The following is a 42591-nucleotide window of genomic DNA, read 5'->3' as shown; positions in this document are numbered from 1 at the left end:
GTGGGAAAACGCGGCCGAGAGGTTGGAGCTGGTGGTGCTCTTGCCGATACCGCCCTTGCCGTAAATGGCAAAGACCTTGGCATTGCCGATCTTGAGCGAGGGGTCGAGCTGGACCTGAAGGCTGCCCTCCCCGTCTTCACGGCTGGATCGGCCGGAGGCACGCCTCAGGTCGGTCAGGGGAACGCTGGTTTCCATCATTCGATAGCTCCTTCAAAAACACCTTCGAGCCGGTCTTCAAGTTCTTCGCTGGCCTGGCGCAGCGCTGCAAGAACGTCGGGATCGGGTTGCCAATATTGGCGATCGGACGCTTCCAGCAGGCGGTTGGCCACCCGCATGGAAGCCGTGGGATTGAGCTTCGCGAGACGGTTGCGCATGTCGGGGTCGAGCATGAAGGTCTGGCTCAGTTGTTCGTACACCCAGGGCTGCACCTGGCCGGTGGTGGCCGACCAACCCATGGTGTTGGTCACGTGCACCTCGATCTGGCGCACGCCCTCGTAGCCGCTTTCCAGCATGCCTTCGTACCACTTGGGGTTGAGCATGCGGGTGCGTGTCTCCAGGGCCACCTGTTCCTTCAAGCTGCGCACCGCGCCGTCGCCCTTGGTCTGGTCGCCGATGTACACGGGTGGCGTGATGCCGCCGCGCGCGCGCTTCACTGCTTGCGTGATGCCGCCCAGCGTGTCGAAGTAGTTGTCCACCGTGGTCACGCCCAGTTCCACCGAATCCAGGTTCTGGTAGGTCAGCTCCACATCGGCCAGCGCGCTTTGCAGCAGCGCGGTGTGTTGCACCGCCAGGCCTGTGCGGCCGTAGGCAAACCCTTTGCGGCGGCTGTAGGTCTCGGCGATTTCGTCGCCCCCGCTCCAGCGGCTGCTCTCGACCAGGTTGTTGACGTTGGAGCCGTAGGCGCCTTCGGCATTGCCATACACGCGCAGCGAAGCGGTCTCCAGCGTGCAGCCGTGTTCGGTCTGGTAGGCCAGCGCGTGCTTGCGGATCCAGTTTTGATCGACCGATTCGTCGGCAGACGCGGCCATGAAGGCGGCTTCGGCCAGCATGCGGATCTGCAGCGGCATGAGGTCGCGGAAGATGCCCGAGAGCGTGATCACCACGTCGATGCGCGGGCGGCCCAGCGTCGCCAGGGGAACGAGCGTGGCGCCTGCGATGCGGCCGTAGCTGTCGAAGCGCGGCAGCGCGCCCATGAGCGCCATGGCCTGCGCAATCGGTGCGCCCTCGTTCTTGAGGTTGTCGCTGCCCCAGAGCACCATGGCCACGGATTCGGGCAACTGGTTGGACTCCTGCATGTGGCGGTCGAGCAGGCGCTGCGCCTGTTCGGCGCCATCCTTCACGGCAAAGGCGCTGGGGATGCGGAACGGGTCGAAGCCGTGCAGGTTGCGCCCGGTGGGCAGCACCTCGGGCGTGCGCAAGATATCGCCGCCGGGCGCGGGGCGGATGTAGCGGCCGTCGAGCGCACACAGGATGGCGTCGACCTCGGTGTCCTTGGCGAGCATGCGGCCGGCATCGGCCAGGCCGCGCATGGCCGCCAGGGTGGTGTCATCGCTGTGCATCTGGCCGGCCTTCATGGCCTGCTCCACGCTCAGGCCGTCAACCAGGGCGCGCACCGAAGCACGCGGTGGGCGCTGGCCTTCCCAGGCTTCGCTCATGGCCAGCAGCATGTCCACACACTCGGCTTCGCTGGGTGCGCGGCCGGTCACGTGCAGGCCGCAGGGAATGAGCGTGTATTCGAGTTCCAGCACCTGCTGCGCCAGCACAAAAACCTGGCTGTCGGCATCACCGCCAGGCTCGGCGTTCCACACCGGCTCAATGTCCACCAGATCGAGTGCCGCTGCCTGGGCCTGCAGCATGGCCACACACTCCACGCGTTCGCGCGAGGTGGGCTCCAGGCCGCGCCAGCGCTCAATGGCTTCCTTCAGATCGATCAGGCCCTTGTACAGACCGGCTTGCGCCACGGGCGGTGTGAGGTAGCTGATGAGCGTGGCGCCCGAGCGGCGCTTGGCGATCGCGCCTTCGCTGGGGTTGTTGGACGCGTAGAGGTAGATGTTGGGCAGGTCGCCGATGAGGCGGTCGGGCCAGCAGCTGCCCGACATGCCGCTCTGTTTGCCGGGCATGAATTCGAGCGCACCGTGGGTGCCGAAGTGCAGCACGGCGTGGGCGTTGAAGTCTTCGCGCAGGTAGCGGTAGAAGGCCGAGAACGCGTGCGTGGGCGAGAGGCCTTTTTCGAACAGCAGGCGCATCGGGTCGCCCTCGTAGCCGAACGAGGGTTGCACGGCCACCAGCACGTTGCCGAACTGTTTGCCCAGCACCAGGATGTCGCTGCCGTTGCTCAGCTGTTTGCCCGGCGCAGGGCCCCACTGGGCTTCGATCTCGCTGAGCCAGCGCTCGCGTTTCACGTGGTCGTCCGCGCTGATGAGCGTGTGCACGTTGGCATCGGCCCCGTGCAGCGCGGCGTTGCCCTGCAGCACACCGTCGCGCAGCGCGTCCACGCTCTCGGGCAGGTCCACCGTGTAGCCCTGCGCCTTCATGGCGTTGAGCGTGTGGAACATCGACTCGAACACCGACAAGTAAGCAGCGCTGCCGACGTTGCCGGCGTTGGGCGGGAAATTGAAGATCACCACCGCCACGCGGCGCTGCGCGCGCTCGCTGCGGCGCAGGCTCACCAGGCGCAGCACGCGCGCGGCCAGCATGATCGCGCGCTCGGGGCACGACTGCATGTCCTGGGCGCTGTCGGTCTCTGTGAAGGTGCAGGCGTGGTGGCAACCGGTGCAGGCCACGCCCACCGGTCCGGCGCGGCCACCGAACACGGTGGGGCGGGTGGCGCCATCCAGCTCGGGGATGGCGACCATGATGGTGCTCTCCACCGGCAGCAGGCCACGGTCGGAGCCGCCCCATTGCGCGAGGTTCTGAAACTCCACCGGGTGCGCGGCCACGTAGGGCACATCGAGCCGGGCCAGGATCTCTTCGGCCGCCTTGGCGTCGTTGTAGGCCGGGCCGCCCACCAGCGAGAAGCCGGTGAGCGAGACCACGGCATCAACGATGCAGCGGCCGTCCTGCATGAAGAAGGCGTCGATGGCGGGGCGCGCGTCGAGCCCGGCGGCGAACACCGGCACCACGCGCAGGCCACGCGCTTCCATGGCGGCAATGGCGCCGTCGTAGTGCGCCGAGTTGCCCGAGAGCAGATAGGAGCGCAGCAGCAGCACACCGACCGTGCCCACGGTGGGGCGCAGCGCCGGCAGCGGCAAGGCAGCCACGTTGTCGGCCAGCCGACCGGCCATGCGCGGGTGGTACACGCCGACCTCGGGGTATTCGATCGGCGGCTGCGCCTTGATCTGCGCGCGCAGGTTCTTGCGCTCGCCGTCGGCGCCGCGGTTCACCACGTGGCGCACCAAGTTCAGGATGTTTTCATCCGAGCCGCCCAGCCAGTACTGCAGCGTCATGAAGTACGCGCGCACGTCCTGCGCGGTGCCGGGCACGAAGCGCAGCAGTTGCGGAATGCGGCGCAGCATCTTCATTTGCGCGGCGCCGCCGGTGGCGGCTTTTTCCTTGCTGCCGCGCAGCTTCTTGAGCATGGCCATGGGGCCGCTGGCGGGCTTGGCCATGTCGAAGTTGCCCAGGCGCGTGAGCTTGACCACCTCGGCGGCCGACGCCATGCAGATCATGGCGTCGCACTGGTCGCGGCGCGCCTGCAGCGCGGGCAGGATGGGCAGGAAGTGGTCTTCCATGAACAGCATGCCGGCCACCACGATGTCGGCGCGGTGGATGTCCTCGATGCAGCGCTCGATGGCGGCGTCGTTGCCCGCGTATTCGGACGCGGCGTGCAGGGTCAGCGCAAGGCCCGGGATCTCGTTTTTCAGGGTGCGCTGCGCGCGCTCGATCGCACCGGCCAGGTGCGTGTCCATGGTCACCACCACCAGCCGCACCGGCAGCGGGCTGCTGGCCGTCGGGGTCTTAGCGCCCATAGTGAGCTTTGGCGTCATACAGCGTCTCCACGGTGATCAGGGACACCCCTCGGTCGATCGCGAAACGCTCGGTGTTGCGCCGGGCTTTTCCGCGAACGAAGAAGGGAATCTTTCGCAGTTCTTTTTCAGCGTCGAGACCCCAGGTGGCCTCTTGCGGCGTCAGGGTTTCGTTGGCCGCCGCCTGCTCCACCGGGGCCACCACGGCCTTGGGCGTCACCGCACCGCCCAGGTGCGATGGCGCAGCGTCTTCGTGGAACTCGGCGTCGCCGCGGAACATGCCGATCAGGTGTTCTTCCAGACCCATCATCAGCGGGTGCACCCAGGTGTCGAACAACACGTTGGCGCCTTCAAAACCCATCTGCGGCGAGTAGCGCGCGGGGAAATCCTGCACGTGCACGGGGGCCGAGATCACCGCGCAGGGCACGCCCAGGCGCTTGGCGATGTGGCGCTCCATCTGCGAGCCCAGCACCAGCTCGGGTTGCAGCTCGGCGATGCGGGCTTCGACTTCCAGGTAGTCGTCGCTGATGAGTGCTTCCACGCCGTAGAGCGCAGCGGCTTCGCGCACCTCGCGGGCGAATTCGCGGCTGTAGGTGCCCAGGCCGACCACGGTGAAGCCCATCTCCTGCGCGGCGATGCGCGCGGCGGCCACCACGTGGGTGGCGTCGCCGAACACGAACACACGCTTGCTCGTGAGGTAGGTGGAGTCGACCGATTTCGCGTACCAGGGTGCGCGTGCCTCGGCGTTGGTCAACACACCCGATGGATCGACGCCGGCCAGCTCGGCGACTTCAGCGATGAAGTCGCGCGTGGCGCCCGAGCCGATGGGCACGGTGCGGGTGGACGGCTGGCCGAAGGTGCGCTTGAGCCAGCCGGCCGCCACGTTGGCGATCTCGGGGTAGAGCACCACGTTGAAGTCGGCGTCGCCCAGGCGGGCCATGTCGGCGGGCGATGCGCCCAGGGGTGCGGTCACATTGATGTCCACACCCATCTCGCGCAGCAGGCCGGAGATCTCGCGCAAATCATCGCGGTGGCGAAAGCCCAGCGCGGCGGGGCCGAGGATGTTGCAGCGGGCGCGCTGGCCGGCTTCGCGCGGGGCACGCTTCACACTGGTGTCGGCCAGGTTGCGCACCATTTGATAGAAGGTTTCGGAGGCGCCCCAGTTTTCCTTGCGCTGGTACGACGGCAGTTCCAGCGCCACCACCGGCACGGGCAAGTCGAGTGCCTTGCACAGGCCACCCGGGTCGTCCTGGATCAGCTCGGCGGTGCACGAGGAGCCGACCATCATGGCCTGTGGCTTGAAGCGTGCGTAGGCTTCGCGCGCCGCGTTCTTGAACAGCTCGGCGGTGTCGCCACCCAGGTCGCGCGCCTGGAAGGTGGTGTAGGTCACGGGCGGGCGCTTGGCGTTGCGCTCGATCATGGTGAACAGCAAGTCGGCGTAGGTGTCGCCCTGCGGGGCGTGCAGCACGTAGTGCACATCCTTCATCGCGGTGGCGATGCGCATCGCGCCCACGTGGGGCGGTCCTTCGTAGGTCCAGAGCGTGAGTTGCATGGTCGGTGTGCCGTTGAAGGGTCAGGCGGCCAGGCGCAGGCGGCGCACCAGCGGGCGGCTGAACAGCTCGGCCAGATCGGCCGCCTGCTCGAAGCCCTGGATGGGGGTGAACACCAGTTCGATCGCCCACTTGGTGGTCAGGCCCTCGGCCTCCAGCGGGTTGGCCAGACCCAGGCCGCAGACCACGATGTCGGGCTGGGCGGCGCGGCAGCGGTCGAGCTGGTTTTCCACGTGCTGGCCTTCGCTCAAAAAGGTGTTCTCGGGCAGCAGGGCCAGTTCTTCGGCCATGTGCTGGCGGTGCAGGTACGGGGTGCCCACTTCGGCAAGCAGCATGCCGAGTTCGCGCGAGAGGAAACGCGCCAGCGGAATCTCCAGCTGCGAATCCGGGAAGAAGAAGATGCTTTTGCCGGCGAGTTGTGTGCGCTGGCGGGCCACCGCCGTGGTGGCGCGGTCGCGGGCCGGGGCTGTTGCCGCCTCAAACGTCGCTGCGTCCACGCCGAAGGCGGAAGCCGCCGCCTGCAACCAGGCGGTGGTGCCTTCCACACCCAGTGGAAACGGCGCCGGCAGGCGCGTGGCGCCACGCGCTTCCAAGGCCACCGCGGTGTCGGCCAGGAAGGGCTGGGCCAGCAAAAACACCGTGTTCGGGCCCACCGCAGGCATCTCGTTGGCCTGGCGCGGCGGGAAAAACTGCACCGGGCCGATGCCCAGTTGTTTGAACAGGCGGGCGAACTGGTCTTCGACCACGTCGGCCAAGGCGCCCACCACCATCAGCGAAGCCGGTGCGTTGGCGGGCGCTTGTGGCAACACGGGCACCAGAGACGCCAGGCAGGCGTCTTCGCCCTGGGTGAAGGTGGTCTCGATGCCGCTGCCCGAGTAGTTGAGCACGCGAACGTCGGGCGAAAAGCGGCCCGAGAGACGCGAGGCGGCGCGCGACAAATCCAGCTTGATGACCTCGGACGGGCAGGAGCCCACCAGAAACAGCAGCTTGATCTCGGGGCGGCGCTCGATCAGGCGGGTGACCACCCGGTCCAGCTCTTCGTTGCAATCGGCCAAGCCGGCCAGATCGCGCTCGTCGATGATGGCGGTGGCAAAACGCGGCTCGGCAAAGATCATCACGCCAGCGGCGCTCTGGATCAGGTGGGCGCAGGTGCGTGAACCGACCACGAGGAAAAACGCGTCCTGGATCTTGCGGTGCAGCCAGATGATGCCGGTGAGACCGCAAAACACCTCGCGCTGGCCGCGCTCCTTGAGCACGGGGGCATCCGCGCAGCCCTTGGACATCGACTGGATGGGAATGACCGGACTCATGCCGTCGCCCCGGAACTGTGCACAACGGGCGCGTTGCCGGAGCTCTGCAGCCGCGCCATGCGCAGCTTGTAGATGAACTGCCCGGCGTTGACCACGTAGGTGGCATAAGCCGCCAGCGCCAGCCAGGCCAGGCCCCGGGCGTCGAGCGCGCCGGTGAACAAGGCCACCAGGTAGCCCGTGTGCAGCGCCAGCACCAGCATGCTGAACACGTCTTCCCAGTAGAAGGCGGGAGCGAACAGGTAGCGGCCGAAGACCACTTTTTCCCAGATGCAGCCGGTGATCATGATGGTGTAGAGCGTCAGCGTCTTGACCACCACCGACACCGTGGCCGCGGTCTGGCCCTCGCCGGTGGCCAGAAACCGCAGCACCAGCCCAAGGCTGACCAGAAACACCAGGAATTGCACCGGCGCCAGAATCCCCTGCACCAGCGTCCACACCGTGGCGTCTCGCCGCACCCGTTCTTCGGGGGTGTACAGGGAGCGGCCGGGAGGCCGCTGGCGTTCGGGGTGCATCTGTGGTGTCTCCATGGATCTCGCTGGGACCCAATTTAGATGCTCGCGCCGATTGTGTCAACTTAACTTGACGTATTTTTTAATTGACACTTGGCAGCGGCACCGGTAAAGTTTTTCTGACAGTCTTTTGAAATGTTTTGACGCGCCAGATTGACAGCAGTACAACGCGTTTCACGGGTCTGATCCCGGCCAGTTGGCCGATCACTCAGCCCCGGACGAACAGCCTTCAGCAATTTCTGATCTCGTAAGACAAGCTCCGGCAAGCACCGTGGCCCCTGCGTATCGGCACCGCGCATTTGCGCCAGGAGACAGGCACATGGGCTCTTATTCACGCTACTCGTCCGCCAAGGAGACCGATCTCTTTGGCGCTCCACCTCTGGAAGGCTGGCCAGAAGCGGTGTGCAGCACAGCGGGTGTGCCCGGTATCGACGACCTGCTCAGGGTGGACTCGGCCGAGGCCTCCAACGACGACGGCCTGCGCTCGGTGCTGCTGGCCAAGGCGGTCGAATACGAAATCATCCCCCGGCTGATGCTGGCGCACCGGGTGTCGCGCGACGGCGTGGCCCAGCCGCAGTCGGACGGAGAACACGTATCACCCGAAGACGTGGTGCCGTTTGCCGACCTCGTGCTGCACGGCGACGACACCATGCTGCGCAACTTTGTGGCCGTGCTGCGCGAGCGCGGCGTGCCCATCGAATCGGTCTTTCTGGAGTTGCTGGCCCCGGTGGCGCGCCATCTGGGTGAGCTGTGGGAACGCGATCTCTGCACCTTCACCGAGGTCACGGTGGGCCTGGGTCGCCTGCAGCAATTGCTGCGGGAGCACAGCGCAGCGTTCGCCCACGCGCCGCGGGCTGGTGCCCGCAGCGATGCAAAGCGGGTGCTGCTGATGCCCTGCCCTGGCGAGCAGCACACCTTTGGTCTGTCGCTGGTGGGTGAGTTCTTTCACCGCGCTGGCTGGGAGGTGGTCACCAGTTTCATGGCGGCGGACGGCGCGCCGGGCATGGTGCAGAAAGACTGGTTTGATGTGGTCGGTTTCTCGCTGGGCTGCGAGACCGGTGTCGATCGTCTGGCCGACACCATCGCGCAGGTTCGCGGCAAAAGCCTCAATGCGGGCGTCTCTATAATCGCCGGCGGTGCAATCTTTGGCTTGCACCCGGAATTCGGCAACAGGCTCAACGCCGACGCCATCATCACCGATGGTCCCGCTGCACCGGCACTGGCTGACAAGCTGCTCGCCGACAGCAAGGCTCGAATTCAGGTTTGAGGCGCCGTTCACCGACATAGTGATTTTGCTAGAACCACGAAAGCCCAACATGCCGCAGGCGTCACAAGCCTATGTCCACAAGCCGTTTGACAAGGCGGGCCAGTTTCTCGACGGTCTGGATGCAGATGCCGCTGCGGAGCTCGTCATGGCCTCGGCCGATGTGGTGCTCATCCTCGACACGGACGGTGTGATCCAGGACCTGGCGCTCATCGGCAAGGACATGATGGGCCTGGGCTGCCAGGACTGGATCGGCAAACCCTGGATCCAGACGGTGACGGTGGAGAGCAAGCCCAAGATCGAAGACCTGCTCGGCCAGCCCGGCGAGTCGGGCCTGGACAACATCCGCTGGCGTCACGTCAACCACCCCATGACCGACCGGGCAGACTTGCCCTTGTCCTACTCGGTGGTGCAGGTTCATCGCAAGGTCAAGGGCAAGACCGATCAGGTTTCGCACCGTGTGGCCTTCGGCCGCGACCTGCGGGGCCAGGTGGCGCTGCAGCAGCGCCTGGTCACGGCCCAGCAATCCATGGAGCGCGATTACTGGCGCCTGCGTCAGGTGGAAACGCGTTACCGCCTGCTGTTCCAGATGGCTTCCGAGCCGGTGCTGATCCTGGAGGGTTCCATCGACAAGCTCGAAGAAGCCAACCCGGCCGCCCATGAGCTGTTTGGTGAACCCTCCCGCCTGCCGGGCTGGACCTTGCTCAGCAGCCTCGATGTGCCCAGCCAGGCCGCCGTGCGCGACATGCTCGACCGCCTGCGCGCCAGCGGCCGCGCCGATCCCTGCACCATCCGCCTGGTCGACTCCACGCAAGACATGGTGGTGGCCGCCTCCCAGTTCCGCCAGGAAAACACCCTGCATTTCCTGCTGCGTTTCACCCGCCCGATGGATTCGGTGGCGCCCAGCCTCTCGGCCAGCAAGCGCCAGTTGCTGCAGGTGATGGAGAGCGCGCCCGATGCGCTGGTGGTCACCGATCTCGACGGCCGCATCCTGAGCGCCAACCGCGCCTTTCTCGACCTCGGCCAGTTGGCCAGCGAAGACCAGGCCCGCGGCGAAGTGCTTGAAAAATGGCTGGGTCGCACCGGCGTCGATTTCCGCGTGCTGCTCACCAATTTGCGCCAGCATGGCAGCGTGCGCCTGTTTGCCACACAGATGCGCGGCGAATACGGCTCCACCTCCGAAGTGGAAATTTCGGCCGTGGCGGTGAACGCCGGCTCGCAACGCTGCCTGGGCTTCACCATCCGCGACGTGGGCCGCCGCCTGGGCATTGAAACCCGCGCCAGCAAAGAGCTGCCCCGTTCGGCCAGCCAGATGACCGAGCTGGTGGGCCGCCTGCCGCTCAAGGACATCGTGCGCGAGACCACCGACCTGATCGAGCAGCTCTGCATCGAAGCGGCGCTGGAACTCACCGGCGACAACCGCGCCTCGGCGGCCGAAATGCTCGGCCTGTCACGCCAGAGCCTCTACATCAAGCTGCGCCGCTTCGGCATTCTTGAAGGCCTGAGCGAAGACACGCATTGACCGAAGCACCCCCCGCGCCGCTTTGCGGCTCCCCCCTCTCTCGCCTGCGGCGGGAGGGGGGCGGCACCTGGGACCGGCGGAGCCGGATCCGTGGTGCCCCTGGATGAAAACCAGCCCCTTGCTCCGGCTGGTTTTTTTTCGTCTGGACGGCTGTATTGCCGGCTCATGCTCACCCGGGATTTCCCTTGGTTTACACCTGTAGTGTCATTTTTCTTTGACACTTTTTGATGTCAGGGGTACAACCTTTTCCATGCAACTCCCTGCCCTGTCGGCTGTCACCGAGCTCTTCAAACCCATCACCTGGTTTCCGCCCATGTGGGCGTTTGCTTGTGGGGTGGTGGCCTCGGGGGTCTCCATGGACGGGCGCTGGTTGCTCGCGGTGGTGGGTGTGGCGCTGGCCGGGCCGCTGGTGTGTGCCACCAGTCAGGCGGTGAACGACTGGTACGACCGGCATGTGGACGCCATCAACGAACCGCAGCGACCGATTCCGTCGGGCCGCATCCCCGGCCAGTGGGGTCTGTACCTCGCCGTTCTCTGGACCGCGGTGTCGCTGGCGGTGGCCACCGTGCTCGGCCCCTGGGGTTTTGGCGCGGCTGCACTCGGGCTGCTCTTGGCCTGGGCCTACAGCGCCCCCCCCATGCGGCTGAAAGAAAACGGCTGGTGGGGCAACGCGGCCTGCGGCATCAGCTACGAAGGCATTGCCTGGATCACCGGCGCGGCCGTGATGGCCGGCGGCGCCATGCCCGGTGGTGAATCACTCGTGCTGGCCGCGCTCTACAGCGCCGGCACCCACGGCATCATGACGCTCAACGATTTCAAGGCGGTGGCCGGCGACCGCCAGATGGGCGTGCGCTCGCTGCCGGTGCAGCTGGGTGTGCAGGGCGCCGCGCGTGTGGCCTGCTGGTTCATGGCGGTGCCGCAGGTGGTGGTGATCGCGCTGCTGCTGGCCTGGGGCCAGCCTTGGCACGCGGCGGGTGTGGCGGGTCTGCTGGCAGCGCAGGCGGTGATGATGCGCCGCTTCCTGGCCGACCCGACACCGCGCGCGCTCTGGTACAGCGGCTTTGGTGTGCCGCTGTTCGTCTCTGGAATGATGGTCAGCGCCTTTGCGCTGCGGTCCATGGCAGGAGCGGGCGCATGACACCGTTTGGCTGGGGCAGCATCGCGCGCCTCGGCCTGGTGCAGATGGCGCTGGGCGCCATCGTGGTGCTCACCACCTCCACGCTCAACCGCGTGATGGTGGTCGAGCTGGCCCTGCCCGCGCTGCTGCCGGGCATGCTGGTCGCCCTGCACTACCTGGTTCAGATCGCGCGGCCTCGCATGGGCCACGGCTCCGATGTGGGCGGGCGCCGCACGCCGTGGATCGTGGGCGGCATGGCGGTGCTGGGCGTGGGCGGTGTGGTCGCGGCGCTGGGCACGGTGTGGATGACCACGGATCGCGCCGCCGGCATTGCGCTGGCCGTCTTCGGCTTCGCGCTCGTGGGGCTGGGCGTGAGCGCCAGCGGCACGTCGCTGCTGGTGATGCTGGCCAAACGCGTGCCGGCCACACGCCGCGCGGGCGCGGCCACGCTGGTCTGGATGATGATGATCGCCGGCTTTGCGCTCACCGCGGGCGTGGCTGGCCACTTGCTGGAGCCCTACTCGCCCGAGCGCCTGCTGGCCGTGACGGCCGGTGTGTCGTTGTCCGCTTTTGTGCTCGCGCTGGTGGCCTTGCGTGGGCTCGAAGGTGAACAAGCCAGCTACGAACGCCCCATCGGCGATGCGCCGAGTTTCAAGGACGCGCTGGCCCAGGTCTGGAGCGAACCGGTGGCGCGGCGCTTCACCATCTTCGTGTTCGTCTCCATGCTGGCCTACAGCGCGCAAGACCTGATCCTGGAGCCCTTCGCCGGCACGGTGTTCGGCTACACGCCGGGGGCGTCCACCCAGCTCTCGGGCGTGCAACACGGCGGTGTGTTGGCCGGCATGTTGCTGGTGGCGTTCTCGGGCGCGCTCGCTGCGCGCTTCCCGATGCACCCGGTGCTGGGCCGCATCGGTTCGCTGCGCGGCTGGACGATTGGGGGCTGCATCGCGTCGGCGCTGGCCTTGTTCGGCCTCACGCTCGCCGGTCTGCACGGCGAGGGCTCGCCGCTGAAAGCCACCGTGTTCGCGCTGGGCCTGGCCAACGGCGCGTTTTCCATCGGCGCCATCGGTTCGATGATGCGACTCGCAGGCGAAGGCCGGCAGGCGCGCGAAGGGGTGCGCATGGGCCTGTGGGGCGCAGCGCAGGCGGTGGCCTTCGGGCTCGGTGGCCTGGTGGGCACCGGCGCGAGCGATCTGGCGCGCTGGTTGATTGCCTCGCCGGGCTCGGCCTACGCGGCTGTGTTTGCGCTCGAAGGTTTGCTGTTCCTGCTGTCGGCCGCACTCGCCTGGCGCATCTCGGCACCGACGGCCAACGCCCCATCCCGCCTCTCCCCGTTTTCCAACGCCGGTGACGCCTTCGCCGTCGGCCCCAACCCCAGGCAACTGTCATGAACACAGACGAAACCTTCGACGTGGTGGTGATCGGTGGCGGCCCCGCCGGTGCCACGGCAGCGCACGAACTGGCCCGCCAGGGCCGTTCGGTGCTGCTGCTCGACCGGGCCGGTCGCATCAAGCCGTGTGGCGGCGCCATACCGCCGCGCCTGATCAAGGACTTCGACATCCCCGACGAGTTGCTGGTGGCCAAGGCGCAGTGCGCGCGCATGATCGCGCCGTCCAACAAACACGTCGACATCCCGATCGACAACGGCTTTGTGGGCATGGTCAACCGCGAGTCGTTCGACGAGTGGCTGCGGGCCCGGGCCGCCACAGCGGGCGCGGTGCGGCGCACCGGCGTGTTTGAAAAGCTCAGCCGCGATGCCGACGGCACCAGCGTTGTTCACTACTCGGCACGTGAACGCCACCAGCGTGGCGAGGGCACACCGGCGCAGGTGCGCGCCCGTGTGATCGTGGGTGCGGACGGCGCCAAGTCGCAGGTGGCGCGCCAGGGCGCCGTGCCCGGTGTGGAGGACACGCAGTACGTGTTCGCGTACCACGAGATCGTGCGCGCACCCGCACAAGAAGCGCAGCCCGCCGGCTTTGATGGCACGCGCTGCGACGTGTATTACCAGGGCCGTTTTTCACCCGACTTCTACGGCTGGGTGTTCCCGCACGGCGACACCATGAGCATCGGCACCGGCAGCGCCGACAAGGGCTTTTCGTTGCGTGGCTCGGTGCAGAGAATGCGTGAAGCCAGTGGCCTGGACGGCTGCGAGACGCTGCGCCGCGAAGGCGCGCCCCTGCCCATGAAGCCGCTGAAACGCTGGGACAACGGCCGCGACGTGGTTCTTGCTGGCGACGCTGCCGGTGTGGTGGCCCCCGCCTCGGGCGAAGGCATTTACTACGCCATGCTCGGCGGCGAACTGGCCGCGCAGGCGGCGCACGAAATGCTCGCCACGGGTGACGTGCGCGCGCTCAAGCTGGCGCGCAAACGTTTCATGAAACTGCACGGCACTGTGTTCACGGTGCTCGGCGTCATGCAGTGGTTCTGGTATGTCAACGAGAAGCGCCGCGAGCGCTTCGTGAAGATCTGCGAAGACCGCGACGTGCAACAGCTCACCTTCGAGTCCTACATGAACAAGCAGCTCACCCGCAAAAAGCCCATGGCACACGTGCGCATCTTCCTCAAGGACATGAGCCACCTGCTGGGCTTCGCGCGGGTGTGAGCGACCTCTCGCTGATCCGCTGGCTGCTCGATGCGGTGATCGTGTTCACCGTGCTGGAGGGACTGGGTTTGTGGCTGCACCACCGGCTCACGGGCCAAGGGCTGGCCCCGAATGACTACGCCCTGAACATGCTCTCGGGCCTGTGCCTGATGCTGGCCGTGCGCGCTGCGGTCAGCTCTCTGGCGTGGCCCTGGATCGCCGTGTGCCTGAGCGCTTCAGGCCTGGCACACGGCTGGGATCTGCAGAGGCGCTGGCAGCGCCAGCGCTCCACCACCCCGGGTGTCAGCCGGCCTTCTTGACGTAAGCGCTGCACCAGCCTTTGCCCGCCACCAGCTTGCCGGGGAAGATCGCGCACGGCCCCGCCGGATCGGCCGGCTTGCCCGCATAGACCTGGCAATTGCTGCACATCTGGGCCGCGGCGTGTTTGGGAAACTTCTTGGCATCGACCTTGGTGGAGTCGGCCACATAACCCAGCGCTGCGGCCTGGGCATCTTTCTCGTTGACCAGGGCGGCCTGCGCCTGTGCCTTGGCGGCCATGAGTGCGGTGCCGCTGGCGGCAGCGACCTGAAGCATGAAAACGCGACGATTGGAACCGTTCATTTGTCACCTCGTGGGGATTGCAGGATTGCGCTCAAATGCTACGCCGGGCGGCATTAAGCCGGGCTGACACGCCCGAGCGCTTGACTGTGGCAATGGCCCATTGCCATGCCGGGGTTTTCGGCGCCTTGCTCTGCGGTGGGCCCGGGACAGCCCGGTCAAGCGGTGGTACGTACACTTGTCGAAAAAACGCGCCCATGACCCCACAAGACTACGTCCAGCAAAAAGCCGCGGCCTCGGGCAGCAGCTTCTACTACGCCTTCCTGTTCCTGCCCACCGAGCGGCGCGCTGCCATCACCGCCTTCTATGCGTTTTGCCGCGAAGTGGACGACGTGGTCGACGAGGTGAGCGACCCGGCCGTGGCCCAGACCAAGCTGGCCTGGTGGCGGCGCGAGGTGGCGCAATCGTTTGCCGGCTCGCCCACGCACCCGGTGATGCGCGCCCTCATGCCGCTCAGCGCCACCTACGCCATCGAAGCCCGGCACCTCACCGCCGTGATCGACGGCTGCCAGATGGACCTGGAGCAAAACCGTTACCTCGACTTCGCCAACCTGCAGCGCTACTGCCACCTGGTGGCCGGTGTGGTGGGCGAGGTGGCCGCCAACATCTTCGGCCAGACGCAGCTGCAGACCACCGCCTACGCGCACCGTCTGGGCCTGGCGTTCCAGCTCACCAACATCGTGCGCGACGTGGGCGAAGACGCTGCGCGCGGGCGCATCTACCTGCCGGTCAACGAACTGCAGAGCTTCAACGTGAAGGCCCACGAACTGCTGCAGCGCGGCGCCGCACCCGGCACCGACGAAGCCGACTTCCAACGCCGCTTCACCGCCCTCATGCAGTTCCAGTGCACGCGCGCACTGCAGACCTACGACGACGCCCTGGCCCTGCTGCCCACCGCCGACCGCCGCACCCAGAAGCCCGGCCTGATGATGGCCAGCATCTACCGCACGCTGCTGCAGGAGATTGCGGCCGACCCGCTGCTGGTGCTGACCCAGCGCGTGAGCCTCACGCCGCTGCGCAAGTTCTGGCTGGCCTGGAAAGTCCAGGCTTTAGGCCGGCTCTGAACATGAAAGTAGCCGTCGTCGGCGCAGGCTGGGCCGGCATGGCCGCGGCGGTGGAAGCCGCCGGCCTGGGCATGGACGTCACGGTGTTCGAAGCCACGCGCACCCTCGGTGGCCGCGCCCGCGCACTGCCTGCGGACAAGCCCGACGGCTCACCCCTCACGCTGGACAACGGCCAGCACATCCTCATTGGCGCCTACAGCGACACCCTGGCCCTGATGCAACGCGTGGGGCTGGACCTGCCGCAGGTGCTGATGGCGCTGCCGCTGTCGTTGCCCTTCCCCGACGGCACCGGCCTGCAGACGCCGGCCTGGGCGGCACGCTGGCCAGCGCCGCTGGATGCGCTGGCGGCCATTGCCACCGCGCGCGGCTGGACCTGGGGCGAGCGTCTGGCGCTGATGCGCGCCTCGCTCGCCTGGCGGCGGGCGGGCTTTCGCTGCGAGCCCACGCTCACAGTAGACAACCTGTGCGAGGCCTTGCCAGGCCGGGTGATGCAGGAGCTGATCGAGCCGCTGTGCGTCTCCGCACTCAACCTGCCGTCAGCACAGGCCAGCGCTGCGGTGTTTTTGAACGTCATGCGCGACGCTCTGTTCGGTCATGGCGCAGCGGGCTTCAGCGCCTCAAACCTGCTGTTGCCACGCACCGATCTCAGCCGCTTGTTCCCAGAAGCCGCTGCGCAATGGCTGCAGCAACACCATGGCCAGTCAAGCCGCATTCAAATGGGCACCCGCATCACAGGCCTGCAGTCCCTTGCGAGCGGATGGCAACTGTCGGGTGACGGGATCAGCGAGGCGTTTGACCGCGTGGTCTGGGCCACGCCCGCCAGCGTGGCCGCACAGACCCTGCTGGCCAACGCCGATGACAACGAGGTGCTGGCGAGTTGGGCACTGGCGGCCCACGCCCTGCATTTCACCGCCATCACCACGGTCTATGCCTTTGCCCCTGGCGCGCGGCTGTCGGCGCCCATGCTGGCCCTGCGCGCCGAGCCCGATGCACACGCCGCGCCCGCGCAGTTCGTATTCGACCGTGGGCAGCTCAACCCGGCGGACACCGGCGTGTTGGCCTTTGTGGTGAGCGCGAGCAGCGGCGAGCGCGACGAACTGCAGGCGCGCGTGTTGCAGCAAGGTGCGCGACAGTTGGGCCTGGCGTTGCAGCCACTGATCACGGTGGTGGAGAAGCGCGCCACCTTTGCCTGCACGCCCGGCCTGGAGCGCCCCGGCCCGCTGGTGGCGCCCGGGCTGTTTGCTGCGGGCGACTATGTGCACGGGCCCTACCCAGCCACGCTCGAAGCGGCCGTGCGCAGCGGCGTGGCGGCAGCGCGGCTGGCCAACGACTGACCCGGCCAACAGGCACCGCAGGGGAACCTCTGCAAACCCGGGCGTTCCCACAGGTTGACTTTTTTCAACCTCCCACCAAGGAACCCCACGGATGAACCTGACCAGCCCCACCCGAAACCTGTTGATCGCAACCGGCCTGTGCTTCGCGGCACTCCTCAACACCTCGGCCCACGCGCAGAGCATGGTGAGCGTCAAGGGCAGCACGCTGAACATGCGCGAAGGCCCGGGCACGCACACCGCGGTGTTGTGGGAATTGAAGCGGGGCTATCCGCTGCAGATCACCGAGCGCAAGGGCAGCTGGGTCCGCGTGCGCGACTTTGAAGGCGACACCGGCTGGGTCGCCCGCTCGCTCACCGGCAACACGCCGCACCACATCGTCAAGTCCAAGGTGGCCAACCTTCGCGCAGGGCCGGGCACGCAGCACCGCATCGTGGGCAGGCTTGAATACGGTGAACTGCTGCGCACCCGCGAGAAGCGAGCCGGCTGGGTGCGCGTGGAGCGCAGCGAAGGTGTGAGCGGCTGGATCGCGAAGCGCTTGCTCTGGGGCTTCTGAGACAGGCCCTCAGTCGAACTCGCGCACCTGAACATAGGCTGGCCGCGCCATGCAGCGCAGGATCCAGTCGTGCGTGAGCGGATGGTCGGCCATCAGCGTTTGCGAGGGGCGCGCCCAGTTGAGCACGCTGGCCGCACACAGGTCGGCCACGGTGAACCGCGCGGCCGCCAGAAAGGCCTGGCCCGCGTCCTTCTGCCTGTGCAGGTGCCGCTCGATCACGCGCAGCGGCACCGAAAGGCGGCGCTCGGCGGCCTCGGCCAGCTCGGGCTTGCGCCGCTCCTCAGGCATCACCATGCGGTGCATCAGCACGGTCAGCGCGTCGGCCTCGGCTTCCGTCACGGCCCAGAAGCTCCAGCGCAAGGCCTCGGCGTCTTCGCGCGGCGTGGCCGGCGTGATGCTCACGCCGTCGGCCACACCGTGGTGGCGCGCGATGTACAGCGCACAAGCCATGCTCTCCCACACCACCACATCGCCCTCGGGCCGCGCATCGACGATCGCCGGCACATGCCCATTGGGGTTGATGGCCAGAAACGCCGGTGTGCGCGTGCCGCCACCCTGGTAGTCCAGCTTCTCATGGTGGAAGTCGAGGCCGAGTTCGGTGGCGGCCCACAGAGGGCGCACGGCGCGCGAGGCGGGAATGCCGTAGATCGTGAGGCTCATGGCGAACGGGTTGGAGAGAAAAGATCAGCCGATCTGACGGCACAGGTCCATCAGATCGGCCACCGTGACGTGAGGCTGCAGGGGCGCGTGCTCCCAGGCCATGTCGGTGCGGTTGACCCAGGCCACCTGCATCCCGGCACCCAGCGCACCCACCACGTCCAGATGCGGGTCGTCGCCGATGTGCAGCACCTCGGCAGGGCCTACACCGGCGGCCTCGGCTGCGGCGTGGAAGATGCGCGGATCGGGTTTGCCCACGCCGAACTCGCGCGCGTTGAAGGCCGCGAGAAAGTGGTGACCCAGGCCCACGCGGTGCACATCGGCGTTGCCGTTGGACACGGCCACCACGGGGAAGCGCGCGCTCAACCATTCCAGCGCGGGCATCGCGTCTTCAAACAACTGCACACGCTGGCGCTCGTCGAAGAACACCTCGAACGCCGGCTCGGCCAGCGCAGGGTCGTCGCCCGAGCGGTGCAGCACGTACCGGATCGACTCGCGCCGCAGGGCGCTCAGGTCGTAGGCGAGATCGGGCCGCAGGGTCTGCAGGTGGTTGCGCGCCTCGCGCAGCGCGCCGGGCGTGCCGTACAGCTTGGCGGCAGCGGGCGCGTGCTGCGCGAGCCAGCTGGCCAGCATGGCCTCGGCGCGCTCGATGGTGGGCCAGATCGGCCAGAGCGTGTCGTCCAGGTCGATGCTGATGGCGCGGATGCGGGTGGGGTCCAGCGTGAAGGGTGCGGCCGGCAGGTCGGTACTCATGGGGGTTTTCATGCTTGCGAGAGAATAGCGCATGCCCTTCAAGACCGAACCGCCCTTCAAACACGGCCAAGCCGCTCGCACCGCCGTGCTGCTGTGCAACCTGGGCACCCCCGACGAACCCACCGCCCCCGCCCTGCGCCGCTACCTCGCCGAGTTTCTGGGCGACCAGCGCGTGGTGGAGATCCCGCGCTTCGTCTGGATGTTGATCCTGCACGGCATCATCCTGCGCGTGCGGCCCAAGAAATCGGCCGCCAAATACGCCGGTATCTGGATGCCCGAAGGCTCGCCGCTGAAGGTATGGACCGAGCGCCAGGCCACGCTGCTGCGCGGGTACCTGGGCGAGCGCGGCCACCAGGTCACGGTGCGCTACGCCATGCGCTACGGCAACCCGTCGATTGCCTCGGTGATGGACGAGCTCAAGGCCGAGGGCGTCACGCGTGTGCTGGTGCTGCCGGCCTACCCGCAGTTCAGCGCCACCACCACGGCCAGTGTGGTCGACGGCGTGATGAACTGGGCCGCCCAGGTGCGCAACCTGCCCGAGCTGCGCTTCATCAACCGCTACCACGACCACGCCGGCTACATCAACGCCCTGGCCAAGACCATCCGCGCGCACTGGATGGCGCACGGCCAGAGCGAACAACTGGTGATGAGTTTTCACGGCGTGCCCGAGCGCACGCTGCAGTTGGGCGACCCCTACCACTGCGAATGCCACAAGACCGCGCGCTTGCTGGCCGAACAGCTCGGCCTGCCCAAGGACCGCTACAAGGTCACCTTCCAGTCGCGCTTTGGCAAGGCCAAGTGGCTGGAGCCCTACACCGAGCCCACGCTGATCGAACTCGCGCAACAAGGCTTGAAGAGCGTTGACGTGGTCTGCCCCGGCTTCACCAGCGACTGCCTGGAGACGCTCGAAGAGATCAACATGGAAGCGCGCGAGGCCTTTCTGCACGCGGGTGGCCAGAGCTTCCAGTACATCTCCTGTCTCAACGACCACCCCGAGTGGATCCGCGCGCTCAGCGACGTGGCCGAGCAGCACCTGCAAGGCTGGGCCACCAAGACCGCCGACAACCCGATGGACCTGCAAGCCAGCCGTGAGCGGGCGCTGGCGATCGGCGCGAAGGACTGAGCCCTGACAGCCGCCTGGCCAGCCTTCACCCAGGGCCTGGCACTGAGCCTGGGGCTCATCGTGGCCATCGGCGCGCAGAACGCCTTTGTGCTGCGGCAAGGGCTGCGCCGCGAACACGTGGGCAGCGTGGTGATCTTCTGCGCTGTGGCCGACGCGGTCCTGATCGCGGCCGGTGTGCTGGGCATGGCGCAGGCGCTGGCCGACAGCCCCGGTATTGCGCGCGCACTGGCGTTGGCCGGTGCCGCCTTCCTCACGGTCTATGGCTGGCGCGCCCTGCGCCGCGCGCGGCATCCAGAGCGGTTGACTGCAGCCGAGGCGGGTGAATCCATCAGCCGGGCTGCGGCGCTGGCGCAAGCCGCCGCCTTCACGCTGCTCAACCCGCATGTGTATCTGGACACGGTGCTGCTGGTGGGCAGCATCGGCGCACAACAACCTGCTGCCCTGCGCGGCTACTTTGTGGCGGGCGCCAGCACAGCCAGCCTGCTCTGGTTCGGGCTGCTGGGCTACGGTGCGCGCTGGCTGGCGCCCTGGTTTGCGCGCCCCGGGGCGTGGCAGTTGCTCGACACCCTGATCGGCGTGACCATGTGGGTGCTCGCCGCCCTGCTGTTGCGCCACGCGCTGCCGGGCTCGTGACCTTGGCTCCCGTCCCTCCACCCACACCACCAGCATGAAATCTGACGTTTCCAGCGAACCGCAGTCCACCCGGGTCCGTCTCGACAAATGGCTCTGGGCCGCGCGCTTCTACAAGACACGCGGCCTCAGCACCGAGGAAATCGAAAAGGGACGCGTCAAGCTCAACGGCCAGCTGGTCAAACCTTCCAAAGACGTGAAGACCGGCGACACGCTGGAACTGCGCATCGGTCACGAGGTACGCATGGTGGTGGTGCGGGGTTTGAGCGGTGTGCGCGCATCGGCGCCCATTGCTGCTCTGCTCTACGAGGAAACGGCTGCATCGCTGGCGCAACGTGCCGCCCACGCCGAGATGCGGCGGCTCGCGCCCGAGCCCGCGCACAGCCAGACCATGGGACGACCGACCAAACGGAACCGGCGCGAAATCGACGGGTTGAAAGACGACTCGCCGAAAACCGGCTGGAACGACCGCTGGAGCGCGTCGCTGGACGATCCTGACTGAGGCCCCGACGCTGCGCGGCCTTCAGCCTTTGCGCAACCCCAGCCACATGACCGTGGCCACCACCAGCAGGCCACCCGCCACCTGCACCGCCGCAATCGACTGCCCCAGGATCGCCCAGGCCAGCACCAGCGCGAAGATCGGTTCGATGTTCATGATGGCCGAATTGCCCACCACGCCCAGCTTGGGCAACACGGTGAACATGATGGTGAAGGCGGTGCCGTACAGCACGGTCAGACCAAGCAGACCCCACCAACCCACAGGCGCTTGCGGCAAGGCCAGACCACCCTGCGCACCACACGCCAAGAGGGCCATGATGCCCACAATGGTCATGGTGGTGGCGGTGCGCAGGCGACCATCCAGATCACCGGTTTCGTGTTGTGTGATCACAAGCGCCAGGCCAAACGTGGCCGCCGCCGTCAGGGCAAACGCCACGCCCACACCGATCTGCGCCCAATGCCCCGAAGCACCCAGCCCGGAAGCAGCGCCGGACACATCGAGTGCCAGCGCGAGACCCAGCAGCATCACCGGCATGGCGCGCAACACCCGCGGCTGCGGCCGCTGGCCATACACCACGCGAGCCCACAAGGCCGTCCACAGCGGATAGGTGTTGAAAGCCAGCAAAGCCAGCGCCACCGGCAGCCGCGCGACCGAGGCATAGAGGCACAAGCTCTGCACGCCCACCAGCAAACCGATGGCGGGCAAGGCCTTGCGGTGGCGCGCCTGCAAGCGCACCGGCACCCGGTAGACCCACAGGATCGAGCCCACCACCAGCGCCGTGACCCCGCTGCGAAACGCCACCGCCGTGGCCACACTCACACCGTTGTCAAAGGCCAGCCGGGCGGCCACATGGTTGGCGCCCATCATGAAAGCAATGAGCAAGAGCGTGGCGAAGGCCGAGGTGGACAGCGACGCCGTGGGTGAGTTGGGTGTGGACATGCCCACATTTTGAGGTGTCGGGTATCGAAACCCGTGTCGCGCCCGGATGAACAATCCTGACGCAGACATGAAAAACGCGCCCGGAGGCGCGTTTTGTTTTGTTGTCTGGCGGAGCGAGAGGGATTCGAACCCTCGATGAGGCTCTACACCCCATACTCCCTTAGCAGGGGAGCACCTTCGGCCACTCGGTCATCGCTCCGGAAGCTGCGTATTATGCCTCATCTCACCGCGCCTCTTCCTCTGAGGCAGGGCTTCAACCGGTGATGGTGTCGGCGGTCTGGTCGAGGTCGAATTCGCGGTGCAGCGAACGCACGGCGAGTTCCAGGTACTTCACGTCGATCACCACCGAGGTCTTGATTTCCGAGGTCGAAATCATCTGGATGTTGATGCCCTCGGTGCTCAGGCACTTGAACATGCGGCTGGCCACGCCCACATGGCTGCGCATGCCGATGCCCACGATGCTGACCTTGCAGATGCGCGCATCACCCACCACCTCGGCAGCACCCAGTGAGGGCACAACCTTGGTCTTGAGCAGGTCCATGGTCTTCTGGAAATCGTTGCGGTGCACCGTGAAGCTGAAGTCGGTCTTGCCGTCCTTGCTCAGGTTCTGGATGATCACGTCGACTTCGATGTTCGCGTCGGCCACTGCGCCCAGGATCTGGTAGGCGATACCAGGGGTGTCGGGCACGCCGAGCACGGAAATTTTGGCTTCGTCGCGGTTGAACGCAATGCCTGAGACGACAGCTTGTTCCATGGTTTCTTCTTCCTCAAAAGTGATCAGGGTGCCGGAGACGGCTTCAACATTCAGATCGATGTCCCAGGGCGTGAAGCTGGAGAGCACGCGCAGGGGCACCTTGTACTTGCCGGCAAATTCCACCGAGCGGATCTGCAGCACCTTGCTGCCCATGCTGGCCATTTCCAGCATTTCTTCAAAGCTCACCCGCTCCAGGCGGCGCGCCTGCGGCACCACGCGCGGGTCGGTGGTGTAGACACCGTCCACGTCGGTGTAGATCAGGCACTCGGCGGCCTTGAGGGCTGCGGCCACGGCCACGGCCGAGGTGTCGCTGCCGCCACGGCCCAGCGTGGTGATGTGGCCTTCGGGGTCCACGCCCTGAAAGCCGGTGACGATGACCACCTTGCCGGCGTCCAGGTCGGCGCGGATGCGCACGTCGTCGATCGACTCGATGCGGGCCTTGGTGAAAGCGCTGTTGGTCTTGATCGGCACTTGCCAGCCGGCGTAGCTCACCGACTCCAGGCCCTCGGCCTGCAGCGCGATGGCCAGCAGGGCTGAAGACGCCTGCTCACCGGTGGAGGCCAGCATGTCGAGTTCGCGGCTGTAGGCGGTGGAGGCTTTGGCCGGAGCAAGCTCTTTGGCCAGGCCGAGCAGGCGATTGGTTTCGCCGCTCATGGCGCTGGGCACGACCACCAGTTGGTGGCCCGCGCGGTGCCACTTGGCCACGCGTTTGGCCACATTGCGGATGCGCTCGGTCGACCCCATGGAGGTGCCGCCGTACTTGTGAACTATCAAGGCCATCGGGTTGGATTGGTTGGGTTGGAAGCGCCGGCTGCGCCGCCGGGCAAAGCCCGCAATTATAGGGCGGGGGTGTAGCGCAGGCACGCCCCAACGCGCTCCACATGGCCCGGGCCCAGCTTGATGTGGATGCGGTGACCGCGCGTGGTGCAGGCTTCAATCTGGTCCAGCAACTCATTCAACTGCGCGGTGGCAGCGGCCACGCCCGCGCTGGTGCGCAACCAGTGGCGCAGCGCGTTGGCCTGGCGATCCCGCCCGAGCGACTGCAGGCGTTCGATCTGTGGTGGTGCACCGGTGTGCGCCAGGTCGATGGCAGCCAACTCATCGAGCAGGCGCTGGGCTTGCGCGGCGTGGCGTGCGCTGCGCGCGAGCATGGGCCGAAACCCGGGAAAGCAGGCGTCCCACGCGGGCAAGAGCACGGCGCGGATGCGGTTGCGGGTGAAACGGGTGTCGGTGTTGCTGGGGTCGTCCACAAACGCGTGGCCGGCGCTCTGCAACCAGTCGCGCAAGGCCTGCGCAGGGAGTTCCAGCAAGGGCCGGCCGAAGCCCATGCCCGCGCGCTCAAAACGCTCAGACATGGAGGCCAGGCCCGGCAGGCCTGCGCCGCGGCTCAGCGCAAGCAACAAGGTCTCGGCCTGGTCGTCGGCGTGTTGGCCGAGCAGCACGCATTCGGCTTGAATGTGCTGGGCCATGCGGGCCAGTGCGGCGTAACGCGCCAGACGGGCCGCGTCTTCCGGGCTTTGCCCCGGCTCGTGCGCGGCCTGCACATGCGCCACCTGGAGCGCAATGTTGTGCTGTTCGCAAAACTTCCGGGCGTGGGATTCAAAAGCGTCGGCCGCGGCTTGCAGACCGTGGTGCACATGCAGGGCCGTCACCTGCCCGGGCCAACGCTGTTGGGCAGCCAGCAAGAGCGCGGTGGAATCGGCGCCGGCGCTGTAGGCCACCGCCACGTGGGTCAGGTTGGGTGCGCAGCGTTCACACCACTGTGCCAACGCCTGCTCGCAGGGGTTGGCGGGTGCGGTGCTGCGTGTCACCTCAGCGCTTGTCGCTCTTGGCCTCGGCCTTGCTGTCGGCCTTGGTGTCGGTGAAGCGGCCGTAGCTGTTCAGGCGCGCGTAACGGCGGTCCACCAGTTCCTTCACCTTGAGGTCGGTCACCTGGCGCCAAGCATCGCCCAGAGCGCGCTTCAGGAACGCCGCCATCTGCTTGTGGTCGCGGTGCGCGCCGCCCACCGGCTCGTTGACGATCTTGTCGACCAGGCCCAGGGCCTTGAGGCGGTGCGCGGTGATACCCAGCGCGTCTGCAGCATCGCTGGCGCGGTCGCTGGTTTTCCAGAGGATGGAAGCGCAGCCCTCGGGGCTGATCACCGAATACACCGAGTACTGCAGCATGAGCACCTGGTCAGCCACCGAGATGGCCAGCGCGCCGCCCGAGCCGCCTTCGCCAATGATGGTGGAGATGATGGGCACTTCGAGTTGCGCCATCTCGAAGATGTTGCGACCGATGGCTTCGGACTGGCCACGCTCTTCGGCGTCGATGCCAGGGTAGGCGCCGGGCGTGTCCACGAAGGTGAAGACCGGCAGGCGGAATTTTTCGGCCAGTTTCATCAGGCGCAGCGCCTTGCGGTAACCCTCGGGCTTGGTCATGCCGAAGTTGCGCAGGCCCCGCTCTTTCGTGTCGCGGCCCTTCTGGTGGCCCAGCACCATGCAGGGCTGGCCGTTGAAACGCGCCAGACCACCCACGATGCTCAGGTCATCCGAGAAATGGCGGTCGCCGTGCAGTTCAACGAAGTGCGTGAAGATCTCGCGCACGTAATCCAGCGTGTAGGGCCGGTCGGCGTGGCGCGCGATCTTGGTGATCTGCCACGGTGTGAGGCTGCTGTAGATGTCCTTGGTGAGCTGCAGGCTCTTGCCCGCGAGCTGTTCGATTTCTTCGGAGATGTCGACCGCGGATTCTGTCTGCACGTAGCGCAGTTCCTCGATCTTGGTTTCGAGATCGGCAATGGGCTGCTCGAAATCGAGAAAGTTCTTTTTGGCCAAGGTGGACTCCTGTGGTCTTGTGGTGCGAGGCGCCGCGCCTGACAGGCGTCAGGTCACCGGACCATGCCCGAATGTTTCGGGCTTGTGCTTCAACGACGTGTTCGGGTTCAGTAAGCGACCGGGACCGGATCGAGCGAGCGCCAAATATACCAAGTCGCCACGCTGCTGAAAGGGGCCCAGGACCCGGCCACTTCGCGGATGTCGCTGCGGCTCACCGGCTCGCCCGAAAAGTAACAGCGGCTGATGCCGTTCTGCAGACCAATGTCGTCCAGCGGTAATACGTTGGGCCGCATCAGGTGGAAGATGAGGAACATTTCGGCCGTCCAGCGGCCAATGCCGCGGATGGCCACCAACTCGGCAATGATGGCCTCGTCGTCCATCTCCGCCCAGCCTTTCACGTGCACCTGGTCATTGGCGAAATGCAGCGCCAGGTCCACCAGGTACTCCACCTTGCGGGCCGACAGCCCGGCTGCGCGCATGTCGTCGACCTTGAGTTTGAGCACCTGGGCGGGCACCATTTTTTTCGGCAGCAAGGCAAAGCGGTCCCAGACCGATTGCGCGGCCTTCACTGAAATCTGCTGGCCCACGATGCTGCGCGCGAGCGTGACGAAGGCGTCCCCGCGCGACTGCAGGCTCACGCCGCTGTGCTGCGGAATGAGCTTCTTCATCACGCGGTCGCGCTTCATCAGGTGGCGGCAAGCCTCCTGCCAGTAGTCGGGCGCATCGGGCCCCACGTCGGGCAACACGGACGTGGCCATCAGCCGCGTTCCCAGGTGGTGCCGGCGGGGCTGTCCTTGAGCACGATGCCCTGCTCCAGCAAGGTCTTGCGGATGCGATCGGCTTCGGTGAAATTTTTGGCTTGTTTGGCGGCCACGCGTGCGGCAATCTGCGCGGCGATGGCCGCCTCGTCCAGACCACCCGCCGACACGCCCGCCCCGCTTTGCAGGTAGGCCGCAGGGTCGGCCTGCAGCAAGCCCAGCGTGGCGCCCAGCGCCTTCAACAATCCCGCCACCGCAGGATCTTTGCTGCGGTTGACCTCCCCGGCCAACTCGAACAACACCGCCACCGCCTCGGGCGTGCCGAAGTCCTCGTCCATCGCGGCGCGAAAACGTTGCGCGTGCGGCTGGTTCCAGTCGATCTGTGCAACTGGCGCGGCAGGCACCAGCGAGAGCGCGGTGTACAGGCGCTTGAGCGCGCCGCGCGCGTCGTCCAGGTGCACGTCGCTGTAGTTCAGCGCGCTGCGGTAATGCGCGCGCAGGATGAAAAAGCGCACCGTCTCCGGGTCGTACTTGGCCAGCACTTCACGGATGGTGAAGAAGTTGCCCAGGCTCTTGGACATCTTCTCGTTGTCCACGCGGACAAAACCGTTGTGCACCCAGAAGCGGGCCAGCGGCTGGCCGGTGGCGCCTTCGCTCTGGGCGATCTCGTTCTCGTGGTGGGGAAACTGCAGGTCGGCGCCCCCGCCGTGGATGTCGAAGGTCTCACCCAAGGTGGCGCAGCTCATGGCCGAGCACTCGATGTGCCAGCCCGGGCGGCCAGCACCGTAGGCACTAGCCCATTGCGCCTCGGCCGGCTCGTCGGGCTTGGCCGACTTCCACAGCACGAAATCGAGCGGGTCGTTCTTGTCACTGGCCACTGCCACACGTTCACCGGCGCGCAGGTCGTCCAGCGACTTGCCCGAGAGCTTGCCGTAGCCGGCGAACTTGCGCACCGCGTAGTTCACGTCGCCGTTGTCGGCCTGGTAGGCCAGGCCCTTTTTCTGAAGCGTGTCGATCAGCGAGAGCATCTGCGGCACGTACTCGGTGGCGCGGGGCTCCAGGGTCGGCGGCTCAATACCGAGCACGGCGATGTCCTGGTGCATGGCGGCGGTCATCTCGTCGGTGAGTGCGCGCAAGGTGATGCCACGCTCGACCGCGCGCTTGATGATCTTGTCGTCGATGTCGGTGATGTTGCGCACATAGGTGACGCGGTAACCGCTCGCCTTGAGCCAGCGCTGCACCACGTCGAACGCCATCATCATTCGGGCGTGGCCGATGTGGCAGAGGTCGTAGATCGTCATGCCGCAGACGTACATGCGCACATGACCGGGTTCGATCGGCTGGAAGTCTTCCAGGCGGCGCGTGAGCGTGTTGTGGATTTTCAGGGTCATGTCGGGAATGCGGGCACGGGATCAGCGCGGCGAAACGGGGTGGAAAACCTGACGCGGCAGCTGGTGCGGCCGGCCTGTGTCACACAGGCCACGCGGGGTGCTGCTGGCGGTCTGGATCGGCCAAGAGAAACAGACCCCTCAGATACAATGCGCCAGTATATCCAGCCCGGTGCAGCGTGCCACGCAGCGCTGGGCCTTCGATCAACGTGTCGCTGGATGCAACCGTCTTCCGGTGGCCCAGGTTCGCTCTCCGAGGTCCCATGTCCCACCCTGTGAATCTTCCAACCACTTTGCGTGGTACCTCCTCCCGCGTGACCCGCTCCGGCATGGCTTCCCGCCTGCGTTGTCTGGCGGTGGCCGTGGCCATGGGTCTGGGCACGTCGATGGCCTGGGCACAGACCGAGGACTACGCCGAAGTCAACCGCCTGCTGCGCAGTGGCCAACTGGCCGAGGCCCTGGCCAAGGCCGACCAGTACCTGGTGGGCAAGGCACGCGATCCGCAGATGCGTTTTCTCAAGGGCGTGATCCTCACCGAAAGCGGCAAGACGCAAGACGCGATCGCCACCTTCAGCAAGCTCACCGAAGACTATCCCGAGCTGCCCGAGCCCTACAACAACCTCGCTGTGCTCTATGCCGGCCAGAGCCAGTTCGACAAGGCACGCGCCGCGCTCGAAATGGCGATCCGCACCAACCCGAGCTACGCCACCGCCCACGAGAACCTGGGTGACGTGTACGCCAAGCTCGCCAGCCAGGCCTACAGCAAGGCCCTGCAGCTCGACGGCACCAACCCCGCCGTGGCCCCCAAGCTCAGCCTGATCCGCAACCTGTTTGCCGCCGACACCCGCTCGGGTGCCGCTGCGTCGGTGGCTGCTGCGCCTGCCACTGCGAGACCGGCCAGCCCGGTGCCTGCTGCAACCGTGGCCACCGTCGCAAAACCTGCGGCACCTGCTGCGGCGCCCGCTGCTGCACCGGCCACGCCGGCGGTGGCGGTCGATGCCCAGCGCGAGGTGGAAGCCGCCGTGCGCAGCTGGGCCGGTGCCTGGTCGTCCAAGGACATGAACGGCTACCTCGGTGCCTATGCCAGCAGCTTCTCGCCGCCCGGTGGCCAGGCCCGCAAGGCCTGGGAGTCGGACCGCCGCGCGCGCATCGAACCCCGCACCCGCATCGGGGTGGAGGTGAGTAACCTGGAAGTGACGGTGGATGGCGACAAGGCCACCGCGCGCTTCCGCCAGGACTACACCTCCGACACGCTCAACGTCACCAGCCGCAAAACGCTCGACATGGTCAAGAGCGGCAACCGCTGGCTGATCGTGCGCGAATCCACGGGCTCTTGATGGCGGGTCGGCGGATGGGTCAACGCGGACATGCCAGCGTGGCAGCGGGTCTGCAGGGACAAGGCATGAGCCGGCGTGCGGCCTGGGCGCTGGGCGCCGTGTTGGTCACCGCGCTGATTGCCGTGGGCATCCACAGCGCTCGGCAAGACAGCCACCTGCCCCGCAGCGCAAGCGAATCGCTCGATACCACCGAGCCCTCGCTGCTCAACCAGGCGCTGGCGCGTGTTCAAGACGCCGCGCGCAGCCCGTTACCCGCCAGCCCGTCGGGTCTGCAAACCAACAGCCTCACCCCCGCGCGGTTTGACGAAGTCAAGCCCATGCTCGGCCAGGCCGAAGCGCGCCTGATTTCGATCTACCAGCTCATCAGCCAGGGTCAGCACCGCGAAGCGCTTGCGCTGGCCGACAAGCTGGTCACCGACCACCCCAACTTTCAGCTCGCGCACCTGGTGCACGGCGACCTGCTGAGCTTGCAGGCGCGGCCGGTGCGCCAGCTCGGTGATGTGCCCGACACCAAGGCCTTGGCCGCGAGCCAGCAGCTCTCCACCCTGCGTGAGGAATCGCGCCGCCGCCTGCTGGCGCTCACCGAGCGCCCGCCAGAAGGCAGCATCCCCACGCAGTTCCTCACGCTGGCGCCGCAGAGCCGCCACGCCATCGCCATCGACGCGTCGCGCTCGCGCCTGTACCTGTTTGAAAACCTCAACCCAGCCAAGTCAAGCCCCACCGATGACCGCCAACCCAAGCTGAAGCTGGTGGGCGATTTCTACATCTCGGTGGGCCTTTCGGGTATCGAAAAATCGATCGAGGGTGACAAGCGCACGCCGCTGGGCGTGTACTACATCACCAGCACCCTGAACCCGGCCGACCTGCCCGATCTCTACGGCGTGGGTGCCCTGCCCATCAACTACCCCAACCCGCTGGACGTGCAACGCGGCAAGACCGGCAGCGGCATCTGGCTACACGGCACCCCGAGCGACCAGTTCGTGCGCGCACCACTTGCGTCCGACGGTTGTGTGGTGCTGTCCAACCCCGACCTGGAGCGCCTGCTGCGCACGGTGCAGATCCGCACCACGCCGGTGGTGATCGCGCCCGAACTGCAATGGGTACAACCCGACACGCTGAGCAACGACCGCGAGCAGTTTGAGAGCGTGCTCGAAGCCTGGCGCCGCAGCCGCAGCGAAGGCAATCTGGCCGAACTCAAAGGGTTTTACTCCAGCCGTTTCTCGAACCAGGGTCGTGATCTGGCTCAATGGTGGCCCCGCGTGGAAGGCGAGTTGCGCAGCACCGGCCCGCGCGAACTGGCGATCAAGGACCTCTCGGTCCTGCGCTGGAACGACACCGACGACACCCTCGTCGTCACCTTCGGCGAAGTCGCTGCGGGCCAGACCCGCGGTGTGACCAAACGCCAGTACTGGATCCGCGAAAACGATCGCTGGACCATCTTTTTCGAAGGAACCATCGGATGACCACACACACCCCCAACCCGATTCGCCGAGGCGTGCTCGCCGCTGTCACCGTGGCCGCGTCCCTGGTCTGGCTGCCAGCGTCAGCGCAGGAAGCCGCGCCCCGCGTGAAGCTCACCACCTCCATGGGCGACATCGTGCTGGAGCTCTACCCCGACAAGGCGCCCAAGACGGTCGAAAACTTCCTGCAGTACGTGAAAGACAAACACTACGACGGCACCGTGTTCCACCGCGTGATCAGCAACTTCATGGTGCAAGGCGGTGGCTTCGACACCAGCTACAAACAAAAGCCCACCCGCGCGCCCGTGGCCCACGAAGGCCAGGCGGCCCTGCAGCGCGGTGGCCCGCGCAACACGGTGGGCACCGTGGCCATGGCGCGCACCAACGACCCCCAATCCGCCTCGTCGCAGTTCTTCATCAACGTCAAGGACAACGCCTTCCTGGACCCCACCATCATTCCGCCGGGCGATCCGGTGCCGCGTTTCGAGTACAACGGTCAGGTTTACGAGAACGTGCCGCGCGCCAACCTCGTCAACGCCGCGCAGCTCTACGGTTACACCGTGTTCGGCAAAGTCGTCTCGGGCATGGACGTGGTCAACAAGATCAAGGAAACGCCCACCGGCGCCGGCGGCCCGTTTCCCACCGACGTGCCCAAAACCCCCATCACCATCCTCAAAGCCACCCTGGAGAAATGACCATGGCCAACCCCCAAGTCGAACTGCACATCACCGGTCACGGTGTCATCACCATCGAACTCGACGCTGAAAAAGCGCCCCTGTCCGCCGCCAACTTCCTGGCCTACGTGAACAAGGGCCACTACAACAACACCGTGTTCCACCGCGTCATCCCCGGCTTCATGGTGCAAGGCGGAGGGTTCGAGCCCGGCATGACCCAGAAGCCGACCGACGCACCCATTGCCAACGAAGCCAACAATGGCCTGAAGAACGACACCTACACCCTGGCCATGGCGCGCACCAGCGACCCGCACTCGGCCACCGCGCAGTTCTTCATCAACGTGTCCAACAACGGTTTCCTCAACCACACCGCGCCCAGCGCGCAAGGCTGGGGCTACGCCGTGTTCGGCAAGGTGGTTTCGGGCGCCGAGATCGTGAAGAAGATCGAAGGTCTGCCCACCGGCCGCAAGGGCTTCCACGACGACGTCCCGAAGGACGACGTGGTGATCGAAAAAGCCGTCGCGCTGTGATCCCGGGGGCCCGGCCCCTGGCAGCCCTGCTGTGATGTCCGCCCCCTCCTCCCTGCCCTCTTTCGACCGCCTGGCCCAGTTGCGCGCACCCGCACACTGGCAGGCGGTCGAACTCATTTCCGACCTGCACCTGCAGCCGGGCGAGCCGCAGACCTTCGAGGTCTGGCGCGCGTTTCTGCAACGCCCCGCGGCTGAACGGGCCGACGCCCTCTTCATCCTGGGTGATCTGTTCGAGGTCTGGGTGGGCGACGACGTGCTCGAATCCAGCGCCTCCACCGACCAGACCTTCTGGCGCGCTTGCGCAGAAGCCCTCCAACATTTCAGCGCCCACACCCCGGTCTATTTCATGGCCGGCAACCGCGACTTTCTATTAGGCTCTCAAGGCCTGCAAGCCTGCGGCATGCAAGGCCTGAGCGATCCGACCACCTTCGATTTTCTTGGCCAGCACTGGTTGCTCAGCCACGGCGACGCGATGTGCCTCGCCGACACCGACTACATGCGTTTTCGCGAACAGGTGCGTCAGCCGGCGTGGCAGGGCGAGTTCCTGGCGCGCCCCTTGAGCGAACGCAGGGCCATCGCCCGCGATCTGCGCGAGCAGAGCGAAGCGCGCAAACGCAGCACTGCGGGCGACCCCAGCCTGTGGGCCGACGTGGACGCAGCAGCGGCGTGTGCCGCGCTGCAGGCTGCGGGCGCCCACACCCTGATCCATGGACACACCCACCGCCCAGCCGTTCACACGCTGGGTGACGGTCTGCAACGCGTGGTGCTCAGCGACTGGGACGCCGCCGCCCACCCGCCGCGTGCCGAGGTGCTGCGGCTCGACGCACAAGGCCTGCGCCGCATCCCCTTGCCGCCCTCATGATCGATCTGCTCCAACGCCTGTTGCCGCGCTCGCTGCGCCAACCCACACCGGTGCCCGACGCGCTGTGGCAATCCACCCTCGCCGCCCACCCCTTCCTGTCCGCGCTCGGCAGCGCCGAGCGGGACCGCCTGCGCCTGTTGTGCACCCATTTCCTGGTCGAAAAGGAGTTCCACGGCGCCAACGACCTGGTGCTCACCGACGCCATGGCCCTGGCGATTGCCGCACAAGCCTGCCTGCCGCTGCTGCACATGCACGGCACCTCGGGCGAGCCCGTGCGCGATCCGCTCAAGCTGCTCGACTGGTACGGCGACTTTGTCGGCATCGTGGTGCAGCCCGGTGCCGTGGTGGCGCGGCGCAAGACCACCGACGGCGCGGGCGTGGTGCACCACTACAACGAGGTGCTGGCCGGCGAAGCCATGGACCGTGGCCCGCTCATGCTGAGCTGGGAAGAAGTTGCGCACGCCGGCCAGGCGGCACAGAGCGGCAGCAACGTCGTGATCCACGAGTTCGTGCACAAGATGGACATGCGCGGCATCTCGCTGGGCGAGCACCCCGACGGCGCACCGCCCTTGCCCAAAGGCTTCCTGGGCACACGCAGTACATCAGACGCACGCCGGCTGTGGCGCGACACGATGCAGCACGCCTTCGATGCGTTCCGCGAAGCGGTGTCCATGGCCGAGCGCTTCGGCGCCGAGCGTCCCTGGCTCGACGACTACGCGGCCAAAGACCCCGCCGAATTCTTTGCTGTCACTTGCGAGGCTTACTTCGTGAGTCGGGATCGCTTTGCGCAGGAGTTCCCGGCGCTGGTGGCGCTGTACGACGGGTTCTTTCGACCAGGCTCGCGCGCCTGAGCCATTCAGAACACCGCGGAACCGGCTTTGCCGGGCCGCAGGTGTTGCCCCTTGGGGGGAGGCGCCGAAGGCGCTTCGGGGGGAAGCCGATCCTGTTCAGCGCTTGAGCAAAACCTTCAGCACGGTCTGAAGACGGCGCGCAGCCGACGCATCGAACGGCGACGCCAGCACGCCCGCCACATCGTCCACCCAGGTCTCGCTCGGTGCCGCTGCGTGGCGGCGCGTGAGCAACTGCAGTTGCAGCATGCGGCGTTCGCTCAGGTGCTCGGCCGGCGTGGGCACTTCGGCAGCCATCTCCAGCCGCAGCAGGGTCTCACCCGGCAAGGCACCGGCGGGTTTGGACAAGGCGGCCGACCAGGTGCTGCGGTTGGTTGCGCTCACACGCGAGCCCAGGGCCTGGGCTGTGGGCATCTGCTCGGCGTCGCGCTGCTCCCACGCGGTCATGAGCTGCGTGAGCACCTCGCCGTGGGCTTGCGCGGCGAGCTTGCGCAGGCTGGCCTCGGCCGATTCGATGGCCTGGCGCTGGGCGCGGAACGCCGCGTCACCCAGGCGTGGGCCGCGCTGTTCACGTTCGTCGCGCCACGGCGCTGCTGCACCCGGGCCACGGGCATCGCGCGGACCGCGCGCATCGGGGCGACCAGCGCCACCGTCACGTCGGCTGTCGGGACGGGCACCGCGCGCGTCGCGGCCAGCCGGCTCTGCTTTTTTCATGCCGGGACGGTCATCGCCGCGCATGGCCACCAGCTTCTTGGGCGGTGCGGCGGGTTTGGCGGGTGCTGCGGGTTCGACCGGGGCGGCCACGTCGGCGGCCTCGGCTTCATCGGATGCACCAGCGTCTTCCGCTGTTTCGTTCGCGGGCTCTTCCGACGCTTCAACCGGCTCGCTCGGCGCGACATTCTCGGCGACCACAGCAGGCGCGGGCGCAGGCGCCACCGCAGCCGGCCGACCGGCCAACGCCGATTCCAGTTCGTTCATGGCAGCACGGATGCGCTGCGCGTCACCGCTGGCGCTCGCCTGCTCCAGCGCGCGCGAGGCATCCAACACGCGCTGGTCGTGGGCGTTGAGCGAGGTGGCGGCTTTCTCACGCTCGGTGGTCTTGCGGTTGAACGCTTCGTCGATGGGCTGGCGGAACGCCTCCCACAATTTCTGTTCGTGCTTGCGTTCCAGCGGCACCGCGTGGGCTTCGGCCTGCCAGCGTTGTTGCAGCGCTTTCACCGCGTCGATGCGCAGCATGGGCGCATTGCCCAGCGCGGTCGCCTCTTCGATCAACGCCTTGCGGCGCGCGGTGCTCTCAGCCTGGGCCGTTTCCAGCCCGGCGTGGGCGGCATGCATGGCGTCTTTCCACTGCGGCTGCATTTCGGCAAACGCCTTCTCGCTCATGTGGCCGGCTTCGCGCCAGCGCTCGGAGAAGGTGTGCAGCGCGCGCACCTGGGCTTTCCAGTCGGTGTTGCCAACATGGGCTTCGGTCCAGGCCTTGAGCTCGGCAATGATGGCCAGGCGCTGGGTCTTGTGCGCGTCGGCCTGCTGGCGCACCTGCACCAGCCAGGCTTCCACCAGCTTGTGGGCTTCGGTGCAGGCTTCGTCGAAGCGCTTCCACAGCGCGTGGTTGGGCTGGCCGCCCTGGTCGGTGGTTTTCCACTGGTCGCGCAGGCTGCGCAGCGTCTCCTGCATCTTGCGGCCACCCAGGCGCTGGCCTTCGGGCGCTTGCAGCAAGGCCTCGGCCTTGGCCACGAGTTCTTCGCGCAGCTGGTCGGCACGCCAGCGCTGCCAGCCTTCGAGTTCACCGGCCTGGCTCAGGGCGGCGTGGGCGCGCGCGTCCAGTGCTGCGCTCACCAAACGGCCGTTGGACTTGAGGATCGCTCGCACGTCGGCTGCGGCCTTGGGCGTGGCCTTGCCATGGCCTTCGGCGAGTTCGCGCTCCAGCACGTCCAGCGCGTGGGCGAGTTCGGTGGCCACGCGGGCGCGGCGCTCCTGTTGGGCTTGCGTGTCCACGGCGGGCTTCTCGGCCACGGGAGCGGCTTCGCCACCGCGCGCCACGCGCAGCTCGTCGGCCCACACGGGCACGGCGGGCAGCGGGGCTTGTGCATCGGCGTCGGCGGCAACGGCTTGGGCCAGCGCACCGGCAAATGCGTCCCACACCAGCTGCAACTGCTTGCGCGAAGCGTCGAGCATGGGTGGAAACTTCACGTCCACGCTGGCCCATTGCGGGTCTTGCGAAAGACCGCTGGCCTGCTCCTGCCACTGGGCCACATCGGTCTGCAGCGTCTGCGCGCTGTGCTGGGCGTCGCGCCAGGATTTGGTGGACAGCACCTCGATGCGCTGCGCGATCAACACCGCGGCTTCACGCTCCACCTGCACCCGGTGCTGCAGGTCTTCGATCGCCTTCACGCGCTCAGCCAGCGACTGGCGCAGCGTGGCCAGCGGCTCGCGCGACAGCGGCGCACCGGCGCGTGCGGCGTCGCGCTGCCAGGCCAGGGCGTCGGCCAGGTTCAGGCGCGAATGGTCCAGCAGGGCCTGCGCCTTCTGCGCCCACTCCACCGCCATCTGCTCCTGCGTCTTCAGGCGCTTCTGCTCGTCGAGCTTTTCCTTCAGCGGTTTGGCCGCGCCGCGGTCGCGGTTGGACAGCTCCTTGTAGACCTCGTTCATCTGCTCCAGACCCGGCTCGGTGGCCAGCCACTCGCGGATGCGCGCGGCGCGTTCGCCCGAGGTGGGCGCGGAAAACGCCCCACCGGTTGCGGCGTCCAGGGGGTGGGCCGCGGTGGCGGACTTGGAGGGGGTGGGCGTGTTCACGGCGGGTGGAGAAGCTTGAGGTGAGGAAGGCTTGCGCAGGGAAAACAGCGACATGGGAACGTCAATTCGATCAGGACAGAGGCCGCGCCAGAGCGGCGCGGCAAACGCGTATTGTCGCCGCTGTTCGCCCGCGCGCCACCGCCCGTGCGCGATGGGGCCCTGGCGGGAGGCTTGATCAGCGCGGCGCCAGCCGCAGCTCGGCCTGCGGGCGCCAGTCTTCGCCCTGGCGAGTCAGCTGCGGCGCGCCCAGAAACATGCGGTCTTCGGGCAGCGAACGGCTGGCCAGAAAATCCTTCACCGCCTGGCCCCGTGCCACCGCCAGATCGCGCAGCGCGTCGGGCGTGACCGTTATCGACGCCAGCAGCAAGGCCTCCATCTCGGCTTGTGGAATGTCCTTGGCGATGCCGATCAGGTTGCGCGGCTTGGGCAGGTCGGCGCGCCGGTACACCTCTTTGAGCAACGCGGGGTACTCCTCGGCCGACACCGCCAGTTTCTCGGGGATCGCTTTGCCATCACGCGCCAGGGCGCGGCGCTTCTCGGCCAGCACGCGTTCGTCAAGCCGGCTGCGCTGGTAGCCGCTGCGCTCGGCCTCCAGATCGCTGTGCCCCACCACCGTGATTTGCAGCGCCGGCCGATCGGCCAGCGCCTTGGCCACCGAGTCCAGCCGCTGCTGGTTTTCAGCCGCCAGCACTGCACTGCCCGGCGCAAACACCACCTGGCTGGGCGACTCGGCGCCGCCGCCGAACGCGCTGGCGATCAGCGAAAACGGCGCGGTGATCGCCTTGCCGATCAGGTTGAAGATGAGCTTGAAGATGATGGGCGCCAGGCGGAACTGCGGGTCGTTGATCGATCCACTCACCGGCAGGTTGATGTCGATCACGCCGTTGCGGTCGGCCAGCAGCGCCACCGCCAGCTTCACCGGCAGGTTGGGCGCGTCGCTGCCCGCCACACGTTCGCCGAAGCTGAGCTGGTTGAGCACGATCTGATTGCTGGCCACGAGCTGGCCGTCGGGGTCGATCTTGTAGGCCACGTCCACGCTGAGCTTGCCGCGCTCGATACCGTAGCCGGCGTACTTCACCGTGTAGGGCGAGAGCGGCGGCAGCTCCAGGTTGCGCACGCGACCTTTGATGTCAAGTGCCAGCGGTTGCGCAAGCGGGTTGAGTTGGCCGTCAATCTCGAGCGCGGCCGTGCCCTCCGCGCGCCCGCGCAGCGACAAGGCCGCGAGCTCGGGCGCCGCGCCGGCCGGCTTCGCATTGGAGAAAGCGCCCAGGCTGCCGGTGAGCTCGCTCAGGTTGGCGGTGTAGTTGGGTTTGATGAAGCGGTCGGAGAACCGCACACGGCCGTTGACCAGGCTGATCGGGCCCAGGCGGATGTCGGGCGCGGGACCGCTGGTGGCCGCAGCGACCTGTGGCGGCGCAGGCTCGGCAGCAGGTGCCTCGCCAGACGGCTTCACCAGACCCTGCAGGTTGATCTTGCCGGCCTCGTCGATGATCACGCGGGCGAAATAGTCGCTGAGCACGGTCTCGCGCACCGCCACCTGGGTCGCCTGCCCGGGGGTCAAAGCGAGCTTCAGGCCGCGCACCTGCAGCGATTTCCAGGCCAGCAGGTCTTCGGCGGGCGACAAGGTGTTGGCGCTCAAATCGTCCAGCGCGGCGTCGCCGTCCAGGCTCAGCGCCACGGCGCCGCCCGGCAGGCCCAGTTGAACCCGGCCACGGTAGCTCGCGTCGGCGCGCAGCAACTCCAGGTTGAGCCGGTCGGCGAAGTACGGCTCCAGCGCATGCGCCGGCAGGCGCTCGATCTGGGCCCGGGCGTCCAGCCGCAAGCCCGCACCGCCGGACGCACCGGGGGCTGGCAGCCGCAGGGCCCCCACCAGCGAGAGTTGCCCGGGCGCGACCTGGCTGGCCGGGCCCGCACCCACACGCGCCTTGACCGACAAGGCCATGTCTTTTTGTTCGGCGTCCATCGGCCGAAGGCCCTTGAGGTCCAGCTGCAGTTGGGTGATGTCCAGCGCGACGGGCTGGGCGGGCACGCGGTCCACAAAACCGATGGAGCCACCGGTGAGTTGCAGGGCAGCGAGGCCCACGCGCCAGGGCGCCGAATCTGCACGCGGCTCCTGGGTGGGAGCGGCCACCAGCCATGGCTCAAACATCCAGGCGCCGTTGGCCTCGCGCTGCACCTTTGCTTGGGGCTGTGTGATCACGAGGCCGCCCACGTCGACACTGCGCTGGGCCAGATCCAGGCGCAGGTCTTCCACCAGCAGGCGCTTCAGGCTGGCCAGCGGTTGTCGGGGCGGCCCGAGCTTGAGTTCGTTCAGGTCCACACGGGCGGCCAGCACTTGCAGGGCCATGGGTCGGTCGCCCTGCGCGGCCTGCCACTCCATCCGACCGCCTGCGTTGAGTCTTCCTTCCAGGGCGGGTTTGAGTGCGCTACTTATATAAGGAGCAAAACGCCCCAAGGGAATGTCACCCAGAGACAGGTCGGCTTGCGCAGCCAGATCGGTGGCTGTCCCCTGGATACCGATGGCGGTCTGGTCGAGTTGGGCCGACACCTCGAACGGCATGGGCGCACGAACCGGCCAGCTCATGTCGCGGGCTTGCACGCGCAAGGCCGACAGCGCCATCTCTGCGGCTGGCTTGACCGCATCGTCGCGCCATTGAACGACGCCGCCGTCCAGGTCGAACCGGCCCAGCCGGATCTCCCACGGCGCGGCCGCCACTGTTGGTTGGGCATGGGTCTGCACCGGCTGCGCCGCAGGCTGAAAGCCTTGGGCCAGACGCGTCAGGTTGAGCAGCCCCTGGGCGTCGCGCGACACGCTCAGGCTCGGCGCCTTCCACTCGATGGACGCGAGATCCACACGGCGCGCCAACGGCTCCATCCGATTCAGCTTCACGCCCAGGCGATCCCATGACAACACGCCCGCCCCACCGTCCACCAACTTCAGCCCTGAGAGCGCCACATCACCCGAGACCCACACCTGCGGCACCTCGCGCTGCGCAAAGTCCAGCCTCAGGTCCAGCTGCAGCACCCCGGCTTCGGGTTTGACAGGCCACGCGGCTGGCCAATAGGGAAAGTACGGCGCCAGATTGAGCGCGGGGATGTTCAGGCTGGCGTCGGTTTCGCGGTCCACCGCGAACGGGGTGGTGGCGGCGCGCGAATCGAAGGCGCTGCCGTTGAGTTCGAAGGCCAGCCGGGGCTCGGTCACCACGTCCCGGCGCGAATCGAGATTGCTGAGGAACGGCACGGTCACCATGAGGCCGCGCAAGCGGTGGGTGGCGCCCACACTGTCGTCCACCAGCGTGAATTCGCCGCCTTGCAGCTCGATGTTGAAGAGCGCGAACCGCGCCGGTTCGCTCGGTGTGTCGGAAGGTGGCACGCGCAGCCGCTGCACGATGTCGTCCACGTCGTATCGCCCGCCGCCCAGGTGGCGCAAGGCCATGCGCGGTTGTTCAATCTTCAGGGCGTCGATCACCGGCGCCAGCCGCAGGAGGGACTGCAGTTCGGCGTTCACATGCACCCGCGCCACCGACAGCTGTTCGGCGTCGCCCTGGGCGCTGGCAACACGCAAGCCTTCGACAGTCAAAGCCAGCGACCACGGACGGAAGTCCACGCGGTCAACCGTCACGCTGCGACCCAAGGCCTGACTGGCCTGCTTTTGCAGCTGCCATTTCAGGAGCACCGGCACCGCCAGCCAGGTGATCAGCCAGAGCAGCAACACGCTGGCCACGGTCCAGACCAGGCGTTTGATCCAGGGGTTGGTGAAGGGCATGGGGAGGCTCTTGCTCATGGGGCTGGGGCGGAATGAATGGCGTGGCGCCAGTGTCTCCGAACTTACGCGCCTGGGCACCGCGTTGCTTGCAGAGCCCCAGAAACAAGAAACCCCGGCAAACGAGGTTTGCCGGGGTCGACGGCGGGCTTGATGCTCATGCCGTCAGTTTTGGCGGAGGGAGTTTGATGTCTCTCCAGCCTGGAAGCAACAGATTGCTCCCGTTGGGGGCCGTCATGCGGTTGCACCGCTGGGTCGGCTGATGCCGGTCCTCAAGACCGACCTGTGAAGGGTACTCCCCCACTCCACAGAGGACAAGGTGGGTCGGCGAAATAGGCCATGAGGCTTTTCAATGGCGCCTCCCAAGCCCATTCGGGGAGCCCGAAACCCGGTTTTGCGACGTGAAAGGTGGGTGCGAACCGACCAACGGCGAATCGCCGGCCGCTGAGCCGCAAGCCTTGCAGGCACTGGGTTTCCCGCTAGCGAAGCGCTTGAGCGGTCAATTGAAACCGGATGTTTATAACTAAAAGTGTCTTTAAACAATGTTCTAAACATTGACTAGGTATTTATAAGCCCATACCATCCGCCCACTTTGACCTCTCAAGGGTTAACCCGACCGCGGCCAGCGCTGGCCAGGTCGATCGCCAAACCCATTTGCAAGGCCTTCGACAGCGACCAAACTGGGCCAAGCCGCCTCAAACGGCCGAAGCCATGAACGGAGCGACACCATGACGACCTTCACTGCGCCACACCAGAACACCTCAGGTGTCGTGGCATCCATCAAGACCACGCTGGGCGACACCTACCGTGGATTCCTCGACATCACGCACAACAGCGTGGCCCTGCTGGGCACCCTGTTCGCCGTGGGCCTGATCGTGCTGAGCGCGCGGGCAGACCTGCGCCAGAGTGCCGAACAGCAACTGCTGGGCTGGCTGCTGCAGCGCCAGGAGGCATCCATGGAGGAGACCTTGATCGCGGTGGAGCCCACTGCCATTGACCGGGTGACTGCCGCCGACCCGGGCGACCTGCCCAAACAGCAAGCCAATGTGACCTTCTGGCTCAGCCGCAAGTACCGCGTGGCCCCCGAGCCACTGGGAGCCTTGGTGGCCGAAGCGTTCGAGATCGGCGAAAAAGCCAAGCTCGACCCCACACTGATCCTGGCCGTGATGGCCGTCGAGTCGCGCTTCAACCCCTTCGCCCAGAGCCCCGTGGGCGCCCAAGGCCTCATGCAGGTGCTCACGCGCGTGCACACCGACAAGTACGAAGACTTCGGCGGTCAACTGGCGGCTTTTGACCCGGTGTCCAACCTGCGCGTGGGCGTGCGCGTGCTGCAAGACTGCATCAAGCGCGCTGGTTCGGTGGAAGGCGGCTTGCGTTTGTACGTGGGTGCGGTCACCACCGACGGCGGCTGGTACATCGACAAGGTGATGGCCGAGCACATGCGCATCCAGAGCGTGGCCCTTGGCAAGCCTTTGCAACGCTATGTGCCACCTGCGCGCAGCGTCAACGTGGTCGCACCGGCTGCGCCGGCGCCCGTGGTGGCACCCGGCACCGAAATCGAAGCCGGTCCTGCCGCACCGGCAGCCACGCCGGCAACCGCTCCGCTGGCGCAGTCCTGAGTAAGGGCAAACCGGCGCACCCGATGCGCCGGCCTTTGCAAGAGCAGCCCGCCAAGGCCATGACGCTCGGCTAAACTCGCCGAGTACGCAACTGGCGATAGGCGCGCAACCTCCGGAATGGATCCGAGAGGGCTGCCGCTGACGTGGCCCCCCTGCCCGATCATTCCAACCATCGATCCGCGGCCGGGACAACCACTGGGAAGCGTGCCACCCCCGCTGATGCAGCGCGGGTGTTCAGCCGTTCGCCTGGGCAGCCCTTGTCAATGCGCAAGGATTCACCTCTAGAAGGACTGCCATGTTCGACCGCAACATTCTCATCGAGCAAACCGACCCCGAGCTGTACGCCGCCATCCTGGCCGAAAACACGCGCCAGGAACACCACATCGAGTTGATCGCCAGCGAAAACTACGCCTCGCCCGCGGTGATGGCCGCCCAGGGCACCCAGCTCACCAACAAATACGCCGAGGGCTACCCTGGCAAACGCTACTACGGCGGCTGCGAGTTCGTCGACATCGCCGAGCAATTGGCCATCGACCGCGTCAAGCAGATCTTTGGCGCTGACGCCGCCAACGTGCAGCCCCACTGCGGCGCCTCGGCCAACGAAGCGGTGTTTCTGGCCTTCCTCAAACCCGGCGACACCATCATGGGCATGAGCCTGGCCGAAGGTGGCCACCTCACCCACGGCATGGCGCTCAACATGAGCGGCAAGTGGTTCAACGTGGTTTCCTACGGTCTCAATGAGAAGGAAGAGATCGACTACGACGCCATGGAGCGCAAGGCCCACGAAACCAAACCCAAGCTCATCATCGCGGGCGCATCGGCCTACAGCCTGCGCATCGACTTCGAGCGCTTCGCCAAAGTGGCCAAAGACGTCGGCGCGATCTTCATGGTCGACATGGCCCATTACGCCGGCCTGATCGCTGCCGGCATCTACCCCAACCCGGTGCCACACGCCGACGTCGTCACCTCGACCACCCACAAGAGCCTGCGCGGCCCACGCGGC

35 protein-coding genes, 1 tRNA gene and 1 pseudogene are annotated in these 42591 nt (G+C 66.9%); 20 read left to right on the top strand and 17 right to left on the bottom strand.

Going from position 1 to position 42591, the window contains the following annotated elements; all coding sequences use genetic code 11:
- The 5 genes and pseudogenes from ACN4F8_RS16800 to bchF form a co-directional block, all read right to left on the bottom strand.
- Positions 1-198: pseudogene (locus tag ACN4F8_RS16800) on the bottom strand (hypothetical protein); the annotation flags it as partial.
- Positions 195-3986, bottom strand: a complete 3792-nt coding sequence (locus ACN4F8_RS16795) for a magnesium chelatase subunit H (RefSeq protein ID WP_419474606.1) — start codon at positions 3984-3986, stop codon at positions 195-197. The gene ACN4F8_RS16795 and the pseudogene ACN4F8_RS16800, both read right to left, overlap by 4 nt.
- Complete coding sequence (gene bchB / locus ACN4F8_RS16790; protein WP_419474605.1) at positions 3958-5517, bottom strand: ferredoxin:protochlorophyllide reductase (ATP-dependent) subunit B; 1560 nt, start codon at positions 5515-5517, stop codon at positions 3958-3960. Before bchB ends, ACN4F8_RS16795 begins: the two co-directional genes overlap by 29 nt.
- Before the next feature lie 21 nt (positions 5518-5538).
- Positions 5539-6825, bottom strand: coding sequence for a ferredoxin:protochlorophyllide reductase (ATP-dependent) subunit N (locus ACN4F8_RS16785; protein ID WP_419474604.1), 1287 nt, complete (start codon positions 6823-6825; stop codon positions 5539-5541).
- Positions 6822-7337, bottom strand: coding sequence for a 2-vinyl bacteriochlorophyllide hydratase (bchF, locus tag ACN4F8_RS16780; protein WP_419474603.1), 516 nt, complete (start codon positions 7335-7337; stop codon positions 6822-6824). The genes ACN4F8_RS16785 and bchF overlap by 4 nt, the downstream gene beginning before the upstream one ends.
- 316 nt (positions 7338-7653) lie before the next feature.
- On the opposite strand from bchF, the gene ACN4F8_RS16775 reads away from it, so the two are divergent.
- The 6 genes from ACN4F8_RS16775 (at position 7654) to ACN4F8_RS16750 (ending at position 14138) form a co-directional block, all read left to right on the top strand.
- Positions 7654-8601: a cobalamin B12-binding domain-containing protein gene (locus tag ACN4F8_RS16775; RefSeq protein WP_419474602.1), complete on the top strand. Its 948-nt coding sequence runs from the start codon at positions 7654-7656 to the stop codon at positions 8599-8601.
- 49 nt (positions 8602-8650) lie between these two features.
- Positions 8651-10120, top strand: coding sequence for a transcriptional regulator PpsR (gene ppsR, locus ACN4F8_RS16770; RefSeq protein WP_419474601.1), 1470 nt, complete (start codon positions 8651-8653; stop codon positions 10118-10120).
- A gap of 250 nt (positions 10121-10370) precedes the next feature.
- A complete protein-coding gene (gene chlG, locus ACN4F8_RS16765) occupies positions 10371-11258 on the top strand; it encodes a chlorophyll synthase ChlG (RefSeq protein WP_419474600.1) in 888 nt (295 codons plus the stop codon).
- The gene (locus ACN4F8_RS16760; protein ID WP_419474599.1) at positions 11255-12628 is read left to right on the top strand and encodes a BCD family MFS transporter; all 1374 of its coding nucleotides are present in this window, start codon (positions 11255-11257) and stop codon (positions 12626-12628) included. The genes chlG and ACN4F8_RS16760 overlap by 4 nt, the downstream gene beginning before the upstream one ends.
- Complete coding sequence (locus ACN4F8_RS16755; RefSeq protein ID WP_419474598.1) at positions 12625-13839, top strand: geranylgeranyl diphosphate reductase; 1215 nt, start codon at positions 12625-12627, stop codon at positions 13837-13839. The genes ACN4F8_RS16760 and ACN4F8_RS16755 overlap by 4 nt, the downstream gene beginning before the upstream one ends.
- Positions 13836-14138, top strand: a complete 303-nt coding sequence (locus ACN4F8_RS16750; protein ID WP_419474597.1) for a hypothetical protein — start codon at positions 13836-13838, stop codon at positions 14136-14138. The genes ACN4F8_RS16755 and ACN4F8_RS16750 overlap by 4 nt, the downstream gene beginning before the upstream one ends.
- Here the strand turns inward: ACN4F8_RS16750 and ACN4F8_RS16745 are convergent.
- Positions 14122-14439, bottom strand: coding sequence for a high-potential iron-sulfur protein (locus ACN4F8_RS16745; protein WP_419474596.1), 318 nt, complete (start codon positions 14437-14439; stop codon positions 14122-14124). The two genes, ACN4F8_RS16750 and ACN4F8_RS16745, sit on opposite strands and share 17 nt — an antisense overlap.
- Positions 14440-14633: 194 nt before the next feature.
- Between ACN4F8_RS16745 and hpnD the strand changes: the two genes are divergently transcribed.
- From hpnD to ACN4F8_RS16730, 3 genes are all read left to right on the top strand, one after another.
- A complete protein-coding gene (gene hpnD, locus ACN4F8_RS16740) occupies positions 14634-15500 on the top strand; it encodes a presqualene diphosphate synthase HpnD (protein WP_419474595.1) in 867 nt (288 codons plus the stop codon).
- Positions 15501-15502: 2 nt separating this feature from the next.
- Positions 15503-16834, top strand: a complete 1332-nt coding sequence (gene hpnE / locus ACN4F8_RS16735) for a hydroxysqualene dehydroxylase HpnE (protein ID WP_419474594.1) — start codon at positions 15503-15505, stop codon at positions 16832-16834.
- Positions 16835-16925: 91 nt separating this feature from the next.
- Entirely contained in the window at positions 16926-17387 is a 462-nt protein-coding gene (locus ACN4F8_RS16730; protein ID WP_419474593.1) for an SH3 domain-containing protein, read from the top strand.
- Positions 17388-17396: 9 nt separating this feature from the next.
- On the opposite strand, the gene ACN4F8_RS16725 is transcribed toward ACN4F8_RS16730, so the two are convergent.
- Together ACN4F8_RS16725 and ACN4F8_RS16720 are read right to left on the bottom strand one after the other, a co-directional pair.
- Positions 17397-18047, bottom strand: a complete 651-nt coding sequence (locus ACN4F8_RS16725; RefSeq protein ID WP_419474592.1) for a glutathione S-transferase family protein — start codon at positions 18045-18047, stop codon at positions 17397-17399.
- Between the two features lie 24 nt (positions 18048-18071).
- Positions 18072-18797, bottom strand: a complete 726-nt coding sequence (locus ACN4F8_RS16720; RefSeq protein ID WP_419474591.1) for an HAD family hydrolase — start codon at positions 18795-18797, stop codon at positions 18072-18074.
- A gap of 31 nt (positions 18798-18828) precedes the next feature.
- Here ACN4F8_RS16720 and hemH point away from each other — a divergent pair, with 31 nt between their 5' ends.
- Genes hemH through ACN4F8_RS16705 form a run of 3 tightly spaced genes read left to right on the top strand, consistent with a single transcriptional unit; the run spans position 18829 to position 21052 of the window.
- Positions 18829-19920, top strand: coding sequence for a ferrochelatase (hemH, locus tag ACN4F8_RS16715; RefSeq protein WP_419474590.1), 1092 nt, complete (start codon positions 18829-18831; stop codon positions 19918-19920).
- 3 nt (positions 19921-19923) lie between these two features.
- Complete coding sequence (locus tag ACN4F8_RS16710) at positions 19924-20553, top strand: LysE/ArgO family amino acid transporter (protein WP_419474608.1); 630 nt, start codon at positions 19924-19926, stop codon at positions 20551-20553.
- Positions 20554-20587: 34 nt separating this feature from the next.
- Entirely contained in the window at positions 20588-21052 is a 465-nt protein-coding gene (locus ACN4F8_RS16705; protein ID WP_419474589.1) for an RNA-binding S4 domain-containing protein, read from the top strand.
- Between the two features lie 21 nt (positions 21053-21073).
- Here the strand turns inward: ACN4F8_RS16705 and ACN4F8_RS16700 are convergent, their stop codons facing one another.
- The 7 genes from ACN4F8_RS16700 to cysS all read right to left on the bottom strand — a co-directional run bounded on the left by ACN4F8_RS16700 (position 21074) and on the right by cysS (position 27705).
- Positions 21074-21988, bottom strand: coding sequence for a DMT family transporter (locus ACN4F8_RS16700; protein WP_419474588.1), 915 nt, complete (start codon positions 21986-21988; stop codon positions 21074-21076).
- A gap of 106 nt (positions 21989-22094) precedes the next feature.
- Positions 22095-22187, bottom strand: a tRNA-Ser gene (locus tag ACN4F8_RS16695).
- A 54-nt stretch (positions 22188-22241) separates the two neighbouring features.
- On the bottom strand, positions 22242-23522 hold the full coding sequence (locus tag ACN4F8_RS16690) for an aspartate kinase (protein ID WP_419474587.1): 1281 nt from the start codon (positions 23520-23522) through the stop codon (positions 22242-22244).
- A 56-nt stretch (positions 23523-23578) separates the two neighbouring features.
- Positions 23579-24553 (bottom strand): tRNA lysidine(34) synthetase TilS, encoded by a 975-nt coding sequence (gene tilS, locus ACN4F8_RS16685; protein ID WP_419474586.1) that lies wholly within the window; start codon positions 24551-24553, stop codon positions 23579-23581.
- Between the two features lies 1 nt (position 24554).
- Complete coding sequence (locus tag ACN4F8_RS16680; protein WP_419474585.1) at positions 24555-25556, bottom strand: acetyl-CoA carboxylase carboxyltransferase subunit alpha; 1002 nt, start codon at positions 25554-25556, stop codon at positions 24555-24557.
- A 107-nt stretch (positions 25557-25663) separates the two neighbouring features.
- Entirely contained in the window at positions 25664-26314 is a 651-nt protein-coding gene (locus ACN4F8_RS16675; protein ID WP_419474584.1) for a DNA-3-methyladenine glycosylase family protein, read from the bottom strand.
- Positions 26314-27705 (bottom strand): cysteine--tRNA ligase, encoded by a 1392-nt coding sequence (gene cysS / locus ACN4F8_RS16670; RefSeq protein ID WP_419474583.1) that lies wholly within the window; start codon positions 27703-27705, stop codon positions 26314-26316. Before cysS ends, ACN4F8_RS16675 begins: the two co-directional genes overlap by 1 nt.
- A gap of 326 nt (positions 27706-28031) precedes the next feature.
- Here cysS and ACN4F8_RS16665 point away from each other — a divergent pair, with 326 nt between their 5' ends.
- From ACN4F8_RS16665 to ACN4F8_RS16640, 6 genes are read left to right on the top strand one after another with little or no spacing between them, the layout of a single operon-like run.
- Positions 28032-29039 carry a tetratricopeptide repeat protein gene (locus ACN4F8_RS16665; RefSeq protein WP_419474607.1) on the top strand — a complete coding sequence of 336 codons (1008 nt, stop codon included), beginning with the start codon at positions 28032-28034 and terminating at the stop codon, positions 29037-29039.
- A gap of 14 nt (positions 29040-29053) precedes the next feature.
- On the top strand, positions 29054-30502 hold the full coding sequence (locus ACN4F8_RS16660) for a L,D-transpeptidase family protein (RefSeq protein ID WP_419474582.1): 1449 nt from the start codon (positions 29054-29056) through the stop codon (positions 30500-30502).
- On the top strand, positions 30499-31194 hold the full coding sequence (locus tag ACN4F8_RS16655) for a peptidylprolyl isomerase (RefSeq protein ID WP_419474581.1): 696 nt from the start codon (positions 30499-30501) through the stop codon (positions 31192-31194). Before ACN4F8_RS16660 ends, ACN4F8_RS16655 begins: the two co-directional genes overlap by 4 nt.
- A 2-nt stretch (positions 31195-31196) precedes the next feature.
- Positions 31197-31703, top strand: a complete 507-nt coding sequence (locus ACN4F8_RS16650; RefSeq protein ID WP_305343582.1) for a peptidylprolyl isomerase — start codon at positions 31197-31199, stop codon at positions 31701-31703.
- Between the two features lie 34 nt (positions 31704-31737).
- Positions 31738-32565 (top strand): UDP-2,3-diacylglucosamine diphosphatase, encoded by an 828-nt coding sequence (locus ACN4F8_RS16645; protein WP_419474580.1) that lies wholly within the window; start codon positions 31738-31740, stop codon positions 32563-32565.
- Entirely contained in the window at positions 32562-33416 is an 855-nt protein-coding gene (locus ACN4F8_RS16640) for a zinc-dependent peptidase (protein WP_419474579.1), read from the top strand. Before ACN4F8_RS16645 ends, ACN4F8_RS16640 begins: the two co-directional genes overlap by 4 nt.
- Before the next feature lie 96 nt (positions 33417-33512).
- Here the strand turns inward: ACN4F8_RS16640 and ACN4F8_RS16635 are convergent, their stop codons facing one another.
- A complete protein-coding gene (locus ACN4F8_RS16635; RefSeq protein ID WP_419474578.1) occupies positions 33513-36260 on the bottom strand; it encodes a DUF349 domain-containing protein in 2748 nt (915 codons plus the stop codon).
- 121 nt (positions 36261-36381) lie between these two features.
- Positions 36382-39990: a DUF748 domain-containing protein gene (locus ACN4F8_RS16630; RefSeq protein WP_419474577.1), complete on the bottom strand. Its 3609-nt coding sequence runs from the start codon at positions 39988-39990 to the stop codon at positions 36382-36384.
- 707 nt (positions 39991-40697) lie between these two features.
- Between ACN4F8_RS16630 and ACN4F8_RS16625 the strand changes: the two genes are divergently transcribed.
- Both ACN4F8_RS16625 and ACN4F8_RS16620 read left to right on the top strand, forming a co-directional pair.
- On the top strand, positions 40698-41588 hold the full coding sequence (locus ACN4F8_RS16625; RefSeq protein WP_419474576.1) for a transglycosylase SLT domain-containing protein: 891 nt from the start codon (positions 40698-40700) through the stop codon (positions 41586-41588).
- Positions 41589-41883: 295 nt separating this feature from the next.
- On the top strand, positions 41884-42591 hold a 708-nt coding region (locus ACN4F8_RS16620), incomplete at its 3' end, for a serine hydroxymethyltransferase (protein WP_419474575.1).

It is taken from the genome of Hydrogenophaga sp. (assembly GCF_048549895.1).
Classification (GTDB): domain Bacteria; phylum Pseudomonadota; class Gammaproteobacteria; order Burkholderiales; family Burkholderiaceae_C; genus Hydrogenophaga.
This window is presented reverse-complemented; position numbering and strand designations above follow the sequence as displayed.

Coding starts and splice junctions, on each gene's coding strand:
- ACN4F8_RS16795 (WP_419474606.1), bottom strand. CDS start 3,986: ATGACGCCAAAGCTCACTATGGGCGCTAAGACCCCGACGGCCAGCAGC.
- bchB (WP_419474605.1), bottom strand. CDS start 5,517: ATGCAACTCACGCTCTGGACCTACGAAGGACCGCCCCACGTGGGCGCG.
- ACN4F8_RS16785 (WP_419474604.1), bottom strand. CDS start 6,825: ATGAGTCCGGTCATTCCCATCCAGTCGATGTCCAAGGGCTGCGCGGAT.
- bchF (WP_419474603.1), bottom strand. CDS start 7,337: ATGCACCCCGAACGCCAGCGGCCTCCCGGCCGCTCCCTGTACACCCCC.
- ACN4F8_RS16775 (WP_419474602.1), top strand. CDS start 7,654: ATGGGCTCTTATTCACGCTACTCGTCCGCCAAGGAGACCGATCTCTTT.
- ppsR (WP_419474601.1), top strand. CDS start 8,651: ATGCCGCAGGCGTCACAAGCCTATGTCCACAAGCCGTTTGACAAGGCG.
- chlG (WP_419474600.1), top strand. CDS start 10,371: ATGCAACTCCCTGCCCTGTCGGCTGTCACCGAGCTCTTCAAACCCATC.
- ACN4F8_RS16760 (WP_419474599.1), top strand. CDS start 11,255: ATGACACCGTTTGGCTGGGGCAGCATCGCGCGCCTCGGCCTGGTGCAG.
- ACN4F8_RS16755 (WP_419474598.1), top strand. CDS start 12,625: ATGAACACAGACGAAACCTTCGACGTGGTGGTGATCGGTGGCGGCCCC.
- ACN4F8_RS16745 (WP_419474596.1), bottom strand. CDS start 14,439: ATGAACGGTTCCAATCGTCGCGTTTTCATGCTTCAGGTCGCTGCCGCC.
- hpnD (WP_419474595.1), top strand. CDS start 14,634: ATGACCCCACAAGACTACGTCCAGCAAAAAGCCGCGGCCTCGGGCAGC.
- hpnE (WP_419474594.1), top strand. CDS start 15,503: ATGAAAGTAGCCGTCGTCGGCGCAGGCTGGGCCGGCATGGCCGCGGCG.
- ACN4F8_RS16730 (WP_419474593.1), top strand. CDS start 16,926: ATGAACCTGACCAGCCCCACCCGAAACCTGTTGATCGCAACCGGCCTG.
- ACN4F8_RS16725 (WP_419474592.1), bottom strand. CDS start 18,047: ATGAGCCTCACGATCTACGGCATTCCCGCCTCGCGCGCCGTGCGCCCT.
- ACN4F8_RS16720 (WP_419474591.1), bottom strand. CDS start 18,797: ATGAGTACCGACCTGCCGGCCGCACCCTTCACGCTGGACCCCACCCGC.
- hemH (WP_419474590.1), top strand. CDS start 18,829: ATGCCCTTCAAGACCGAACCGCCCTTCAAACACGGCCAAGCCGCTCGC.
- ACN4F8_RS16705 (WP_419474589.1), top strand. CDS start 20,588: ATGAAATCTGACGTTTCCAGCGAACCGCAGTCCACCCGGGTCCGTCTC.
- ACN4F8_RS16700 (WP_419474588.1), bottom strand. CDS start 21,988: ATGTCCACACCCAACTCACCCACGGCGTCGCTGTCCACCTCGGCCTTC.
- ACN4F8_RS16690 (WP_419474587.1), bottom strand. CDS start 23,522: ATGGCCTTGATAGTTCACAAGTACGGCGGCACCTCCATGGGGTCGACC.
- ACN4F8_RS16675 (WP_419474584.1), bottom strand. CDS start 26,314: ATGGCCACGTCCGTGTTGCCCGACGTGGGGCCCGATGCGCCCGACTAC.
- cysS (WP_419474583.1), bottom strand. CDS start 27,705: ATGACCCTGAAAATCCACAACACGCTCACGCGCCGCCTGGAAGACTTC.
- ACN4F8_RS16665 (WP_419474607.1), top strand. CDS start 28,032: ATGGCTTCCCGCCTGCGTTGTCTGGCGGTGGCCGTGGCCATGGGTCTG.
- ACN4F8_RS16660 (WP_419474582.1), top strand. CDS start 29,054: ATGGGTCAACGCGGACATGCCAGCGTGGCAGCGGGTCTGCAGGGACAA.
- ACN4F8_RS16655 (WP_419474581.1), top strand. CDS start 30,499: ATGACCACACACACCCCCAACCCGATTCGCCGAGGCGTGCTCGCCGCT.
- ACN4F8_RS16650 (WP_305343582.1), top strand. CDS start 31,197: ATGGCCAACCCCCAAGTCGAACTGCACATCACCGGTCACGGTGTCATC.
- ACN4F8_RS16645 (WP_419474580.1), top strand. CDS start 31,738: ATGTCCGCCCCCTCCTCCCTGCCCTCTTTCGACCGCCTGGCCCAGTTG.
- ACN4F8_RS16640 (WP_419474579.1), top strand. CDS start 32,562: ATGATCGATCTGCTCCAACGCCTGTTGCCGCGCTCGCTGCGCCAACCC.
- ACN4F8_RS16635 (WP_419474578.1), bottom strand. CDS start 36,260: ATGTCGCTGTTTTCCCTGCGCAAGCCTTCCTCACCTCAAGCTTCTCCA.
- ACN4F8_RS16630 (WP_419474577.1), bottom strand. CDS start 39,990: ATGAGCAAGAGCCTCCCCATGCCCTTCACCAACCCCTGGATCAAACGC.
- ACN4F8_RS16625 (WP_419474576.1), top strand. CDS start 40,698: ATGACGACCTTCACTGCGCCACACCAGAACACCTCAGGTGTCGTGGCA.